This window comes from Anatilimnocola aggregata (assembly GCF_007747655.1).
Classification (GTDB): Bacteria; Planctomycetota; Planctomycetia; order Pirellulales; family Pirellulaceae; genus Anatilimnocola; species Anatilimnocola aggregata.
Genome location: NZ_CP036274.1, coordinates 6,226,946 through 6,284,616 on the forward strand (window position 1 = coordinate 6,226,946; position 57,671 = coordinate 6,284,616).

Annotated in this window: 31 protein-coding genes (1 of these 31 cut by a window edge); 18 read left to right on the top strand and 13 right to left on the bottom strand. The window is 59.4% G+C overall.

Features of this window, described 5'->3' with window-relative positions; translation table 11 throughout:
• Nucleotides 1–257: 257 nt before the first annotated feature.
• From ETAA8_RS23460 to ETAA8_RS23490, 7 genes are all read left to right on the top strand, one after another.
• On the top strand, nucleotides 258–22,049 hold the full coding sequence (locus ETAA8_RS23460) for an autotransporter-associated beta strand repeat-containing protein (RefSeq protein WP_145094163.1): 21,792 nt from the start codon (nucleotides 258–260) through the stop codon (nucleotides 22,047–22,049).
• A gap of 559 nt (nucleotides 22,050–22,608) precedes the next feature.
• Entirely contained in the window at nucleotides 22,609–24,501 is a 1,893-nt protein-coding gene (gene lepB / locus ETAA8_RS23465; RefSeq protein ID WP_202921226.1) for a signal peptidase I, read from the top strand.
• A 57-nt stretch (nucleotides 24,502–24,558) separates the two neighbouring features.
• Entirely contained in the window at nucleotides 24,559–25,389 is an 831-nt protein-coding gene (lptB, locus tag ETAA8_RS23470; RefSeq protein WP_145094169.1) for an LPS export ABC transporter ATP-binding protein, read from the top strand.
• Nucleotides 25,390–25,561: 172 nt separating this feature from the next.
• Entirely contained in the window at nucleotides 25,562–27,280 is a 1,719-nt protein-coding gene (locus ETAA8_RS23475; protein ID WP_145094172.1) for a hybrid sensor histidine kinase/response regulator, read from the top strand.
• 11 nt (nucleotides 27,281–27,291) lie between these two features.
• Nucleotides 27,292–28,476 (top strand): metallophosphoesterase, encoded by a 1,185-nt coding sequence (locus ETAA8_RS23480; protein ID WP_202921227.1) that lies wholly within the window; start codon nucleotides 27,292–27,294, stop codon nucleotides 28,474–28,476.
• A gap of 788 nt (nucleotides 28,477–29,264) precedes the next feature.
• On the top strand, nucleotides 29,265–29,621 hold the full coding sequence (locus ETAA8_RS35980; RefSeq protein WP_145094178.1) for a carbon storage regulator: 357 nt from the start codon (nucleotides 29,265–29,267) through the stop codon (nucleotides 29,619–29,621).
• Between the two features lie 264 nt (nucleotides 29,622–29,885).
• Complete coding sequence (locus tag ETAA8_RS23490; RefSeq protein ID WP_145094181.1) at nucleotides 29,886–31,808, top strand: chromosomal replication initiator protein DnaA; 1,923 nt, start codon at nucleotides 29,886–29,888, stop codon at nucleotides 31,806–31,808.
• A gap of 104 nt (nucleotides 31,809–31,912) precedes the next feature.
• Here ETAA8_RS23490 and ETAA8_RS23495 read toward each other — a convergent pair whose 3' ends face one another.
• Nucleotides 31,913–32,779, bottom strand: a complete 867-nt coding sequence (locus ETAA8_RS23495; protein WP_238397546.1) for a sensor histidine kinase — start codon at nucleotides 32,777–32,779, stop codon at nucleotides 31,913–31,915.
• A 186-nt stretch (nucleotides 32,780–32,965) separates the two neighbouring features.
• Here ETAA8_RS23495 and ETAA8_RS23500 point away from each other — a divergent pair, with 186 nt between their 5' ends.
• On the top strand, nucleotides 32,966–33,226 hold the full coding sequence (locus ETAA8_RS23500; RefSeq protein ID WP_145094187.1) for a hypothetical protein: 261 nt from the start codon (nucleotides 32,966–32,968) through the stop codon (nucleotides 33,224–33,226).
• 1 nt (nucleotide 33,227) lies between these two features.
• Here the strand turns inward: ETAA8_RS23500 and ETAA8_RS23505 are convergent, their stop codons facing one another.
• The 4 genes from ETAA8_RS23505 to ETAA8_RS23520 form a co-directional block, all read right to left on the bottom strand.
• Complete coding sequence (locus tag ETAA8_RS23505) at nucleotides 33,228–33,494, bottom strand: hypothetical protein (RefSeq protein WP_145094190.1); 267 nt, start codon at nucleotides 33,492–33,494, stop codon at nucleotides 33,228–33,230.
• Nucleotides 33,491–34,627 carry a sialidase family protein gene (locus ETAA8_RS23510; protein WP_145094193.1) on the bottom strand — a complete coding sequence of 379 codons (1,137 nt, stop codon included), beginning with the start codon at nucleotides 34,625–34,627 and terminating at the stop codon, nucleotides 33,491–33,493. Before ETAA8_RS23510 ends, ETAA8_RS23505 begins: the two co-directional genes overlap by 4 nt.
• A gap of 3 nt (nucleotides 34,628–34,630) precedes the next feature.
• The gene (gene dgt, locus ETAA8_RS23515; protein ID WP_145094196.1) at nucleotides 34,631–35,782 is read right to left on the bottom strand and encodes a dGTP triphosphohydrolase; all 1,152 of its coding nucleotides are present in this window, start codon (nucleotides 35,780–35,782) and stop codon (nucleotides 34,631–34,633) included.
• Nucleotides 35,783–35,844: 62 nt separating this feature from the next.
• Nucleotides 35,845–39,030 carry a hypothetical protein gene (locus tag ETAA8_RS23520; protein WP_202921228.1) on the bottom strand — a complete coding sequence of 1,062 codons (3,186 nt, stop codon included), beginning with the start codon at nucleotides 39,028–39,030 and terminating at the stop codon, nucleotides 35,845–35,847.
• Between the two features lie 94 nt (nucleotides 39,031–39,124).
• On the opposite strand from ETAA8_RS23520, the gene ETAA8_RS23525 reads away from it, so the two are divergent.
• The 3 genes from ETAA8_RS23525 to folP are packed head-to-tail and all read left to right on the top strand — an operon-like array spanning nucleotide 39,125 to nucleotide 42,143.
• Entirely contained in the window at nucleotides 39,125–40,372 is a 1,248-nt protein-coding gene (locus ETAA8_RS23525; RefSeq protein WP_238397547.1) for a glucose 1-dehydrogenase, read from the top strand.
• A gap of 56 nt (nucleotides 40,373–40,428) precedes the next feature.
• Nucleotides 40,429–41,244 (top strand): carbon-nitrogen hydrolase family protein, encoded by an 816-nt coding sequence (locus ETAA8_RS23530; RefSeq protein WP_145094202.1) that lies wholly within the window; start codon nucleotides 40,429–40,431, stop codon nucleotides 41,242–41,244.
• Nucleotides 41,241–42,143: a dihydropteroate synthase gene (folP, locus tag ETAA8_RS23535; protein WP_202921229.1), complete on the top strand. Its 903-nt coding sequence runs from the start codon at nucleotides 41,241–41,243 to the stop codon at nucleotides 42,141–42,143. The genes ETAA8_RS23530 and folP overlap by 4 nt, the downstream gene beginning before the upstream one ends.
• 6 nt (nucleotides 42,144–42,149) lie before the next feature.
• Here folP and ETAA8_RS23540 read toward each other — a convergent pair whose 3' ends face one another.
• Together ETAA8_RS23540 and ETAA8_RS23545 are read right to left on the bottom strand one after the other, a co-directional pair.
• The gene (locus tag ETAA8_RS23540; protein ID WP_145094205.1) at nucleotides 42,150–43,514 is read right to left on the bottom strand and encodes a YncE family protein; all 1,365 of its coding nucleotides are present in this window, start codon (nucleotides 43,512–43,514) and stop codon (nucleotides 42,150–42,152) included.
• A 152-nt stretch (nucleotides 43,515–43,666) separates the two neighbouring features.
• The gene (locus tag ETAA8_RS23545) at nucleotides 43,667–44,887 is read right to left on the bottom strand and encodes a PDZ domain-containing protein (RefSeq protein WP_202921230.1); all 1,221 of its coding nucleotides are present in this window, start codon (nucleotides 44,885–44,887) and stop codon (nucleotides 43,667–43,669) included.
• A 123-nt stretch (nucleotides 44,888–45,010) separates the two neighbouring features.
• Here ETAA8_RS23545 and ETAA8_RS23550 point away from each other — a divergent pair, with 123 nt between their 5' ends.
• The gene (locus tag ETAA8_RS23550; RefSeq protein WP_145094211.1) at nucleotides 45,011–45,961 is read left to right on the top strand and encodes a GNAT family N-acetyltransferase; all 951 of its coding nucleotides are present in this window, start codon (nucleotides 45,011–45,013) and stop codon (nucleotides 45,959–45,961) included.
• Here ETAA8_RS23550 and ETAA8_RS23555 read toward each other — a convergent pair whose 3' ends face one another.
• Nucleotides 45,962–46,846: a right-handed parallel beta-helix repeat-containing protein gene (locus ETAA8_RS23555; protein WP_145094214.1), complete on the bottom strand. Its 885-nt coding sequence runs from the start codon at nucleotides 46,844–46,846 to the stop codon at nucleotides 45,962–45,964.
• Between the two features lie 519 nt (nucleotides 46,847–47,365).
• Between ETAA8_RS23555 and ETAA8_RS23560 the strand changes: the two genes are divergently transcribed.
• Complete coding sequence (locus tag ETAA8_RS23560) at nucleotides 47,366–47,794, top strand: NUDIX domain-containing protein (RefSeq protein ID WP_145094216.1); 429 nt, start codon at nucleotides 47,366–47,368, stop codon at nucleotides 47,792–47,794.
• Between the two features lie 21 nt (nucleotides 47,795–47,815).
• On the opposite strand, the gene ETAA8_RS23565 is transcribed toward ETAA8_RS23560, so the two are convergent.
• Nucleotides 47,816–48,913 carry a hypothetical protein gene (locus ETAA8_RS23565; protein ID WP_145094219.1) on the bottom strand — a complete coding sequence of 366 codons (1,098 nt, stop codon included), beginning with the start codon at nucleotides 48,911–48,913 and terminating at the stop codon, nucleotides 47,816–47,818.
• 188 nt (nucleotides 48,914–49,101) lie between these two features.
• Between ETAA8_RS23565 and ETAA8_RS23570 the strand changes: the two genes are divergently transcribed.
• Both ETAA8_RS23570 and ETAA8_RS23575 read left to right on the top strand, forming a co-directional pair.
• The gene (locus ETAA8_RS23570) at nucleotides 49,102–49,728 is read left to right on the top strand and encodes a hypothetical protein (protein ID WP_145094222.1); all 627 of its coding nucleotides are present in this window, start codon (nucleotides 49,102–49,104) and stop codon (nucleotides 49,726–49,728) included.
• A 3-nt stretch (nucleotides 49,729–49,731) separates the two neighbouring features.
• Nucleotides 49,732–50,472, top strand: coding sequence for a hypothetical protein (locus ETAA8_RS23575; protein WP_145094225.1), 741 nt, complete (start codon nucleotides 49,732–49,734; stop codon nucleotides 50,470–50,472).
• Here the strand turns inward: ETAA8_RS23575 and ETAA8_RS23580 are convergent.
• The 4 genes from ETAA8_RS23580 to folK form a co-directional block, all read right to left on the bottom strand.
• Nucleotides 50,436–50,798, bottom strand: a complete 363-nt coding sequence (locus tag ETAA8_RS23580) for a DNA polymerase ligase N-terminal domain-containing protein (protein ID WP_145094228.1) — start codon at nucleotides 50,796–50,798, stop codon at nucleotides 50,436–50,438. The genes ETAA8_RS23575 and ETAA8_RS23580 overlap by 37 nt on opposite strands.
• A 31-nt stretch (nucleotides 50,799–50,829) precedes the next feature.
• Nucleotides 50,830–52,140 (bottom strand): prolipoprotein diacylglyceryl transferase family protein, encoded by a 1,311-nt coding sequence (locus ETAA8_RS23585; protein WP_145094230.1) that lies wholly within the window; start codon nucleotides 52,138–52,140, stop codon nucleotides 50,830–50,832.
• 35 nt (nucleotides 52,141–52,175) lie between these two features.
• On the bottom strand, nucleotides 52,176–53,048 hold the full coding sequence (gene panC, locus ETAA8_RS23590; RefSeq protein WP_315851577.1) for a pantoate--beta-alanine ligase: 873 nt from the start codon (nucleotides 53,046–53,048) through the stop codon (nucleotides 52,176–52,178).
• Between the two features lie 74 nt (nucleotides 53,049–53,122).
• Nucleotides 53,123–54,046 carry a 2-amino-4-hydroxy-6-hydroxymethyldihydropteridine diphosphokinase gene (gene folK / locus ETAA8_RS23595; protein WP_145094236.1) on the bottom strand — a complete coding sequence of 308 codons (924 nt, stop codon included), beginning with the start codon at nucleotides 54,044–54,046 and terminating at the stop codon, nucleotides 53,123–53,125.
• Between the two features lie 798 nt (nucleotides 54,047–54,844).
• Here folK and ETAA8_RS23600 point away from each other — a divergent pair.
• The 3 genes from ETAA8_RS23600 to ETAA8_RS23610 form a co-directional block, all read left to right on the top strand.
• Nucleotides 54,845–55,636 (top strand): class I SAM-dependent methyltransferase, encoded by a 792-nt coding sequence (locus tag ETAA8_RS23600; protein WP_145094239.1) that lies wholly within the window; start codon nucleotides 54,845–54,847, stop codon nucleotides 55,634–55,636.
• A gap of 70 nt (nucleotides 55,637–55,706) precedes the next feature.
• On the top strand, nucleotides 55,707–56,270 hold the full coding sequence (locus ETAA8_RS23605) for an HAD family hydrolase (RefSeq protein WP_145094242.1): 564 nt from the start codon (nucleotides 55,707–55,709) through the stop codon (nucleotides 56,268–56,270).
• A 342-nt stretch (nucleotides 56,271–56,612) separates the two neighbouring features.
• Nucleotides 56,613–57,671: the 5' end (the start) of a TonB-dependent receptor gene (locus tag ETAA8_RS23610; RefSeq protein ID WP_145094245.1), read on the top strand. The gene runs 1,338 nt beyond the window's last position; the window shows 1,059 of its 2,397 coding nt (coding positions 1–1,059); the start codon lies at nucleotides 56,613–56,615; its stop codon lies off the right edge, out of view.

Here is a 57,671-nt window from a genome sequence, read left to right on the forward strand (position 1 = left end):
GTTGTAGTGGGTAACTTCCGCTACGGGCAAAAAGCCGCGACAGTTTTTCGTAGCTGAATGCAGGGACTGCAGCAACGGGCACCTTTGCGATTCGCCGCAAAATGAAAAGAGATGTTCAAACGCACTCGCGCGAGACCGTCCTCTGTACTCGTTTGCCAACAACCTGCACTCATCCATTCGGTTGGCATTGGCTCATTCGCATCCATACATCCGGCATTCGCCGGCATTTATCTTCTTAGCAGTTGGAATTCCTCTCCATGACCCACAGCACACATGACGGACACGCACGTAGTGGTCAGAACAAGCGAACGAATGTTTGGAAGAAGGTAACGGGACCGCGTCGCCGCCGCATGTTCCTTGAGCAGCTCGAAGAACGCTCGCTGCTCGCGCAAATGATTTGGGATGGTGGTGCAGGTAACGACCTGTGGACAACGGCCGCTAACTGGCAAAATGATATTGCCCCGACCTCGGGCGACGATCTGGTCTTTACTTCACTAGGTGCTGGTCCCAGCATCAACGACTTCCCGGCCGGTACGCGGTTCAGCACCATCAGCATCAGTGGTTCGGGCTACACTTTCACAGAGGCCGCGACCAATCCGATCGAACTCATCGGCGGCCTGGTCTCTAGCCACACCACGGGCACCAACAACTGGAATATTGATGTCACGTTGCTCAACGCCGTTTCGGTGTTCAACGCGACCCCCGGAACCACGCTGGCCATCGGTGGCGACATCAATACCGCCAACGTGCTCGGTTCCACTGGCGTCGGTGTCGGCGGCACGAGCGCCCTCACGTTCGACGGCAACGGCGATATCAACGTTTCCGGCAACATCACTGGCGCTGGCGGCCTAGCCAAAATCGGTTCTGGGCGGACGACCCTATCCGGGGCGAATACATTCGAGGGCATCGTTAGCATTCGCCAGGGCTACCTCCGCGCGGCCAGTCCCACGGCGCTGGGCACGTCGGACGGCTTCACCGACCTTGGTGCCGGTGACGCCAATGGCGGCATGGCCCTGGAACTGGCCGGTGTCAATATCGTCGGCGAGGCGCTGGCCATTCGTGAAGGCGGCGTCGGCTACGGCAACGTGTTCGATACCGATGGTCTAGGTGCCTTGCGGGCCGTCAGCGGCGCTAGCACATGGTCGGGCAATATTCAGCTAACCGGTGCCGACAACTTGATCGGTGTCGTTACCGGTGCCACACTCGATATCTCGGGCCAGGTTGCCGCCGGGATCGGCGGCGCGGTCGATCTGTTTAAGGTCGGCGGCGGTACCCTCCGCCTCAGTGGCGCAAGTGCGAACATCTATACCGGTCAGACCCACGTACTGCAGGGCACCCTTGAACTCGGCAAGACCGCCGGCGTCAACGCCATCGGCGGTGATCTGGTGATCGGCACCAATTTCAACGGCGATGTCGGCGATGACAAGGCCGTCGTCCGCCTGCTGGCGGACAACCAAATTCCGCGGGTCGATTTCTTCAATGCCGCACTTCGCACCGTTACCATCAACCCCTCTGGTCTGCTCGATTTGGGAGTCTTCGACGACGACATCGGCAACTTGATAATGCAGACCGGGCCGTCCGCCTCGGCCGATGTCACCGGCACCGCCGCCAGCTTGCTCTCGCTCGGTGGTAACCTTACGCTTACTGGCCTTTTGCAAGGAACCAGCGGCGCGTCACCCGCCGCTACGATCTCGGCCAACGTCAATCTCGGCCCGCTCTTCTCCGGAGCCTCTGGCCATGTCGAACGAACGATCACAGTGAACGACACCCAGCTCACTGACGTCGGTGCCGATCTGATCATCTCCGGCGTCATCAGTGGCCCCGCCGACATTCAAATGGTCAAGGCCGGTGGTGGCACTCTCCGTTTGACCGGCAACAACACCTACCTAGGCGGTACCGTTATCAACGGCGGCATTACCGAAATCGGCCACGATAACGCGTTCGGTGCCACCACCAGTCCACTCTCGTTTGTCAGTGGCCAGTTATCCGCCTTCGGTGCTGCTCGGAATGTTGACAATCCCTTTTCGTACGAAAGCGCCAACGGATTGGACATCCTCGGCGCAAACGCGATCGAATTTTCAGGTCTTACAACGTTCGCCAACGGCAACAAAACGATCGGTGTCATGCATCCCGCGGGCGTCGTCGAGTTCAGCGGCGGCATCGAGCAGTGGATCTTTGGCAACATTAACTTAGCCAAGCGAGGCCTGGGCGAATTGGTCTTTAGCGCCCCCGCAACATATGGCGGCACGACAACGATCAACGACAACGACGGCGGCACGATCCGCCTGGTCGATGGCGGCACGCTCCCCTTCACCAGTGGCATTACAGTTGGCCTGAACGGTCGACTGGTGCTCGACAATACTGCGGTCACCGTTGACCGCCTGAGCGACAACACGAATCTGAGCGTTTCTGGAACGTTAGTTTTGATTGGCGAGACTAACGCCGCCACAACCGAAACCGTCGGTGTCATCAACAACGCCAACGATCGCACGACGACGATTGACATCCGAAACACTGGTACCGGCAGCGCACAGCTCATCGCCCGACGCTTCGATGGCGCCGGCGTGCTGTCGATGTACAACTTTGTCAGCAACGATGGGCCACTCGATCCGGCCGGTTCGAATCGCGTGACCATGATCGAAGCGCCTGCGGGCAATTTCGCGCTGGTCGGCGGCATCGTTCCCACCTCGGTCGCCACCACTTCCGCCGGCGCAATCGATTTCGTCACCGTCCAGTCAGTGGCTGAAGGTTTCGATGTCATTCCCCTCCCCGCCACTGGCTACACCACCAGCCTGGCCAATGCCGGCGCTTTGAGCAACGTTCGCGTATCCACCAGTGAGGCCCTGGACGTCGCCAAGACGGTCAATGCGATCCTCATCGATCCAGGCGTTTCGGTCACCGGCGCACACACGCTGACTACAACCAGCGGCGCAATCGTCTTCAATGGCACGGGGAGCGATATTTCGGGTCTGACCCTCAGCCCGACGAACGCTCGCATCTTTGTCGAGGACGGCGCAACAGCCACGATTAACAGCCGGATCGTCGGCACCGCTAATATCGGCAAGTCGGGGCCGGGCACGCTGGTTCTTACCGGGGATAACACCTATAGCGGCAACACGATTGTGGCTCAGGGTGTCCTCAACATCCAACGTAGCACGGCCCTCGGTTCTAATAATGGAACCACAACGGTCAACGAGGGTGCCCGCATCGAGCTGGAACAGACAACTTTTGGCCCAATCAATGTTTCGATCGAGTCGCTTGCATTACGTGGCACTGGTCCCGACGGGCTGGGTGTGCTGCGCAACATCGCCGGCGACAACTCCTGGGCCGGTGCCATCACCATGTCCGGGTCGGTCCTCGATCAGTCCGTTACCACCGGCGGCGTCTCCCAGACCGCAAACGTGATCCGCACCACGAACATCGTCGATATCGCCGACGGCAGCCTGGATGTAAGCGGCGTGTTCGGCAGCAACAACAACGATTTTATCAAGCTCGGAACCGGCGCGCTCGAACTGAGTGGCATCGCCGCTGGCCTGCTGAACCAAATCAGTATCATTGCCGAGGGCAAGCTGCTGCTGAACAAAGTGCCGGGCATCAGCCCGCTGACTGGCACAATCTTTGTCGGCAACGGCGTGGGTGGCAACGACAGCGCCGAACTGGAACTAGCCGGTAGCGACCAGATCCCCGACAGCAGCGCGATCACCGTGTACGGCGACGGCCTGTTCGATCTGAACAGTAACTCGGATGTCACCGCCGGTATAAATCTGGTCATCGGTGCCGCCAGCGCCGGCGATATCAACATCGGTGCAGGCACACTCACTCCCAATGGCGACCTGACAGTCTTGACCCAAGGCTCGGGTAATGCGACCGGCGCGACAATTACGGGTGGTACCTATGCGGGCGTGATCTTCGGCTCAATCAACGCAACCGCTGCCACGCGCATTTGGCAGGTCAACGATGGTTCGTCCGGCAATGACCTGACCGTCACCTCCACGATTGCCGATGGCAGCGGCCTGCAGTCAATGGCTCTGACAAAGCGGGGCCTTGGTGCCCTAGTCCTGGGAGGCACTGCGGCCAACACTTTTACGGGTACGACCACAGTCGAGGAAGGCAAGCTGCTCCTGGCCAAAACCGCCGGCCTCAACGCCATCGGTGGCGCTCTGACAATCGGCATCAACAACAGCAACTGGGGTTACGCAGACAGCCGCGAGGTGGAGCTGGCCGCCAGCAACCAGATTCCCGATTATCTGGCCCTGGTCACCCTCAACTCCAATGCCCTCCTAGATCTGAACGGTTTCGACGAAACAATCGGAGTGGCCGACGCCCAGAACGCCCTCTCTATCACCTCCGGCCACGTCACCACCGGCGCGGGCACCCTCGGGATCAACGGCAACATCGCTACTGTCAGCGGCCAGGCCGTTGGCTTCTTCACGATGATTGCTCCCCCGGTGATCGAGGGCAATATCGACCTGGGCGGTATCAGCCGGGTGATCGATATCGCCGGCGACCGAGGTCAACTTCCTTACGAAGCGATCATTTCCGCCAATATCAGCGGCTCGGGCGGGCTGATCAAGAACAACTCTGGCCACCTGCTGCTTTCTGGTGCTAACACGTACAGCGGCGACACCTACCTGAATAATGCCACCAACGGCATCGCCGTCGGCCACAACACGGCGCTCGGCACCGGTCGCGTTTACACGCTAAGCGGTGCCGCGTTCTCCACGTACGGTGGCTCGCGGACGTTGGCCAACGACCTGTTCCTCCTGGCTGGCACGCTCAACATCGGCAACACGCTCCAAGGCGGCGGCGGCGGCGACCTGACCTTCACCGGCAAAGCCAATGTCGTCGCTGGCGCGCTGACCATTAACGTGAACGGTCCCTACTCCGTGGAGTTCGCCGGTGGCTTAGGCGAAACGATGTCCGGCGCAAGCCTCACGAAGGATGGCTTCGGCACCATGGTGATTTCCGATACCGCTACCCTCAGCGGTTCGCTCGTCATCAATCCCCAGGGCGGAGCGATCATCCTCCGCGATGAAGGCACGCTGCTCAACATTAGCAATGCGACCATTGCGAATAGCTTCACGATCGGCCTTAACGGCACTCTCCAGATCGACAATTCCGGCACGGTCGCCCTCGACAACCGCATCGGTAACACCTCCGGCCTGTTGCTGCAAGGCGGCACGCTGGCGCTCGTCGGTCGGGCCGGCGCAGCCACGTCAGAAATCCTCGGCACGATCACGCTGAATACGAACTTCAGTTCCCAGGTCGAACAATTGGTTCCCACCGCCGCTGGCACTTCCGCCAAGCTCTCCTCGATGAGCCTCGTCCGCGCTGCGGGCGGTTCGGGTGCCTTCTTCGGCCGCGGCCGCGCCCTCGGCGAAGCGACTGGCAACGAGATTGTGTTCGTCGCCGCTCTGCCAGGGTTGACCAACGGCGTCTTCCCGCAAGCCGTCATCAACAACCTGACCACTGGCACGCCCGCCCTCGATGGGATGCAGTTCCTGCACAGCAAGGGCCCCGGCACCGCGATCCGCCCGCTGGAAGCTGCCGACGGACTCTCCACCGACATCAACACAGCTGCCGCCACCAATAGCGTACGCATTACGAGCGACGTGGCGCTCACAGGCAACCGCTCAGTCAACGCGGTGATGATCGTCGGTACCGGTGTCGATGTGACTGGAGCGTTCAACCTCACGTTGACCGGTGGCCCCCTCGCCGTTTCTGGCGCTACGAACACAATCGCTGTTTCGGGTGCCACAGGTCTCGGGCTGCCTGCCGACGCCACGATCTATGCTTCGAGCGACGTCAATATTTCGTCGATCATCAGTGGCGGTGCCACCACCAACAAATCTGGCCCCGGCACTGTCACTTCGTCCGGCGCGGGTGCTAACACCTTCGCGGGCACCGCGCTCAACATTACCGATGGAGTCTGGGTCGGCACCAAAGCCACCGCCTTCGGTGCCGCCGCCGGCGCGGTCAACGTCCTCACTGGAGCAACCTTGGCGATCGACGGAGCGTTCTCCACAGTCACCAAGACCGGCACCCTAACGATCAACGGCACAGGCGAAGGCCGTGCTGCCTTTATCCCGCTACGAGTCATCGACCCCACGCCTCCCGCTATCGTTGTAGGTGCGGTCGAAACGGTCACCTGGAATGGACCCGTCGCCCTGGGAACCAACCGTAGCGCGATTCAAATCGACGGAAACGATGAACTAATCCTCAACGGCGTCGTTAGCGGCCAAGGCTTCAACAAGTACGGCGAAGGCATTCTGGAGTTAGCTGGTACGGCGAGTAACACGAATATCATCCAGAGCATCCTCTGGCAGGGTACCGTGGAGCTGAACAAATCCGTCGGCATAAACGCCCTGGCGACCTTAGCCAACATTATTCAGGTCGGCGACTATGTCGGCGGCGACAACGCCGACCGCCTGGTCAGTGTTGCTAGCGACCAGATTCCGGCCACCTCCACAATTACGATCAACGGCAGCGGCGTCTGGAATCTCAACGACCGCGACGAATCTTTCGGTGCTTATGCCGGCGCGACGACTGCCATCACTCTCAATCAAGGCCCCAACGGCAGCCCGGACATCAACATGACCACGGGCACGCTCACGCTCGTGAATTCGGCTACTGTGGCCAACGTCGCCAACATCGCCACCGGTACGCTCGCCGGCGGTTATCAGGCGCCGGCCACGATCTCCGGCGGCACCTTGGTCATCGACCAAAGCGCCACTACAGCCAGCGCGAATACCACCATTACCGTCGCCGACTCCACTGGCCTGGAAGATCTAGTAATAACTTCCACCATCGCCTCCGCAGGAGGCGACTTGGCGGCCGAACGCACCCTGAATAAGGCCGGCAACGGGCGCCTCGTTTTGGCGGGGAATAACACCTTCGATGGTAGCTTCGCACACTCCGCGGGCGAACTGGTCGTCCGTCACAACAACGCCTTCGGCGCTCCCACGGGTATCACGATCCTTGGCAACTCGACGCTGATCCTCGAGGATCCGGTTGCCGGCGCGCCAGGGCTGGTCATCGCGGAACCGTTCCAAAGCAACGCCGGCGGTGCCGGCTTCGGTTCGCGCGGCCAGATTTTCAACGCCATCGGCGACAACCAACTCACCGGCACGCTCACGCTCAACGGCAACAGCCGCATCGGCGTGGAAGGGGGAACGGAACTGGACGTGAACGGCCAGATCGTGGAAATCGGCGGCGCTCGCACGCTCGACAAGTTCCTCACCGGCACGCTGGAATTCTCGGGGACTGGCGCCAATACCTACACCGGCCAGACGCAGGTGCATGAAGGTGATTTGATCCTTAATAAGACTGGTGTGGTTGCCATTACCGGCAATCTGGTGCTCGGCAACAACGCGGGCAATGACAACAGTGGCCTTGTGACCGTGGCCCAGCAGGGTGCCGCAAACGGCCAGATTGCCGAGACCTCGGTCATCACTGTGGGCACTGAAGGCCTGCTCAACCTGAACGGCTTCAATCAAACGCTCAATCCCGCCGCCGCGGCGACCAGCATATCGATGCAGTTTGGCAACCGGTTCGCTGCCGATATCGCGACCGGTGCTGGCGTGCTCACCATGGGCGCGAACGCCAACCTGGTGAATGCCGACGGTGCAGGCTTCGAGAACTTCTTCTCCGCCTCTCCCACAATTAGCGGTTTCCTGAACCTGGCGAACGCCGACCTGAATGTAAGCGCAACTTTTGACCACGCCGTGATTCCCCACGACCTGACGATCAGTGCCACAATCAATGGCGGCGGCGCGACGGGCACCATCACCAAAGCAGGTGCTGGCACGCTGGTTTTGAGCGGCGACAACTCGGCCGCCTATTCGGGTACGACAACACTTAGCGCCGGCACGTTGCTGGCCGGGCACAACAGCGCACTAGGCACGGGTTCGCTGAACATCAACGGCGCCACCAGTCTCGGTGCGGTTGGCAATATCACGCTGGGCAATGCGATCACGCTTGGAGCCGCCCCGGTTCTTCGCGGCACCGAGACCGACAGCCTGAACCTCTCCGGCCTAATCACCCAAACTGGGGCGACCCGCACCATTACCCGCAACGCCGCCTCCGGCGCTGCGTTCGAGCTATCGGGCGGCGTGGAACTTGGTGGATTCGCGCTGGTATACGACAACCAGAACTTCGGCACCGAGGACGAGATCGGCAACGGTGCCGCAGCAGGCGGCGCCATCACGGGCGCCGCCGCGGGCAGCGGCCTGACCAAAACCGGTGTCGGCGGCTTGCTCCTCTCGGACGCCAATTCCTACATCGGCACGACCACCGTCAGCGTGGGCGTACTACGGATCAGCAATGCGTTGGCTTTGGGCACACCGGCCGCCGGAACCACCGTTGCCAACGGCGCACAGCTCGCCCTCGAAGGCAACATCACCGTCGCTGGAGAGGCCCTCACTCTGACCGGATTGTCGAACAATACGAGCTTCGCATCGAATTCCGGTTTCGGCGCGCGGGGCCACGTCCGCAATCTCTCGGGCACCAATACCTGGCAGGGTAACGTCACGTTGCAGGGCAGCGCTAACCTAACTCAGGCCACCGCGGTTACGCTCGGCGTCGATGCCGGTAGCGAGTTGATCATCGACGGGGCGATTACGCATATCGCCGGGTTCACGAGCACTATCGGAGCATTCAAAGTAGGTGCCGGCACCCTCGAGTATACCGGAGCGGCCAATACCTACACGGGCACAACCACTATCCAAGAGGGCACGCTTGAACTTAACAAGGCTGTTGGTGTCAACAACTTCGCCGGCGGTCTCACCGTCGGTGATCACGGTGGCGGTTCCAACGCCGACCAGGTCCGCGTTCTGGCAAGCAACCAGATTATCGATGCCGCCGCGCTCACCATCAACAGTTCCGGCCGCTTGGAACTCGACGCAGCCGTGGATGAATCCATCACCGGCGCGCACATCATCACCCGCACCTACGGCGCTGGCGGTGTTTTGGCGGCTGGCGATGGGGCCAGCACGTACACGCTGGGTAACAACGTAGCTGTCAACAATTTCGGCTTCACCGATGGCACAGCCACCACTGGCGCGGCAAACTTTACCAGCGCTGGCGGCGACGTGGCAATGGGCGCCACTCGCACTTTCACGGTAGAAGATTCGCTGATTCCAGACTCCGCTGCCGATCTGAACCTCGACGCCTTCTTCACTGGTGCGGGCGGATTGACCACGGCCGGCATCGGTACGACTCGCCTAACTGCCGACAACTCCTTCACCGGTGCGGTCCTGGTTCAGGGTACGTTCCGCGCGAATGCCGGCACCACCAGTGTCGTCGGTGGCACGCTCGAAATCACCTCGGGTGGCGACATCTCCTCAGTCTTAGCGATCACCGTCCAGAACGGTGGTACCCTTCGCCTGCTCAACACCTCGGTAGCAGGGAATCTGATCGGCAACACCGCGACGATCAACTTGGCAGGCGGCAACCTTGAGTTTTTCGGCCTCGCCGCAGGTGGCTTCACGGAGGAGGTCGGCGTTGTCACCATCAATCCCCCCACTGTCGCCAACCTCTCCAGCCGTGGCTCGCGGATACTTCTGGATCAAAACGGGGCTACTTCCGATACGGAACTGAACCTTGCCGGTCTGGTGCGCAATGCTGGCGGTGTCCTGGCAATCGAAACCATCGACGCGGATCTCTCGGACGACAGCGGCGCCAACGATCTGCTATTAACTCTGGATGCCGCTCCGGTATTTGTTGGAGGCATTCTCCCGTGGGCGACCGTTACCGGGCCCGCAGGCTTTGACCTGGTCCGCGATTTCGATGGTGGCGCCCCAATTGCCCTCGGCCGCGTCGTCGCTTACGACCCGATTACTACCCTCAACGGTAACGTCAAGCTCACGGCTGATGACAATACGCTCGCGGGAGCAAACACAATCAACGCCTTGCTCGTTGATGGCAATGGCGTGGATTTGGACCTAAACGGCTTCACGCTTACGGTTGGTACCGCCGCTCCCAGCGGACTGATCGCTACCCGCGGCAGCACCCAGACTATCAGCGATGGCACATTGAACTTCGGTGCTCGCGAAGCATTGTTCCTCACTGGCACCGCCGGGACCGATTCGCTCAGCGTCTTGGCCGACATTTTGGGCGCCGCTGCCCTGCGGAAGGAAAGTCCCGGCACCCTGACCTTCTCGGGCGACAACATTGGCTTTACCAGCACGATCACCGTCAACCAGGGGACGCTCGTCGCGGCCAGCAACAATGCCCTGGGCGATAACGATGCCACTCCCGGCGGCGCAGTCACCGTCAACAACCTCGGTCGGCTTGTGCTTGACGGCGGTGCGCTCGGAATCGATCTGGGTAACAAGTCGATAGTCCTCCACGGCACCGGCCTGGAAGGAGATGCCCTGGGCGCCCTGCAATCTATGGGCGCGGGCGCCGTCACCGTCGGCAGTGGCACTACGACGATCACTTTCAACACGACCCCAATCCGCATAGCCGTCAATGGCGGCGATTTGACTTTGAACGGCACCATCGGCACCGGTACTAACAGCTTGGATAAGATCGGCCTTGGCCGCCTCACCCTGTCCGGCACCGCCAACAACACCTACACCGGTACGACGACGGTTCTGGACGGAACCCTGCGCCTCGATAAGACCGGCGCGGCTGTCGTCGCCCTGGCTGGTGCGCTGACCATCGGCGACCAGAGCGGCAACGACACGGTCGAACTCGGCGGCACGACGGCCACCACTAACCTGATTGCCGACGCTGCCGTCATCACCATCAACGGCGGTACGCTGAACTTCCTGAATACCGTCTTAGGTGGCGGCACCGAAACAACCACGGGCGCTTTCGCGATCAATGGCGGCACCGTCAATAGCAACGACGACACGTTCGGCCTGAGTGGCAGTCTCACTTACAACCTCGGCTTTGGCCCCGCGGTAATCAACGGCAACCTGAACCTGGGCGGCGCTGCCCGGACCTTTGCCGTGAACGAAGGTGCCACACTCAACGACGTAACAGTCAACTCGCTGATTTCCAATGGCTCGATTACCAAGAGCAACCTTGCGGGCGGCCTGCTTCTGACCAATGGCGGCAATACGTTCGCAGGCGGCGTGATACTGCAAGGCGGTATTCTGGCCCTAGGTCACGAAGATGCGTTAGGTACTGGCTCGCTCACCGTAAACACTGCGTCTAGCCGGTTGTTGGCTGACGGCCTTAACTTGACGGGTGCAAACGCCATCAACAACACCGTCTTGTTCAATCTACCGAGCGACAGTGGGCTCACACTCGGTGGCCGGCGCGATTTTGGTGGCACAAACGGAATCGAGTTTAGCGGTACGGTCACCATGCCTGCTCCTGGTGCCGGGACACGGAATTTTATAAACGTCGAAGATCCGCAGATCGACGCCGAAGTCAGCGGCATCATAGATGGCGGCAATAACAACTTCGTTTTCGGCAAGGGTGGGATCGGCACGCTCGTGCTGTCCGGCAATAACACGTTTGATGTTCGCGACACCCTCGGCTCGCTCACTAATCTTGACCAGACGGAAGGAATTTCGCTGAACTTTGGCGTCCTGCGAATCACAAACTCCAACGCCCTGGGCGGCGGAGCTTTTTCAAATGTGAACGTCCGCGGAGACCAGGGAGCCGTACTCGAAATCGACGGTTCGCTCGCCGACGTCGATCTGACCAACCGCCACTTGATCGTATTCAGCCCCGACAACGGAGTGTCCCGCGGCTTTCTGAATATGACCTCGACAGCAGGCGTGCATACGGGCGTGGTCCGCAGCATTGCCGGCGACAACACGGTTACTGGCCAGATCGATCTTCGGAATATCGCCGGCACGGTTGCGAATGCTGGTACCAATTTCGTTGACGTCGTTTCGGACAGCCTGGAATTAATTGGCCAGATCGTGCAGACTGTCAATGCCGCCGGCACCGCGACCGCCACCGGTGCTCGCAACATTACCAAGACAGGTGAGGGCGCGCTCCGCTTCAGTGGCGCGACCGCCAACCTCTACAGCGGCACCACGTCGATCATGGATGGCCGCCTGGAGCTAAATAAGACTGCCGGCGTCAACGCCATCTCGGGTATCCTGCAGATCGGGGACAACGAAGGAATCAACGATTCCGCCGAGGTCCGGTTCGTGGTCAGCGACCAGTTGGGATCGGTCACGAACATTAATCTGGGTGTCGAAGGGTTGCTTAACCTCAACGGCCAGTCGGAGATTGTTGGCACGGCCACCGCACTCACCGTCGGCCCCACGTTCAGCAGCGATATTACCACGGGTGCTGGGCTGTTGCAGCTCATCGGCGACGTCTCTGTCACGCCGCGGCCCGGCATCATTACCTCCGTCGCGTCCACGATTACCGGCAGTCTCCAATTGACCAATGTCGCCGGTGCCGCCTTGCAGCGGACCTACACCGTCAACGACGCACCGGGCGAAGTCGAACTGGTTATTTCCGCCGTCGTCAGCGAGTTCGCGGGCGGCCCAGCAGGCTTTATCAAGGCTGGTGCCGGCCGGATGGTGCTCTCGGGAGATAATACGTTTAGTGGGAATAACAACGTCAATGCGGGTGTGCTGCGGGTTGAACATGCCGACGCTTTGGGCGACAGTGGCGCAGCCACGACCACGACGGTCGCCGCCGGCGCCTCGCTGGAAATGAACATCGTTGGCTCGCAAACCATTGACAACGAAATCCTCAGCATTACCGGCTCGGGCATTATCAACGGCCCAACGACGGCCCTGTTGACCACGGTCCTCGGCACGGGCGGCCTGCGAGTGCTCGACGGCACTCATACCTTCTCGCAGAACGTATCGCTAGGCGCGAATACGCTCATCAATGTCAACGACGGCGACGAATTGATTCTCTCCGGCGCTGGCATTTTGGCCGCAGGTGGCAACAACATCGTCAAGTCAGGCGAGGGCACCTGGGAAATCGGCGGCTCCGCCGCAAACACTGGTACCGGAACTTGGTTCGTCAACGACGGCACGGTCGAGCTCAACAAGGCCGGCGCGGCCGTTGCCATTCCCACTACGCTCCGTATCGGCGACTTGATTGGTGTTAATGATTCGGCTGAGGTCAATTACGTCACTGGTGCCGGCACCAACCAAATCGGGGACGTGGCGATTTCCGTTCAGCGCGATGGTCTACTCGATCTGAATGGCATCAGCGACACGATCAGCAATTCGATCGTGCTGGATATCGGCCCTGATTTCAGCGGCGACGTGGTCACCGGCGCGGGCACGCTCTCCAACGCCGCCGCTACCGGCACTTGGATGTTCTCGATCAGCAATGCTGGTACCGAATCCTCTAGCGTCGCCTCAATTGTCTCGGGCAATCTCAACCTTGGCACCGTCCTCCGCACGTTCGATGCTCGCGAAAGCAATGCGCCGGTTGAGTTGGACATCCAGGCAGTGATTGCCGCGACCGCTGGCTCGTTCACCAAGGTCAGTCGCGGCACGGCAGCGCTGTCCGGCGCCAATCTTTATACTGGCGCCACCACGGTTGCCGCCGACAGTGGCACGCTGCTCGTAAATGGCTCGACCGTCGCCGCCAGTGCCTTCACACTCACCGGTTCGACTGTCCCCGGCAGCACGCTGGGTGGCACCGGCACCATCGGTGGCGCTGTCACGGCCAACAACGGCACCACGATCAACCCCGGCCTTAACACGAGCGATCTGACCGGCACGCTGACCATCACCGGCGCGCTGACTTTCGCCAATGGTTCGACGTTCTTCGTCGATATTGACGGTCCGGCTGCAGTCGACTACGACCGGATCAACGCTGGTGGCACCGTGGTGTTTAGTGCCGCGCCCGCTGGCGCGCTACTCGCTGGAAACGTAGATTCCGCGGTCACCAACACCAACTCATTCCTGCTCATCAACAAGACTTCCGGCGGTGCGATCGGGGCTCCAGGTTTCCTGAATGCCCTGCCGCAACCCGTCGGCACGACTACAGTCGGCGGCAAGAGCTTCAGCTACAACTATGCCGACTCAGTGCTGGGCGACGGCAACGACTTCGTGCTGAATGCCTCGGCCGCGCTGCGAATTTGGGATGGCGGTAGCTTGATCGATGACCTGTGGACCACGCCTGAGAACTGGGTCGGCGATGTCACGCCGTTCGCCGGCGACAACCTGCTCTTCCCCGAGGGGATCAACGAAGCCCAGCGAATCAACTACCTCGCGACTGGCGGCACGTTCACGATCGCCTTTGGTGCTAATACCACAGCAGCAATTGCCTTCAATGCTACTCCAGCGGCGGTGGCGGTAGCGCTAAATGCCCTCGCCAGCATCAACGCTGGCGGCGGCAGTGTCACTGTCACTGGCGAGGCCGGTAATTACACAATCACTTTTAGTGGTGGGCCTCTGGCCGGGGTTAACCAACCCCAAGTCGTGCTGAATACGACGTCCCTCACCGGCTTGGTTGGCGTTACCACGGTCACCACCGTGGCCAACGGCGCCGGTGCAGTGACGCGGCTCACACCTGACAATAACTTTGCGGCCAACACGCCTTTTGGCACGATCGAGATCAACACCTCGACCGTCTCCTACGACTTAATCAACAATGCAGTGCTGCTCGAAGCGCTGGGCGGTGGCATTCTCAATGCCGGCACCAACACCATCTCATTGCCGCTGAACTTGCGGACCAACCCGCAAACCATCACGGCCCAAACATCGGGTACGCTCACCTTCGGCGCAACTGCTGATATCGATCTGGACTACCTGGGAAATCCCGGCGGCGACCTGAGCATTCTGGGCACCCGCCCGATCATCTTCAACGGCACGATCGACGGTAGTGAAACGGTGACGATCAACGGCACCACAGCCAACGCCGATTACACCTTCAACGACAACGTCGGCGGCAGCGACAACCTGGACGATTTCCTAATCACCACCGCCAGTGACGTGATCTTCAACGGTAACGTCTCCGCCGCGGACGACTTCATCCAGACGACCGGAACCGGCGAGACCAGTTTTAGTGGCACCGGCACGAGCCTGATGGGCGGCGAGATCCAGATCGCCACCGTGACGATCACTTTTGAAGACATCGGCACGCTGCAAGCCATCAGCAACGTATCGCTCAACCTGCTGGGAGGTGGCAACGCCACCCAGGCTTCGACCCACACGCTGCAAGGCGTCACGCTCGACCTGCAAGGGACCGGCAATTACACTCTTGCCTCTGCCACGAACCAGTTCGTCAACATCAGCGGCAGTGTGAACGGCACGATCGACTATCGCGACATCGACAGCCTGAACATCCTGCCCGCGGGCCTTTCGACCCAGGACAGCGACGTTCGCCTGCAAACCGGCGGCGTGCTGACGATCAACGGCTCGATCAATCTCAATTCCGATGCCGACCTGGTGCGGGGCGATTTGGGGCTGATCAGCGACGGCAACGTTACACAGTCTGCTGGTTCGATCACCGCCAGCGGCCTCTGGCTCACGTTCCAGCCGGGGGTGCCGATCGGCACGGCCAACTTCAACCTGGAGCAGTCGCTCAACGACTTTGACACCTTCGCTTCCAACACAGAAGGGACAGTTGCCGTCGTCGATGCCGATGATTTCATTGTTGGCTCGGTCGATGTGCTCGGCCAGATCGTCGCCGGCGTCACCGCCGCGGTGGATGTGCAACTCCAGGCTGGCACCGATATCCATGTTGACGCCGCCGTTAACATCGGAGCCGGCGACCTCACCTTGCAAGCCCAAGGCTTAGTCGATCAACTCGCCTCGATCATGGCCACGGGCCTGCGTCTACTGGGGGCTGCTAACTTCACGCTGAACCTGGCGAACGCCGTTACCACGATCGCGGCTAACGTCACCGGCACGGTCGAGTACACCGACACCGACGCCCTAATCGTTGGCTCGGTGACGGACACCTCTGTCACGCCAAACGAGACGACCATCGGTATCACCAGCACGGCCGACGTGGCCTTGCACAGCGCTGGCTTGACGATCAACAGCGCGGTCGCCACGGGCGTAGCTGACTTCCGCATCGATTCGAGCGCGGCGGTCACCCAGACCGCGGCCATCACCGGCACCGGCCTGCAACTGACCGGAGCCGGTCCGTTCACGCTGACGAATCCCGGCAACAACGTGGCGACGCTGGCCGCCGATACGACCGAGGTCGTCAACTACGTTGATTCCAGCGCCCTGGCGGTCGGCACGGTCATCGTCAATGGCAATAGCGTCACCGGCATCACCACGACTGGCGACGCGGTTACCATCAACACGGTCGGCCTCCTGTCGGTCAACGCCACAATTAGTACCCTGCCGGGCGGGCCTGTCGCCCCAGTCGTGGGCGGAAACGTCGCCCTGAACGCGGCTCTGGTTCCAGGGGCTGGCCTGATCACTCTGAATCCTGGCGTTGCCGGTTCGCTGGTGATCGCCTTCAATCAGACGCTGCCCAGCATCAACTGGAGCGTCACGGAGAACATCATCGTTGATGCCGTCCTCACCACTACCGTGGGTGGCATCTCGCTGACGGCCGACTCTGATCTTAACGGCACTGGCGGTTTGCTAGTCACCGGACTCCTCGGCAGCCTGGACTCGAATACCGACGTGACCCTGAGCGCCGGTGATTTTGTCGCCGACGCCTTTGTACCTGTCCCGTACGCCGCGGCTTACATCGCTGGCGACTTCAGCATCGTGATCGAGAACGATGCCGGCGTTAAGACTGAAATTCTGGCCTCGGGCCTGGTCAGCATCATCGCCAACGCTTCGGTACCGACCTCCGACATCCAAATCGACGGCCAGATTCTGAACGATGGGGCTACCACCACGATCACCAGTCGCGACGACATCGCTCTGGACGCCGCGTCGTCGATCACCAACAGCAACGTAGCCGGCGTCACCAGCCTGACCGCCGGGGCCTCGGCCCTGGTCTCCGGCGATATCAACGGCGATGGTGCGGGGAGCGGACTGATCACTTCGTTCACGGTCGATCTGAATGCCGACAATGGTATCGGCGATGTAACGGTGCCGATCCAGACGGTCGCGACCAACATCAGCGCCGACAACACGGGCACGGGCGCTGTGTATATTGTCAATACGCTGGCGACCGCTTCCGTGGCGACTACGCTGACCACGGATACGGGCGATGTCGCATTCCTGCAGCAAGGTGGTGGGGCGCTGACCGTGCAAACGGCGACGACCGTCACCGACGGTGATATCTTCATCGTTGTGGATAGCGCCGATCTGAATGCGGGCACGGTCGCCATTACCGCGAACGGCACCGGCAATGTCGAGCTCGATACCCTTACCAGCGGCAACATCACCCTTGGCGAGATTACCGCTCTGGGCGACGATGTCACGGCCAACGCCGCCGATGCCATCCTGGACAACACTGCGGCTGGGACCGACGTCAGCTCCGATACGGCCACGTTCGTCGCGAACAACGGCAGCATCGGCGCGGTTGGCGGCGGGAATGAGATCGACACCACGATCACCACGCTGACTTTCGCCCACAGCACGAATGGCTCAATCGCGATCGTCGAGGCGGACGGGCTGACCGTGACGGCGGCTTTCGCCGACGGTACTGGCGTCAACAACGTCGATATTACCAGCACCACGGGCGACATTCTGGTGGGCGCCATCACGGCGGAAGATACGGTCACGCTCCTGGCAACGACCGGCTCGATCCTGGACGAAGTGCTGGCCGGCGATACGGCAGTGGATATCACCGCGACGGCTGCCAATCTGACCGCAGCCAATCAAATCGGCGCCCCCGGTGTCGGCTTTGAACTGGATACGGATATCGACAGCTTGACCGCCACGCAAACCGGCACTGGCGCAACTCCTGGCATCTGGCTAACTGATGAAGATGCTCTGATCGTCACCAGCGCCACCACCAACGACGGCGTGGTCTTCATCGACGCGGCCCGCACTTCCGCTGGCAACCTGACCGCCACCTCGGTGACTGCGGCAGGCGCCAGCCGCAATGTGCGCCTGCGGACCTTGACCGCGACCAGCGACATTCTGCTAGGCTTGGTCACCGCTGCCTTTGACACAGTCGGCATTGATGCCCTGGGTGAGATCATCGACAACAACGGTGCCGGTAATAACGTCGCCGCCTTTAACTTGGTGATGTTCACGACCGATGGCATTGGCAATGGCGGTGTTGGCAACGACATCGACACTACGGTGACCAACCTTGCTGCCGAAGGTGGCAGCAGTACGGATGACAACGACGTGCGAGTCACCAATACGGGCACCTTGACGCTAAATCACCCCTCGATATTCCTCCCTGCATTTCCGCCCGGAATCGGTTTGCTGCCAGCTGGCGTTGCGGTGCGAGGTGACGGCAGTGCCGAGATTGTCGCCCTCAGTCCACATATCGTAGCTGCCAATGTAGTCATGGGCGGCTCGGTGATCCTGACTGCCGCAGACGATGTCGCTGCGGGTGATATTCTGACGGTGAACGGCGGGATTACGGTGCAATCGCTCACGAGCACTGTCACTCTGAATGCTGGAGATGGGGTCACTTTGAATGGTGGGCCAGCCTCGCTCATCGATGGGTTTTCGGGCGTGGCGATCAATGTCGATAACATCGGTGGGCTGGGAGAGGGAGCCGGTTCGGCCAGCACGTTGGCGGGCACGATCCAGACGACTGACGGTAATATCACGATCACCAGTGGTGCGGGTGGCGACACCTTCACCCAGACTGGCAGCCTGGTAGCTGGCATCACGGGCGACATCACGATCAGCTTGGGAGCCGGCGCGGATCAATTCAACGCGGCGACCACGGCGACAGCGGTGCTGACGGCCTCGTTAAATACGATCACGATCAATGGTGGGGATGGCAACGATACGATCCTGCTGGGGGATCAGAACTTCGCAGCCACAATCAGCGCTGCGAACACGATCCTCAACGGTAACGATGGAACGAACAATCCCGATGGCAGCGACACGTTCAAAGTACGGGCCAGTGCGTTCACTCCGTTCACCATCGACGGCGACGATCCGACCGAACCGACTCTGCCCGGCGATACGCTGTTCGTCGATCTGACGGGCGTGTCGGGTCCGGTCAACGAATCGCATGGCGACCCGAACACGACCATCTCGTTTCCCAATCCACCCAATTCGCAGCTTGACATCACCTATCGGGAGATCGAGACTCGGCAGACCACCGGCTTGGGCTCGCCGCTGGTGAACCACATCTTTGACCTACTCAACTACCCGCTAGTCGCCGATGGCGTATTCGACGTCCAACTCACCAGCGATTCGAATTTGAAAGTGACGCTGAACGGGGCGAGCGTCTACAACGGCGACGACGCCACGGTGAACAGCCTGACCTTCGCGGGGAACGCGGGAAACGACGCCGTTCGCATTCACGCTCTGGCGGGCACGGGCGAACTCCCCAGCGAAGGTGGTCTCGTCGACTTCGGTTTGGATGGCGTGAACACGCTACCGGGTGTCACACCCACCGGCATCTCCTCGATGGATGCCACGCGCAAGGCGGTCAGCGGAGCCTTCGCCGCCAACGCCCGCACGCCGGTCAGTCTCAGCAACAATCGGGCGGGCGTGTACTTCGATGGCCGCGGCGGCACGAACTCGATCGTGCTGGATGTGACCACTGCCCGCGACGTGGCCTACCTGTCTGACAGCCAGGCCGGTTTCGGCGCGAACCAGGGAGACCTGAGCGTGCAGGCAGCGGGCGGTACGCTGCGGGGCTTCGCGGCCTCGTTCGCCAACGTCAATAGCGTGCATCTGCGCGAGCAGACGGCCGTCGGCAGCAAGCTGCTGATCGATGCCAGCAGCACGTCGGCCACGACGACAATCAGCGTGGTCGACATCCTCGATCCGGTGACGACGTCGCAGTACGACGCGCTCAATCCGGTCAACAACTCGCTGGTCGTTAACCCGAACGTCACCTTCACTGGCGCTTCGCAACTGGTCGGCAACGGTGGCGTGGCCGCGACTCGCTTCGCGAACTTCGCCGACGTGACGATCCGCAGTGGTGGCTACACCGGCGCGTCCGTGGGCGAAACGCTGGACCTCATCAGCCTCGACCCCCTGGGCCTGACCACGCTGGCTCTCGACGCCGGTAGCGCGCTGGGGACTGGTGCGGGGCCGGGTGCCGACAGCGGGGCCGCCGATACCATCCAACTGCGAAGCCTCCCCAGCGGCGTCACGGCCACGCTGACGGGCGGCCTGGGGAGCGACACCTTCCGCCTGCACGGCGAAACGACGATCGTCGTCGATAATGATCCTCCCACCGACTACACCAACGTCCCCGGCAGCGATGGCCTGGACGCCAACGACACGGTCGACAACATCGCCGGCCCGGTGGTGGTCGACGGGGAAGACGCCAACCTAGCGAACAATAACGATCAGTTGTTCATCATCGACAGTGGTGACACGACCGCTGACCCGAACGTGCTGATTGCTGCAGCCGGCGGGATGAATGCGGACTATGCGGTGACGGGAATCAACGCCAGCGGGGTGACGTTCCGCAACATCGACAGCTTCGATTACACGGGCACGCAAGGGGGCGACACGATCGACGGCCGGTTCACCCCGACCAATGTGCCGCACGACCTGAACACGGTGGCCCTGCGTGGTTTCGACGGCGACGATCAGTTCCTCCTCTTCACGTCGAACCAATGGGGCGGGGTCACCCCGGTGACGGAGCTACCGTTCACCCGCGTGGCCAGCGGCGTGGGGACGATCAGTCTGTACGGCAACGATGGTGAAGATATCTTCGGCGAAACTCCGGCCCCGGTCATCGGGAACACGGGAGCCATGCACGTGGGCCTAGCCGTCCCCGCCACGACGCGGCTGATTCGTCCGACCACGGCCGCGACTGCGGGGGGAAGCACCATCTTCATCGACGGTGGCGATCCGGTGCCGGCGCTCAATCAGGCCGGCGATACGGTGGGCGATGTGCTGAACCTGGATGTCACGGACGTGCCGAAGAACACGGCGATGATCGTGGGAGCCGGTTCGTCGGGGAACGTCCTCAGCGCCAACACGGCTCCCTTCAGTTGGGTCAGCATCGAAGACCTCAACCTGGTCGACAACGGCAAGTTGACGGGCGTGCAGATCGGCGACGTGTTCGGCCGCGGGACCACGGGGAACGACCTGATGCAGATCTCGGCCAATGCCACGGCCGCGCTTCCGCATCAGGTGCGGGTGCGCATCGGCGGCGCGATCATGAACTACAACGTGCCGGGCAAGGCCGTGCTGTACGGCGGCAACGGAGTCGACACGATGTCGCAGACCACGGCCAAGATCCCGGCCGTGTTCTATGGCGAAGCGGGCAACGATTCGCTGGCGGGGGGCTCGAACAACGACTGGCTGGTGGGTGGCGACGGGAACGATCAGATCACAGGTGGCGAAGGCCAGAACGTGATCTGGGGGGATAACGCGCCGACGAATCCGGGCGACCCGACTCCGCAGGACTTCCAAGGCCCGAACGACGGTAACGACTCGATCAGTTCGGGCAACGGAGCCGACGTGATCTATGCCGGTGGTGGCCACGACGTGGTGAACTCCGGTGGGGGCAACGACTACATCCATGCCGGGGCTGGTAACGACAGCGTCGATGCCGGGGCCGGAGACGACCGGGTGTATGGCTACAGCGGCAACGATACGCTGCAAGGCAACAGCGGCAACGACCTGCTGTCGGGCGGCGACGGTAACGATTGGCTGCTGGGTCACTCGGGGAACAACGTGCTAATCGGTGGCACGGGGAGCGACACGCTCTCGGGTGGGGACGGCAACGACCTGCTGATCACCGGTGGGCTGGGTGGTGAAGAGAACAGCACCTGGACTTCGGCTCCCAACACGATGACCTATGCGGCGAACACCTACAGCGACCCAATGGATAACGACGCAGCCCTGCTCGCACTCCTGACGGCCTGGCAGGGGAACTCCAACGCCGCTGCACCACCGCCCGAAGTGCTTGCCCTGCTCCCCATCATCGCGCCCGACGGCTCGGACGACGACGCCTGGGGCGGCAACGGCAGCGACCTCTTCAGCTGGGACGCCGCCGACATGGCCGACGAATCCCTCACCGCCCCCGGCCCCAACGACTTCAACAACCCCGCCACAGGACCTGACGTCCGACTGATCTAATTCCTAGAGCAGCCAACGTCGATAATCGGTGACCTAACAATTCGAGCCCAGGAAGTAGTTACTTCCTGGGCTCGAATGATTTTCAGTCAACGAAAGTGCGGCTCGATTTGAGCTACTGCTGGCGTCCAGCAAAAAAAGAGCTACGGCTCCGGTCATCGAGACGATGGGGCAGTACCACCTCGATAGAGAGAGCCGCAGCTCCGTAGCTGGGTTTTGAATTGATTTCTTGCGTTCGGCAAATCAGGCATCACAAAATGCGGTATGGCTAATATCGGCCACAGAAATGGACTTTGTGCACTAAAGTCTGCGACTCGGACAACAGGATGTCACACCCCAGGTTAAGGAAGACGCTAAACCGGGTCTTAACTCTGAGAGTGCTAGCTACCCGGCCGATTCAGCGACAAAGAAGTGCGGCGCTAACGGGGCTATATAGTTCAAGTTCCCGAGATTCGTTGTTTTCGCTATATTCGGGCAATACGGAACGAATACTCTGTAGTCTCCCCGAAAACCCCTCCACCGCAGGCTGGTTGCAGTAATGGCCAAGAAGCCGACCTCTGAGATGCCAAGTACAAGTTCTTCAAAAGATGTCACCGCGCGGGCGGGCACCACCAGCGATAAAGCGAAGCATCATGATGGAGGCTGGCGGGAGACCATTGAGTCCCTGGCGATGGCGGTCATTCTGGCGCTACTCTTTAAGGGCTATGTGGCGGAAGCTTTCGTCATTCCCACGGGGTCGATGGCACCTACGTTGCAGGGGCGCCACAAAGATGTTAGCTGCCCCGAGTGCGGCTATCAGTTTCAAACAACGGCGAGTGACGAAGTTGATCGAGCAGGGTTCTTAACCGGCAACCACGTTATTTCGGGCACCTGCCCGGTTTGTCGATTCACGCATACTTACGACCCACGGACAAATGCTAACGAAGGATCGTTTAGTGGCGATCGAATTATCGTCAGCAAGTTCGCCTATGAAATCGCCGAGCCGAAGCGTTGGGACGTGATTGTCTTCAAGTTTCCAGAGGACGCGGCACAAAACTACATTAAGCGGTTAGTCGGATTGCCGGGGGAGCAATTGCTCATATCGGGCGGGAATATATTTACTCGTCCAGCAGCCTCGGCCAGCGCAACTCCAACGATTGCCCGCAAGCCGCCGCACAAATTGACGGCGATGCTGCAGATCGTCGATGATTCCAGCCACATCCCAGAGTCGCTGCAAAAGATTGGGTGGCCGCCACGCTGGCGAGAATGGTCAGAGAACGGCACTGGCACTGATAATTGGAGTAGCGACGACGGGGGCAGGAGTTTCACGTGCAAGCCGGCGACCGAGACATCGTGGCTACGATACCGACACTTGACCCCAACCTACGCCGATTGGCAATCGATCACGGTTTCCAATCGACTTCCTCCCGATGTTGCCCTGCGGAGAGGTCAACTCATTACCGATTTATACGCGTACAACACGTCGGTTTACATTGATGCCGGCGCGAGTGGGTGGGCTCCCGACCCGGGCTACTATCGGACACCACTAAACTCTCATGTCGATTACGACAGAGTGCCGGATCGGCTTAAATCGACCGATGGCCGAGAATTGCTGTACGATCCAAGTCTTGTCGGGCCCGGAATACCCTGCAGCGAAGAGTTCCTCGGCAACCACTGGGTCGATGATCTTGCACTGGAATGCCTGGCCGATATCAAAGATTCGCAAGGCAGCATTTCGCTCGATTTGGTGCGAGCAGGCGTGCATCAACGGTGCACGATTAACGTGCAGGACGGCAAGGCAACCCTGAGCCGGATGAATGCCGTGGGCAAAGCCCTGCCATTTGTCGATTCAGAGAAGAAAGAAATCTCGAACCCAACCGCCATGACGGCAGTGAAAGGTGCTGGTATTTATCGCCTGCGCCTGACGAACTGCGACCACGAAGTCATGCTGTTCGTCAACGGCAAGCCAGTGAAGTTCGATCAGCCCACAACCTACGAATCGAATAAAGTCGTAGCGCCACAGTGGACGTCGCAAGACCCGCTCGATCTCGAGCCGGCAGCTGTCGGCACCAGTTGTTTGACGGCCAAAGTGTCACAGTTGCGAATATTTCGCGACAAGTACTACATCGCCATCAACTATCAGTCGAACAGCACGGCCGATTACACCACATTGCCACCACCACCACCCGGCGAACCTTTCTCCCTGCAACGGATTTTTGCCACGCCCGAAGAATGGCAAAGCAGCGGGTTGTTCGACCCGGCAAATCGTCGGCTGGCTGAGTTTACCCTGGAAGACGACGAGTTTTTTCCGATGGGTGACAATAGTCCCAGTAGTTCGGACGGCCGGTATTGGCATCCGGAGGATTATTTGACACGAGACTTGTTGATCGGCAAAGCGCTGGTCATCTATTGGCCGCATAGCTGGAATCGCCCAATGTTTTGGCCCAATTTCAAGCGAATGGGGCCGATTCGATAGCTGGTGGAGCCTCGCCTCGCGCCAATTGTTCAATAGTCGCGTTATGGAGAACGCCCGATGCCGATTTTGGAATCTCATGGATTGGTCAAGGCTTATGGTCGGCGTCGCGTCGTCGATGGCGTGAGTTTTGAGGTCGATGCCGCTGAGGTTGTTGGTCTGCTGGGACCAAATGGTGCCGGTAAGACAACCAGCTTTCGCATGACATGCGGCATGGTTGATCCCGATGCCGGGCAGGTCATTCTCAATGGCATCGATGTCACCCGCTGGCCCATGTATCGGCGGGCCAAAGATGGCGGCATGGGCTATCTCGCGCAAGAGTCCAGCGTCTTTCGCAAACTCAGCGTCGAACAGAACCTCTTAGCCGTCATGGAACTGCTGGGGATGGACCGCCGAGCGCGCAAGCTCCGCTGCGATGAACTGCTCGAACAATTCAAGATTACGCACATTCGCAAGAGCAATGCAGCCAGGCTTTCAGGCGGTGAACGGCGGCGATTGGAAATCGCCCGCTGCTTGATCAGCGAACCCGAAATCATCCTGCTCGATGAGCCATTTACCGGCATCGACCCCGTCACGATCCAAAGTATTCAGGGAGTGATTCGCGAACTCAAAGGTCGCGGCATTTCGATCCTCATCACCGACCACCAGGTGCGCGAGACATTACAAATCACGGATCGAAGTTACGTCGTCCATCAAGGGCGAGTTCTCTGCCATGGCACACCCGCACAGGTGCTCGCTAATCCCGAAGCTCGACAACGGTACTTTGGTGACGCGATGGACTTCGGCACGCCGGGACCACCTCGTCCGCACATTGGCGAAGAAAGTTTACGCCGTCGAACCGTTCGCCACGATCTACATAACGATGACACGCTCGATGAAGATGCGGCGTAGTTCCGCGGGCTATTTCGCGATTATCGACCGCGGTTTAGCACCATCGACATAGTGGAAAACTGCTCCGCGGCAGGCCGCAAGCGACTTGAGGCCACAATCTTGCGTTGAACGGAACGCATTCGCAACCTATAATCCTCCGGAGTCGTGTGTCGCGGCGTGCAGGAGCGGGGGCGTGAGCGGCAAGCCAAAAATTCTATATGTTGCAGGTGAATCGGACGAATTGCCCGATTCTATCAGTTCGTCTTGTGACGTCGTGGAAGTCCACAACGCCCTGCGTGCCTTAGCCCGTGTGACTCGGGAAGCCTTCGACGGTATCTACGTGTCTGCTCCTCGCTTTACCGAAGCTTTGCGTCTCGGCCGATTGCTGGAGAATGACCGCATCCTGGAAGGAATGCCCGATGCCATGGCCTTGCTCGATAGCGAGTGCATTGTCCTCTGGGCCAACGAACGGTTGCGTCACTGGACGAACCGCGGCAATATCGTCGGCGAACACTTTTTCGCCGCGCTCGGCAATCCAGAAATCGTTGGCACCGAAGCGTCCCCCTTGCGAGCCGCGCTCCGCACGGGTCATCCCGTTAGTTCGCTGCTGCGGACAACCGATAGTCGCTACTTCCATCTGCACGCAGCGCCAATTTCCGATCCCGAAGAGAAAACCAAGAACCTCGTCGTCACCGTTCGCGACGTCACAGTCGAGACGCAGCAACGGCACAAACTCAGTGCCATTCAAGATGCCGGCCGCCAACTGGCCGATATGAAGCCCGACGAAATCTTTGAGATGTCGGTCGAAGAGCGGGTCGAATTGCTGAAGTGCAACATTCTCCATTGCATTCAGGACCTGCTGAAATTCGACGTCGTCGAAATTCGCGTGGTCGATCAAAAAACCAAACAACTCATCCCGCTGCTCGAAGTGGGCATGGATCCCGAAGCTTCGCAGCGCGTGTTGCACGTCGGCAAAGAGAAGAACGGTGTGACCGGGTTCGTGGCAGCCACGGGCAAAAGTTACTTGTGCGAAGACACGGCCAACGACCGCCTTTATCTGCAAGGTGTGCAGGGTGCGAAGAGCAGCCTGACGGTGCCGCTCAAGATGCACGGCGTAGTGATCGGCACTTTCAATGTCGAAAGTCCGCAGCCGCGGGCCTTCACCGATAGCGACCTGCAATTTCTCGAAATTTTCTGTCGCGACGTGGCAATGTCGCTCAATACGCTCGATCTGCTCGCCGCCCAGCGGGCGAATGCGGCACAAGAGAGCGTCGAGTTGATCCACCGCGAAGTGGCTCTCCCCATCGATGCGATCCTTAACGATGCCACGATGGTTGCCCAGCAATACAACGGAGCCGATCAGGCCGTTGCCGATCGTTTGAACGACATTGTCAACCGTGCTCGCGAGATTAAGGCCGTCATTCAGCAGGTCGGTCGCAAGATGGCCCCGGCCGAGGCGATTCCTGCCAGTGTGGTGAGTGGTGATGATCGACCCAAACTCCGGGGCCGGCGCGTGCTGGTGGTCGATAGCGAACCCGCTGTCCGCACCAGTGCCCACTGCTTGCTTGAAAAATATGGCTGCGTGGTCGAGACTGCCCAGCGCGGAGACGAAGCAGAATCGCTCTATCAGCACAGCTTGCGCGATTCGCGCTATGACGTCGTCCTCACCGGCATCAAACTCCCTGATATGTCGGGCTACGACCTGATGATGCGGCTCAAACGTATGATTCATCCTGTCCCCCTGATTCTGATGAGCGAGTTCGGTTGGGACGAAGGTCATACCCTCGTCAAAGCTCGCCTCGCTGGTCTCCACAATCGCGGCATCTTGATCAAGCCGTTCATTCTCAAGCAGTTGCTCGATACCGTCGAAACGATCATCGACTGGTCGAACGAGCCTGGCAGCCAAGCCTAGCGATGCTCCGCATGGAACTCGCCCTCTTCTGGCTTCTCCTTCCCTTTGCGGTGCTCGGCCACTTCGCGTCCGCCATCTGGCTCTTCAATCGCTTGCATGCCGAAGTGTGGCCCTATCGCTTCCGGCAAGTGCTCGAACGACTGCTGTTTCTCGCCTCATTAACGGTGCCCGTGCTCATTGCCCTGCAATTGCCGGTGCTATCGTCCCTGATCACGCTTTCAGCGGAACAGCGGCAACAACTCCCCTGGTTCAACCTCCTCACGTTCGGCTATCTCTGCTTTACCCTGGTGGCTTGCCTGCTGATTGTGCCGTGGTGGCTCGTTCCCAAATTGCGATATCGCGTTCCCAGTGAACTGGTGAGGAACGAGACCCAGAGGTTGGATCTGGGCCAGCAGCTGCCGGGAATCTCGGTGCAGGGTGTGTTCCCTCGACTCTGTGCTTCGCTGCCGGGTAATCAGGTACTTCACCTTCATGTTCAAACCAAGACCCTGCGACTGCCGAACTTACCTCGTCGACTCGCTGGCCTGAAAATCGCCCACCTCACCGACATCCACCTGACGGGTAAAATCTCGCGGGACTATTTTGCCGAAATCATCCGGCGGACCAACGATCTGCAGCCCGATTTGATTGCTCTCACTGGCGATATCGCAGAGCGAACCAGGTGCCTGCCTTGGATCCAACCCTTGTTCGGCGCGTTGCAGGCCCCGCTCGGCAAGTTCTTCATCTTTGGCAACCACGACTTTCTCCTGCCCGATACCAACTTGCTGCTGGAAGAAATGCGAGCGAGCGGCTTTGTCGATCTAGGGGGCGATTGCCAGCGGCTGAACATTCGAGATACTCCGGTCTTAATCGCCGGGAACGAACTCCCCTGGCAAGGACCAGCGCCGGAGGTTCCGCCACGCATTCCCGACTCACCCTCGCCTGAGTTCCGGCTACTCCTTGCTCACACACCGGACCTATTTTCTTGGGCGCAGTCGCATCAGTTCGATCTAATGCTTGCCGGGCACAATCACGGCGGGCAAATTCGCTTTCCGCTCATTGGTCCGCTCATCTCACCCAGCAGGTTCGGCGTCCGCTATGCGGCCGGCGTCTTCCGCGAAGGCCCGACTTTCCTGCACGTTGGCCGCGGCATCAGCGGCGAACATCTCCTGCGGTTCAACTGCCCTCCCGAACTCACACTTTTGGTGCTGGAATAACCTGGACCCGCCACGGGCCGAACTCGCATGCAGGAAATTTCCATCATTGGCAATGATCGCGCAAATTTCCGCCAGCTCGCAAATCGTTCCATAAGTTGAACTTCGGCATTCCGCTGCGAGCGTAAGTCCTTACCCAGACCAGGAAACTTCGTGATTCAATTTCCGGATTGCCGAGTTTGCTGGTCGGCTAGAAACAAAGGGCCTGTTCAAACCTGTTGCTGAACAGCCCCGGGAATTCGCGGCGTTGGCGGTTAGCGGCGCGGTAAGTGACTGGAAATAAACATGTTGCAAGGCAAACTAGAGCCGTAGTTGCGGCGTCACAGTTCAGGAAATCGCCCCTGTTCTAGGCGTGCGCAAAACAGGAAATGCAGGCGGGAAGACGGCGGTCGAGCAAGAGTACGAAACCGAAATCAGAAGTTGCCTGCCAGCAAAAATCGGTTCGTCAATTTTCAGATTATTTGGGAAACCTGATTTTCCGTGACCAGACTAGTCAAACGTCTTTCGTATGTTTCTTTAGTCAGCTGATTCAGTGCAGCTGGCGAGCAAGGTCGCTCGGTAAGAGTTACCAAGCCTCTTGCCAAACTTTCACCCGTATTGTAAATTTGTACACTAGTTCGGATCGGTCGATGAGCCCTGTCGATTCCACTGAAAGCAAGGACTGGCAACAGGTTACGACAATCACTGTTGCTTTGGCTTTCGTTTTGGCACGGTCCGTGCATTAAGACCGTCTCGCTCATCTTCCCCCGCATTCGCAAACGTAGTTTCTCATCATCGCAAAGGAGTGTGACATGCTTGTTTTAACTCGGAAGCTTCAAGAACGGATCTGCATCGGCAACGACATCACCGTAACGGTGCTGCGTGTTAAGGGGCAACAAGTTCGCATCGGCATTGAAGCGCCGCGCGACGTTCGGGTCATTCGTGGCGAATTGCCTCCGAATGCTACTCACCGTGAAGAGCCAGCCATGGCTGACGACCAGGTCGTCGCGCCCCTGACGCTCGACATTGATGTCTCGCAGCTGCTCGAAGATTCGGAAGCTGAAACCGCCGATGCCGAGGAAACCAGCACGGTGGTCTTTGGTCGTGGTCGCCCGCTCGCCATGAAGCAATTCGTCCGCAGTGTGCTGGAAAGCGCGCTTGCGAAGTAATAACCGGCCCGCGCCGGGAAACTTCCGAAATCGTTTCCCAGCGCAAGCTTTTGGAACAGAAATCATTGCCACTGGCAGCCTGGCCAGTGCCGACGCACTTAGGAAATCGCACGGAGGCGATTTCGCGCCGCAAACTCGGCGCATCTTTCCCAGCTTTGCTGCCCCGCACCTTCGGTTCAAGTCCTTCCGGCAGAATCTCCGATAGGTCTTAACAGCGGTACCATCGGGGGCCCGCGCGCTCGGGGGGAATTCTGGGGCTGGACCATGCGGCTATCGCTGGCCCGCGGATTTGCGCTGCCTGTCTGCCTGTTTTGGGCGGTCATTGCTGCTGCGCAGTCCGGACCTCAGTCCGACCCGTTTGCCGCTCCCGCCACACGGCCTGCAAGTACCCAACCCAGCGCGCCGCTTTATATCACCTCGCAGTCCGATGTGATCATTCCGTTTTCGATTCGCGCGACCGATGCCCAGGGCCGAGCGCCAGCCAAAGTTCGAATCTATGTTTCGCTCGACCAGGGACGAACTTGGGATCTGTATCAGGAAGTGAAGCCCGAAGAAAAAGGCTTTCGCTTTCGACCTAAGCGGGATGCGGAATTTTGGTTTGCAACTCAAACGGTAGCTGCCGATGGTACGACCGATCGGCAGGACCAGCGAGTCGCTCAAATGCGGCTAATCATCGATACGGCCAAGCCGCGCTTGCAGATTACTCCGCGACTGGATGAATCGGGCCGAGTCCATTTGACCTGGACGGCAGCCGATCCGTTTTTGCAGAACAACTCAGTTCGCCTCGAATGGCAAGACCCGACCAGCGGCGGTTGGCAATCGGTAACCGCGACCACCTCGCCGGGCGAAGCAGCGACGCGGGGACAAGTGGCCGCGCGGTCGACCATTACGCCCCCGGCCGGTCTGGAAAAAATCGTCATCCGGGGCGAAGCAGCAGACTCGGCGGGAAACAAGACGATTCTGACGCAGCAGTTTGAATTGAAGGCCGCCGGTGAATCGGGACAGCAAGCATTGTTGCCGTCGGCACCCGGCAGCGGAGCACTGGCCCAGCGTTGGACGCCGGAACAAAACGATCCGTACACTCGCCGGCCCACGAACATCGATCCGGCATTGCCCCGCGTGCAACCCAATACGGCGCTCGCCAAAGTTGGACCGACGAATCAACTTCCACCGCCGCGAGAAGAATTGCCGCACGACGATCAACAGCCCCAACTGGTGCGAAATCCTTATTCGCCAACCAGTGGCGGCACCCCCGCGCGGCCGGCTAACACGGGCGAACTACTCCCACCCGCTGACGACACTCAGCGGGGCTATCCAAATCAGACCGAGAGCCTGCCGCCACCGACGCAGAACGATGGCCTGAACAACACCCCAAGCTTCAATGCTCCGGACAACGAATATCAATCGCCGCGCGGGTATTCTTCGCCCCGGCCCAGCGAGACGATCGTGCGGCCCGAGCCCATCGAGCGCGAGCCGATTGCCCCGCCTCGGCGGGTCGAGGCCATTTCACCACCCCAGGGTGATCGGCCGCGAATGACAAATTCCAAACGCTTCAGCCTCGATTACGACGTGGAAGCCGTGGGGCCCGAAGGAGTCGCTGATGTGGAGTTGTGGGGGACCGGCGACCGGGGACAAACCTGGGTGAAGTGGGGCTCCGATCCCGATCGCGCGACGCCGTTCGAAGTCGAAGTCAGCAACGAAGCCATCTATGGCTTTCGCATCGTGATTGTCGGTCGCAATGGCCTGGCGAGTAACACGCCGCAAACGGGCGATGCGGCGGATATTTGGGTCGGGGTCGATCTGGCCAAACCACATGCCCGGCTGACGGGTGCAACCATTGCCGGTGGTGAACAAGCGGGCAAACTCGAGATTCGTTGGGATGCCAATGACGACCACTTTGGTCCGCGCCCCATCACGCTTGCTGTTTCCGACCGTGCCGCTGGGCCGTTCACGCCGATCGCAGCGGGGCTGCCCAATACGGGGCGATACTTCTGGGAATTCGATCCCCGCATCCGTCGGCAACTCTTCATTCGGATCGAAGCTCAAGACGAAGCGGGCAATCTGGCCGCCGATCAATTGACCGACCCGATCTCGATCGAAGGGCTCGCACCAAAAGGTCGCATTCGCGATCTCGCCCCAGCACCAAATGGCCCGCCACAGGCCTTCCGCTCACCACTGTTTCGGTAAGTGGACTTCTTCCTGCACGTCTTCAGAGTCAGGCACAGCAAGAAATGCTCAAGGGCATGAAGGTTGCCTTCATGCCCTTGTTAAGTCGTTATCAGCGACAGCGTTTATCGCGCGGCGGGTGTTGAAGACGCGGGCTGAATGGCAGCTGCGATTGCCGGGGCGGGTTCGGTCGCTGGTGGAGCAATCGCGGGAGCAACGGGCAACTTGATCGTTATCGCCGTTCCTTTGCCAACCGTGCTTTCGACTCGAATGCGGCCACGGTGAGCTTCGACAATCCGCTTGCAAGCCGAGAGGCCAAGGCCTGTGCCACCTTGGCCCGACTCATCGGGGCCAGTCTTCGTCGTAAAGAACGGCTCGAAGATGTGGCGCAGTTTGTCGGCAGGAATGCCACTACCCGAATCACGGACGGTCAGGTCGACCGTCTGATGCGTTTTGTCGTGTTCGACGCGCAGGATCAACTGCCCGCCGTTCAACATGGCCTGGCGCGCGTTGATGATGAGGTTAAGAATGATCTGCTGAATCTGATTTCCCACGGCCCAAGCGGGCGGGGCTTCACCAATCTGCAACTCGACGGCGATGCGGTACTTATTCAGTTCGCGATCGAGCAGAATCAGTGTTTCGTCGAGCAGTTTGGCCAGATCGGTCGGCGCGAACGAGGTCGCGCGATTGCGGGCAACCCCGAGTACACTGCCGGTAATCTTCGCAGCGCGCTGGGCAGCTGCATTGATCTTTTCGAAGGCTTTGTCGCGCGTGGGTTCGTCTTTATGACGCATGCCCATCCGCGCGTAATTAAGCACCGTCATCAGGATGTTGTTGAACTCGTGGGTCGTGGTCCCCATCAGTTCGCCCAATGATGTCAACTTCTGTGCTTGCAGCAACTCTGCTTCCAACTTGGCAACTTGCCGTTCGAGCTCAGCTGTGCGATCCGCTAGCAATCCACTCATATTGCCGCCATTCTCCCTGTTTGCCATTGCGTGCTCGTTTCGACTGGCTTACTCGGTTCGCCTCGCCTACCCTGCCTCAGCGATTTAACTGCTTGAAGGGGCGGCACATCGACACTTCTCTGTTATCGACGAATCGAACTGGCCAGCATCACCGGCGGGCGATACAATCCGCGGCAATTGAATTGCGAATGAGTCCGCTGCAAGGAGGCAGCCATGCACACCGTCGAAATGCGCGAAAGAATGATTCGAGTGGCCGAAGAACTGGGCTACTCCGTGCGGCAAGAGTGGCTCGGCGGCGCTGGTGGCGGATTGTGCGAGTTCGGCGGCCGTCGGCACATTTTTCTCGACCTGGCACTCTCAGCTGTCGAGCAACTCGATCAACTGGCTGCGGCTTTGCAGCAAGACCCAGCGATACACTCCATTCGCTTGCCACTGCCGCTGCAACCGCTGCTGGGCATTCGCCGCGCGGCGTAAGTCACTCGGCCGCTGGTGCTGAAGCCAAATCGCCAAGTAACTCTTGAGCCAACTGTTGCATCTTGCTGTTTACCGTTCGCGCGGAACATTGACCACCCAAGATCGCAGCCCGGGCTAATTGCTGCCGAGCTGATTCGAGGTCAGTTTGCACATAACGCGTGACGACGAACTCGTTCCAAGCGCGAACGTCGATATCGCCTGCCGCGACTTGCGAGAGGAATTGCACAAAGCGTGACCGCAACCTGGCAGCCGAATCGGGCTCGGTCATGGAGCTTGAATCCACGTGAGCGGAATGTTGGCGAAGTGAAGTTGAGGTCGATACTTTTCGCCTTTACGGCTCAGTTCGTACAGCAGCCCGAGATTGCCCCCAGGCAAGCTGACGAGTGACGAGTACTCCGTTGCGCCGGGATCGAAGACTTTGGCCACTGGCCACGTTTTCCCTTCGTCCTTACTTGCGCGCAAGGTGAGATTGTGCCGTGTGGTTCCGGGTGGATTGCTGAAAAGCCATAGCCGGCGATCGGTCACCGGTTCATTCATCACGATCAGGGCCGCCTGACAAGCGGGCTCGGTTAAGGTGCGATCGATCTCGGGTTTACTCCAGGTTTCGCCAGCGTCGCGGCTGGTTGCGAGGGTGCGAAAGCCCTGCTTGTTGGTGCCGCGCATGTTAAGTACGACGGTTCCATCACTCCGCTGGGCAGCCTGACACTCGGCCGTATGTTCGCCGACGGTTTCGCCTTTTTGCCAGGTGCGACCACCATCGTCGCTGAAGATCGCGTGGCAGCGATACATCTTCGAGTCGCGCTCGGTGTGATAACTGGGAATGAAGAGCCGGCCGCTGGCGAGTTGAATGCCAATTCCCGGACCGGTGCCGTACCAGGTCCAACTGGGTTCGCGCGTGGTGGCAGAAATATCGCGCGGTTCGGACCACGTCGCGCCCTCGTCGTCACTCTTGATGATCCAGACCGTCGTCGGCCCGCTGCTTTGGCTATCGACAATCTGTTGCTCGCTGAAGGGACCGGGACTGCGGGTAAAGGGGAGCCAAATCGTACCCGTTTTTTGGTCGACCACCGGGCAGGGATTGCCGAGCGTATCTTCGCTTGCATCGGCGATCTTTTGCATCGGCAGCCAGGTTTTTCCACCATCGGTGCTGCGGCGCAAGACCAGATCGATATCGCCAATCAGGCCGGTTGCTTTCACGCGCCCTTCGCAAAAGGCGAGCAGCGTGCCTTGTTTGGTGGCAATCAAAGCAGGAATGCGATAGCGACCGTAGCCACCTTCACCCGAGACAAATAGGGGTTCAGTCGGCAAGTGGGCTGTTGATTCTGGAACCTGCGCGAAAGCAGACAGCGCGGTCGCAGTGAGCACGAACAGTGAAACGACTGGCGCAGCGAACGGATTCACGAATCACCCCTGGGCAAAGTGCTGTTCGAAAATGCTGAGGAAGAAGCGGTCCGTCATGCCGGCCAGATAGTCGCCGACCGCCCGGGGCGCGCCAACCCGCTCGATGCGGCGGAAGTGATGCGGCGGCAACAGGTCCGGCTTGGCGAGATAGCCTTGAAAGGCCTGCTGCAGTTTGGCTTGCGCTTCGCGCCGCATGGTGATTAATCGCGCGTGACGATACACCCGCTCGTAGAGAAATCGTTCGAGCTCGCGTTTGAGTTCGGCCAGTTCAGGACTTGGTCCGATTCGAAAATCCAATCGCCGCGCTTCGTCGCTGCTCAAACCGCGGCACTCACGCAGGATCTCTCCCGAGTATTGCAGCACGTTGCTCACCTGGCGCTCGATCAATTCGTGAACCACCGCCTTGCGCAAACGGTCGCCCGAACAATTGGCAAAGCGTCGATGTGCTGAAGCAACTGCCTCGCGCACGAGTGTCGTTTGTTGCAGTTCCTCAAGCGTGACGAGACCGAGCTTGACCGCATCGTCGGAATCGTGAGCATCGTAAGTCATGCTGTCAGCTGCTTCGACCACCTGCACTTCGAGCAGCGGGCCGCAACCGCCGGTCGCCGCGAAGAGGGCTGCCTTTTCGGCGCGGGTCTGCTGACCTTCGAGCAATTCGTAGGTGAGATTCAACCCCGAGAATTCGGCGTACCGCTGTTCCAGATCCTCGGCAATGGTGAGGGCAAACCGATTGTGCGAAAAGCCGCCGTACTCGTGCAACACTTCGTTCAGCGCGTCTTCGCCGGCATGCCCAAAGGGCGGATGGCCGATATCGTGAAACAGCGCAAGCGCTTCGACCAGGTCTTCGTTCAACCGCAAACAGCGCCCCAGTGTGCGGGCGAGGCACGATACTTCGTGCGTGTGCGTGAGCCGCGTCCGATGGTAATCGCCGAAGTCGCCGGTAAAGACTTGCATCTTGCCGCTCAGGCGACGAAAGGCAGCCGAGTGAATCACGCGGTCGCGATCTCGCTGAAAAGGGCCGCGATAAGGATGCTCGGGCTGCGGATGCTTCCGTCCCTTGCTCTGCCGACTGAACATGGCATAGCTGGCAAACAGTGCGCGTTCGCGCTCATCGACGGTGCAAATTAGGTTGGAGAGGTCAGGCAGCGTATTCATCGCCCTATGTTAGGCGCGATTGGTGCGCGCGAAAAGATGATGGTGACCTCGATAGGCGTTGATTAGCGAGGGACGGTCTTTTCGCCCATCACTACTTCGCTTTTCGTTCCCTTTTGCAGTTCGGCGACCGTCACTTTGGACGTGAAGACCTGCGGCATGGGTTGGGTAGCAGGAGCACCTGCCGGAAGGCGAAAATCCAGGCGGGCCTCGCGAAACGGTCCACCCGTAAGTTCCCAGCGAATTGGATAGGTGCCCTTGGCAAACTTCACGATCTTTTCGCGGGGGCCTTTGATCACTATGCCCGCACCCACGCTGTTGAACTTCTCACCGTTCAACGAGACGGTATTGAAATCCTCACTCGACGTGCCACCGCCATGAAAGACTCCATATTCGCCATCGGCGGCAATCACGAGCACACCCTCGAATACGATCGATAATTTGCCGCCCCCTGCCCGAAAACGCGACAGCTGGCGATTAAATTCGGTAGACTCGATCACTTTGTTTTCGTTTACATAACTAAGAAGTATGTCTTGTGGCGCGCCATCGACATAAATCAACCCGCGCATGCCGGGGAGCCACTCGGAGGCCACAAATTCGGCTGAAGAAGCAGGAACGAACGACTGCGGAGATGGCGCAACAACCGGCGGCTCAGCTGCCGGAGGATCAAATTGCAATGGAACAAATTTCGGTGCGGCCGGCGCTGGCGAGGAAGGCTCAGCGGCCTTCGCGGCTGCCCCAAAAGCGACTTCTGTCTTCGCTTGTTGGCGGAGGGTTGTGGTAAGTCGTTTGGGCGTTGCCATCACCGGAGGCAAGGCATCGGCAGGAGCGCCATCGGCACAACGGACATCGATCTTGGCATTGCCGAGTCCACCGCCGGTTAGTTCCCACTTGAGGATATGTTCGCCCTTGGGCAGAGAGATGGTCCGCATCTCGTTTTTGGTTCGATCATCGCCGACGGTGGAAATTTTTTCGCCACGGACAAAGAAAGTGTGAACACCACCGCTCGACGATCCACCGACATGATGAAAGGTGTAGTCGCCGTCCTTGGGAACGATGAGCACCCCTTCGAGCCGGATCATCACGCGCTGCGTTGGCTGACGGAACGGTTGCAGCAGTGGGTCGAACTCGGCTCCGGTGATGGTATGGCCAGGTTGATAGCTGACGAGGACGTTCTGAACTTGATTGTCGACCAATACGAGTCCGAATAGACCCGGTTCCCACCCGGTTTGATTGCTGGCACTCTTGGTCGACGATGTGCCAGGCTTGGAAGCACTGGCGGTCGAGCCGCTGGCCGGGCGTGGAGCCGCGGTATCGGGAACAGCGGACAGTTCCTTGATCCGCTTTTCGGCCTTGGCTTTGCTTAAGCCGGTAAGCGCGGAGACTGCCTGGCGATACCAATACTTGGCGCGTATTTTCGCAAGTGCGATCAGTTCGAGATCGACTCCCTTGGTGTTGTCGGCCCAATCGAACCAAGCTTCGGCGGCTGCCAATTGAAGATCGGCAGAGTCGGGCTCGCCATTGTCGCCATCTGCGACCTGATCGGTGGGGAGCACACTTTGCAAGGACTCGATTCCCGCTGCCGCCAGGTGAGCGCGACCTTTCTTCCAATCTTGCTGCATGGTGCAAACGAATTTGCCAGCGATGAGATTGGCTGCTGCATCGGTCGGATTCCCAGCCAGTGTTGCCAGGGCCCGTTCGTACTCGGCATATTCATTTTTAAGTTTCACCACGGCGGTGCGCTGTTGCGATGCCTGTCGCTTCTTCTCCAAGTCTTTCAAGCGACTGGTGACTTTGAGCCCCAACAGCGACAGCTGATCTGCGTATTCGATCTGCTGCGTAAGGACGGCGGTATCGATCTCAATTTTAAGTTTGTCGGCCAGACTGTCGCGCTGCTCGGGCGCGAGCGTTGCATCGGCAAGGGCAGAGTAGGTGGCGGCAAACAGATCGCGACTCTCTTTGGGTTCGAAGCGATAGGAGGTCGTTAGATTCTGAACAGCGCGCAGTGCTGGCGACACTTCTCCGGCACCGATGAACAACTTGCGCGCATTATCGAGCAATACGTAGCAGCCTGCGGGATCGTCCTTGGTCTCGCGCGCGAGTTTGTCCATCTTGCGCGCGAGAGCGTACTTCAGCTCTGGTTTGTTCGCCGCTTTGGCTTCCTTCCCAAAGATCTCTAAGATTTGCGCGCGGGCTGCTGTCAGCGCGTCTTCACTGGGCAACGGAGTTGCTGCCGCATCGGCCGGAGCGGGGGAGTCGCCACCATCAGGCGGATCGAGGGCCGCACCAAAGGGCACCGGATTAGGGGCCGGAGTATCGTCCGAATTTAGTTCGGGCGGCCTGGTGTCTGGAATGGCGGGTGATGATGGTGTCGCATCCGGCGTTGTAACCGGAGGATTTACGGGGTCAGCCACCGCTGGAGGGACTGTGCTATTTGCAGGAACATCAGGCGAGGGAGTCGGCGAATTGCTTGTCGTCTCTGGCGTTGGCGGCGCGAGGGGCGGCGGAGCGGGAGTTACTGAATCAGTTTTGGGTGGCGGTCCGGGCAACGTTGCGCCTTCGACGGGGTTCACTGCCGGCGGAACGACGGAATTCTCAGCCCCGTTTGAGCTAGCACTGTTTTCGCCGCCTGAATTGGCCGCAAGTTGGTCTCCGCCATTCATCGCGGCAATCACGATCACCGCACTGGTGAGCAGAGCACCCACGATCAGGCCAGCCAGAATCAAATGAGTGGTCGTGGGCCCTTTGCTAACCGGACGAGAAGCCTTGTTGATGAACGGGGCCGGCGCGGGAGCAAATGCAGGCTGTGGAATTGGTGCCGGTACTGGAACGTAGTTCGGTGGCGGCAGCGGCTGAGGTGGCAAGGCTGGCCCGCTCAAGGGTGGTGGGGGCAAGGGAGCAGCGAGCGGGGCCTTGGCGGGAAGTACGGCTGCTTGAGGCAGAGGTTTGGCCTTGGGGACCGCCTTCACTTCGAGTTGTTTGCGCAGGTTGCTGTCGTACGCGGTCTTTTTTCCAACATTGAGCAAGCAAGCCGCAGCTGCCGAAACGTCATTGAGCACGCTCTGGCTGAGCGCAGCATTCTTACCAACTTGCAGCGTGCGCAGATGAGCCATGCGCTGGTCGGCGGCATTGCTGATCACTTCCAGGTTCGGCTCGAAATTCTTCAATCCCAACAGGCGATAGTGGTTGGCCGGCTGCTCTTCCGGTGGAATGCCGAGCCAGGTGTAAAACGGGTCAAACTTTTCGGACATGAGCGATCCTCTTACAGAACAACGAATAGCTGCATCAGTTTGACACCCCTTTGGCACCTCCGGTTCCGCGAGTATTATCAACCCCGAAGGAGTAGTGGTCAATCGTCAACTACCATTTGCCCGGCAGAGGCGTCCCGCTTGCCAAGCCCTGGTGCTGGCCTCGTCAACAGTGGGCTTTTTCGCTAAACTTCCGGGCTTTCTCGCCGCACTCTTCGCAACACACGTTTGGGCCGCAGATATGAAAGCCATTGCCGTTTATCCGGGCAAAAAAGATAGCGTTCACTTGGAAGAAATCGCTAAGCCGGCGGTCACCGACATTCCCAATGAAATGGGCGTGCTGGTGCGAGTGCTGAAGGTGGGAGTCGACGCGACCGATCGCGAAATCAACGACGCGCTCTACGGCCAGGCCCCGCCCGGCGACAAACACATGGTCCTTGGGCACGAGTCGTTCGGCATTGTCGAAGCGGTCGGCAAGAAGGTTCGCCGCGTGCAGGTGGGGGATTATGTCACCGCGACCGTGCGTCGTCCCGGTAAGTCGATCTACGACATGATCGGCACCTACGACATGACCAGCGAAGAAACCTACTACGAGCGCGGCATCAACCTGCTGCACGGCTATCTCACCGAGTACTTCGTCGATCACGAAGATTACATCGTGAAGGTCCCCAAGGGTCTGAAGCACCTGCATGTGCTGATGGAGCCGATGAGCTGCGCCGCGAAGGCCGTGCAACAAGCGTACGAAGTGCAACGCCGGATGCGAGTCTGGAGCCCGAAGACGGCCTTTGTGTTTGGTGTCGGTCAGATCGGCCTGTTGTCGGCGCTAATCCTCAAGCTGCGCGGGTTGCAAGTCTTCTCACTCGCCCGCTCGAAGGCCGGCACGCTCAATAGCAAAATTGTCGAAGGTCTCGGCTCGACCTATGTCAGCACTGCCGAGACGAGCATCGATCAACTGGTAAAAAGCGTCGGCAAACCAGACCTGATCATCGACGCTACCGGCAGCAGCCAGATGGCGTTCGACGGCATGCGTTGCCTCGGCCTCAACGGGGTGCTGGTGTGGACGAGCATCACAGGTGCCGATCGCAAGATTGAAGTCCCCTCGGACAAAATCAATCTCGAATGGGTGCTCGGCAACAAGCTGCTCCTCGGCAGCGTGAATGCGAATCGCGAGCATTTCGAGTCGGGCATTCGCGATCTAGCCCTCGGCGAAATGATGTACCCTGGCATCGTGCAGCAGATTCTGACCAATCCGGTCGAAGGTCTCGATCGCTACGAAGAGATGATGAAGCTGCTAACGAACGAGAAGGCCGCACTCAAGGTATATATGAACATTGCCTCGGAGTAATGGTTGAGCTTTAGCGGCTCGGCAGGAGCCTCGTCCTCCCGAACTGAAAGTCCACCATGAAGACCAAGCTTCGCGTTGCTGCCGTGCAAATGAATTCTTCGCTCGACAAGGCGAAGAATCTGGCCGAAGCGGAGCGGCTAATCAGGCACGCCACGGCTGGCGGGGCAGAACTGATTGTCCTGCCCGAGCTATTCAATCTGTACGGCGACCTGCGGCAGGCGGCGGCCAAAGCAGAGCCCCTTGAGGGCCCAACCGCACAGCTACTCTCTGCGTTGGCGCGCGAGTTGGCGGTGTACCTTGTTGGTGGCAGTTTTGCCGAAGTGGCCGCCGGTGAAAACCGTGCTTACAACACCAGCTTGACGATCGACCCGAGTGGTAACGTCTTAGCGACGTATCGCAAGATGCACTTGTTCAACGTCGATCTCGGCGCTGAGCTGCGCGTGTGTGAGTCAGACAATCTGCTGCCGGGCACAGAGATCACTTGCCTGGAAACGGACTTCGCCAAGCTGGGCATCTCCATTTGTTACGACTTGCGTTTTCCCGAGTTGTATCGCGAACAGGCGAGTCAAGGTGTTGAGTTGCTGTGCATTCCCGCCGCGTTCACGCAGCGGACTGGGCGCGATCACTGGGAGTTGCTGGTGCGAACTCGCGCGGTCGAGAATCAGTGCTATGTCATTGCCGCCAACCAGGTGGGCGAACATGCCCCCGGCAGCGTGAGCTATGGGCGTTCGCTGATCGTTGATCCCTGGGGCAAGGTGCTGACCGAAGCCAGCGGCGAGCGGGCGGAAGTTGTGCTTGCCGATCTCTCGGGCGAACTTCTGACTGACATTCGCCGCAAGTTGCCAGCACTGAAGAATCGAATCCTGCCATGACCAACCGCTCACCAACTCCGTTTCAGCCTCCGCGCTGGCCGGCGATACGGAGCCAAGTGTGGCAACTGCGAACCCGCGAACTGACATTCGTCGCGGGCCCAGCTTGGATGGCAATCGTCAACGTTACGCCCGATAGTTTTTCGGACGGCGGTCAGTATTTCAACCCTGCGGCAGCCATCGAACAGGCCGAACACTTGCTGAGCCAGGGTGCCGATATTCTCGATATCGGCGGCGAAAGCACCCGACCATACTCGGAGCCGGTGAGCGAAACGGAAGAACTGCGCCGAGTGCTGCCGGTGATCGAAGCGATTCGCCAGCGTCATCCGACCGCGCTCATTTCCATTGATACTTCCAAGCCTGCCGTCGCAGCAGCAGCTGTGAGCGCCGGCGCAGAGATCATGAACGACATCACGGGATTCGCCAACCCGGCCATGATCGAACTGGCCCGCGCGACGCAGGTCGGGGTGTGCGCGATGCACATGCAAGGGACTCCGCAGACAATGCAGGACCAGCCCGCGTACGGCAATGTCGTGGCCGAGGTGTCTGCCTATCTCGAGCAGCGGCGCGACGCTCTCCTTGCTGCGGGCCTGCTTCCCGCGCGCATCTGCCTCGACCCTGGCATTGGCTTCGGCAAGACGCATGAACATAACCTGCAGCTCATGGCCCACTCTGCGACGTTTCACGCGTTGGGCTGCCCGCTGCTGGTGGGGCATTCGCGCAAAGGTTTCATTGGACAGGTCCTCGGCGATAAGAGTGCCAATCGCGATGCCGGTTCCCTGGGCGGAGCGCTCGCTCTGGCCCTGCAAGGAGTGCAGGTGATTCGCTTGCACCAGATTCGCGCGGCGCGCGAGGCCTGGCAAGTGTTGCGGGCCAGCTTGCCAGGCATGAATCCGAGTTAGCGAAAACTACGGACTGCCGATTACACGCTCACTGGCCGGAATGTGAAAGACCGTGAGTGCAGCAGTTTCCCAGCCGCGGGGCTGGCCTTTGCGCCAACCATCCCAACAAATGAAGAGGCGTTCTCCCTTTTCATCCAGGGCCGAACTAAACGAGCCATCGAGCGCATAGCCATGTTTTTCCCAAAACGTGGCGTGCAAAAAGCCGAGCACTTTCCGCCGGTTGGTCGCAGTGTCGTACTGCACGATTGGTGTACCGTCTTTGGTCGCGCCACCATGTGCGCCGGGGACGTAGTAGAGGTAACGCCCCGTGGGATCGGCCTCGATCGACGAAATATACTCCTGCGTGCCGACCCCAACGTTGCCAAGTTGCTTGACTTCATTCGTCTTTACATTCAGCGACCAGAGATCGGCCTTGGTGCCAGAAGTGCAATAGACCAGCCCTTGCGGCGTTTCGGCCGAGGCACTGCGGACGTGCGGGATCTCCATTTTTGTGATTTCGTTGGTCTCGGGATCGTACATGCTCCCTTCCCAATAGACGCGGCCCGTCGAAGTCGAAAAGATCAGAACGCGCGTCGGACCGTGATCGGCCACCTTGAGCAACTTGCCGCTCCGGACATCGAGCGCGAAGAACTGCACGTTCTGATTCGCCGCATCTTTGCCCGGTGCTGTGCCGCCGTAATAGATCATTCGCTTCGGGTCGAGCACGCTGGCGGGCAACGTGTGCTTGGGAATCGGGAACTGCTTGACGATCTGTGTTTCGAGCGTGGCGGGGTTTGTGCGCAGGATCCATTCCCCAAGGTAACCATTCTTATCGTGAGTCACTGTCGGCGAGCCACGATCGGTCGCATAGTACAGCCAGCCGTCGTTACCCATGTCGATGCGGCTCTGCATTTCACCGGGACGATAATTCATCTCCGGCGGAAAGACATTCTTCGATTCCAGGAACTTGCTGGTGTCGCACAGCAGCCGGAACTGTTGCTTGGCGGCATCATATTCCCACAGATGGGCGGTCCCTCGCGGCGCGAGATGATCGTTGTCGGACGTGTAGTACTTGTCGCCGAGCACGAAGCCGTCCGATCGATTCGACCACGGATTGCCCGGATAGTTTTGCTCGGGGAAAAAAGCGAAGTCGACACGGGGCGGAGACTTGGCAATGCCCACCTCAGCCCGCAGGTTTTCACCGGGCTTTAAGAAGTCGACGGTTTGTTCGCTGACCACCAACTTGCCATCGGCCAACTTGGGCGGATACGGCAGTGGATAGCGAGCTTTTTCGCGCGCAGCCCGCGCTTCTTCGGGGCTCAACTTGGGTTTAGCTGGCTTTTTCTCTTGCCCGAAGCTAGTGCCAGTTGCGACCAGCAGAAGGGTAGCCAATAAGGCCAATGATGTACGCGAGCGAACTGCTTGATGTGAAAATTGCATCATGGTGTTCTAGCAAACTGGACGGTCGGTGACGAACAAACAGGGGAGCAGGATGTGCATCCTGCTCCCCTGTGGCGGTTTGACGATTGGTGGCTGAACCGCAACTAGGGGAGTGCTGGCGGGGTTGGCAAAGCGGGAAGGGCTGGCGGAACCAGGGGGAGCTCCGGGCCGCGGATTGCATCGCGCGGCAAATCTGGGGCGGCTTCGACAGCCGGTGCAGATTTGCTTTCGAGCTTGAGGAGTCGATCCTCCAGCGAACGAACCGTGGCCTGCAGCAGTTCAATCTGGCTCTTGAGTGTTGCGATATCTTCCATTTGTCCCGCGGGAGGGCCGCCTGCTGGGCGGGCAAAGTTATCGAGGACTTCTCCCACACGACGGACGAGCGGGCGATCTCCGGCAGCGCCACCGAGAATCCCACCGATGGCCGGCGGACTAGAGACAGCTGGGCCAGGTGCGGCCGGCATCGCCCGAGCATCGAGCACCGTCGGCGAGAGGCGAACGGTTTTGCGCGTGAGCGTGGCACCGCGATAGTAGCTCAGCTCCACTTCCTGCCCGGGACGCGAAACGGCAATGACGCCGACGAGATCCTCGGCCGCATTCACTCGTTGCCCATCGATGGCCACGATTACCGAGCCGACGGGAATGCCGGCCCGATCGGCGGGACCACCGGGACGAACCGCAGCGACCAGCGCTCCCCGTGTCGACTGCAAGCCATTCGCCGCGCGAGTTTGCTCCGTCACTGGCACGACCGAGACACCCAAAGAAGCGCGTTCGCCCCCGTCGTCCGCAGGTCGCAGGACTGAATCGCCCAGGCCGCGGGGAGTGCCAGCAGGGAGTTCGAGCGGATCTTCTCCACCCGGTGCTGGACCTGGATCTTCAGCTCCCAGGCGATTGACCGGGGGAGTTTGGCGAGCGACTAAGGTAGCGTTCAAGGTGAGTGCTTCACGCCCGCGCTGCAGGGTGAATTGGGCTCGCTGACCGGCTCCGACTTGATCGAGAGCGCGCTGAAAGTCGTCGAGGTTTTTGACCTCGCTGCCGTTGATCGCCGAGATCAAATCGTCCTTCTTCAGCCCGGCAGCTTCCGCTGGGCTGGCAGCCTTTACACCCAAAACGATCACGCCCTGCAAGCCATCGGTTTCGTCGGCGGTCAGCCCCAAATAGCCAGGCGAAGCGGCCGGTGTGGGGGCGCCATCGGTAGGCGGAGCCAGCTTATTCACGGCATCACCCAGCCGCTGTTCAAGCCGTTTGAGCAGTTGGGCCGACGCTGCGGAGTGCAGCATCAGAATTGACATCAGGGCAATCAAGCCCGTCGTAAACGAGCGCATGACAAAACTCCTGCTTAGCGTTTGTGTGCGAAAACGGGACATTATTGGAAGAAACCGGGGTTTGCAGCCGGGGCAGGCTGCTGCCGTTCGATTTAGGGTGATTATCCGCTATGCTCGGACCAAATGAAACTGCCCGTGATTAATGCTGAGCCTTTGTGGCACGAACGTGGTGAACCAAGCGCTGCCTTGCAATTGGCTGCAGCAGCCTGGCATGAAGCAGAGCGGGCAGCTCAAGTGGCCATCGTGCTGCGAACGGTCGATCATCAGCCGCCGCGTTTCAAACTGGTCGCCGCTCATCAGGACGATGCGCTCGTGGGTGCAGTTCTGGCCGAGTGTCTGCCGGGGCGAGCGGCGGTGGTCATGCAGCCGCGAATCACTGACAACGCCATTGAGCCGGGTGCCATCGCTGGGGCACTTTTGCAGGGGATGAACCAGGCACTGCGGGCCGACGGAACTCTGCTTGCCCAAGCGCTCACCAAGCAGCGGTCGGATGAAGCTGCCGGGCAGTTTCAAGCCAGCGGTTATTATTTGGTGGGAGATTTGCTTTATCTGGCCGCGGATTTGACCGCGCCGCTGGCTGAGGATGAAGTTGCTGAGAATGAGCTGGCCGAAGCGGACTCGGGTTTTCAATTGATTGCTCACGATCCGGATGACTTCGCGCGCTGGGGACCACTGCTGGACCAGACCTATATCGGCACGCTCGACTGTCCGGCCGTGGATGGCTTGCGCCCGACCAGTGACGTACTCAAAGGTTATCGAGATATCGGCCGCCCGCGGAGCGATTGGTGGTTTATCGTGCGGCATCAAGGCGAGGACGTAGGCTGCTTGTTGCTTGCCGAACATGCCGAAATGCCGCAGACCGAGTTGATTTACATGGCGCTTGTGCCTGCTGTGCGCGGCCGCGGTTGGGGCTTGCACCTGGTGCAACATGGCCTGCGCGTCGCGCGCGAGACTGGCGCTCAGCATATGATTTTGTCGGTCGATGCCGATAATGCGCCGGCCCTGCGACACTATGTGGCAGCTGGTTTTCGAGTGTGGGAACGGCGGGCGATCTGGGTTCACAAGCTGGCGTAACTATTCGACGCGGAAGACACGTCCGCCATCGCTGACGAGCGCGGGTGCCGATTTATCGTCGAAGTCGCAGTCGCGCACGCGTGTTTGCGAGTAACCTTCTGCTCGCAGTTGTGAATTGCCGTTACCCGCGGCATCGCATTGGTCGAGTGTGACTCGCGACGCCCCACCAACCGTGAACCCGCTCCGCCCATTGTCGATGCTGATGACTCCCAGCAACTTCGCCTGGCGAGCATTGTCGGCCGCGTTCACCCCGTCGAGCTGAAAGCCGCGCACGGTCAAGTCGGTAATCACGACGTCCTGAACTTGATAAAGGGTAATGCCCGTCTGCAACCCGCAGCAGGAGAGGTCGTAGCTTGAGGGAAGCTTATCTTTTTCGACGCAGAAATAAATCCAACCCGAGAGGAGCGTCCATTGCTTGGGATTCAGCACCGGTCGGGCATCGCCCGTCGGCTGGACAAATTCCGCCGGCACGTTGTCGATGAACAGGCGTTGAAAGGAGCCGCGGGGCGGACGAACGCGAAAAATCTCGCCCGTCACAAATTCCCACTCCGCGGTGGCAAGGGACAGACTGCCGTCGATCGTGGCGCCGTTGCCGATCAGTTCGAAGGGGTAAGTTGCGAGGCCCGAGTGATAGCCGCCGCTGATCGCCACGCTCTCGCGGTAAGGTTCCGCGTTATTCGCCAGAATGACCCGATCACCCTTGTTGGCCAGCCGCAGAGCTTTCGCAATCGTGCGAACCGGACCATTGCCGACACCAATCGAGGTCGTCGCACGGCCGTTGCGACGATCGTCACCCGTCACGTTGTCGACATAAATGTCAGCTGCCGAGCACGTGGCGGCCAACGCAAACCAGAGGAAAGAACATTCGAGCAATCGACCGCGCATGGCTTGTTTCCCTCGTCCCGTGAGTATCACGCTCAATTATACCACGAGGAGTTGACGCGGCCTTGAGAAACGCGAATTTAGGTGGTGGGTTAGTTTGAAATCTGGAAACCAATACGACCACAACCAACTCGGCGACACATAATTGACAACTACTAACCAATTCGTTATAATACAATAGACTGTTTTGGCAATCTGGTGGAAGGACTGTGCAGTGCGTGGCGGGAACTGTTCGCGCGAAGCGAGGAACCGTTTCTGGGCGTTGCTGAGGCGGGTTAACCAGCGTAGCGAATTATGCCACGCTGGTTCAGCAGCAAGGGGGTTTATCAACAAACACGATGATTCTTGAATTGGAAAGTTGGTCGCAATTTGTTGCTGTGAAAAGGCTTAAAGGTGAGTCTCGCAAAAGGGGGGTGTTGATAAACCCGGGCGGTATTCTGTGGGGATTAAATCGGCTAGAGTCGAGTGAGGCGACCTGGAGGTCGCACTAATTACCAGGAACTTTTGGCAGCGTGAATTGGCATGGCCCAAGTCAGACTCGGCGTGGTGGCGGTGGTCTTGAAGCCCGGGTCGTCGCAGGCAAGTTTTCTGGTCATTCGCCGGTCGCAAACCGTTCGCTCGCCCGGCAAGTTCTGTTTCCCCGGTGGCAGCATTGAAGCGGGCGAGTCCGAAGAAGAAGCGGTCGTGCGTGAGTTTTGGGAAGAGTTGGGGGCCCGCATCACGCCGCAGCGGCGGTTGTGGCAAAGCCTGACGATTACCAATGTCCGCCTGGCCTGGTGGCTGGTGGAGATGCTGCCCGATCAAGCCATCACGCCAAATCCGCTGGAAGTGGAATCGTATCGCTGGCTGACGAGCGACGAAGCCCTAGCGCTGCCAGACTTGCTGGCCAGCAATCGGGATTTTTATGCGGCCTGGTGGCAAGGCGATTTTCACTTGCCGGCCGAAAGATAAATGCCTGAATCGACCGAGCACTTACCGCAACTGTTTGGCGGCACGGCGGCGATTGAAGATTTCCGGATCAAACGGATCGCGGGGCTGCCAGCGATCGTTGTCCGGACTCGAAGTCGAGGCGGGCAGAGTGGGCTTTTGCAAATGATTCCCGGCCAGCTTGGCATCGGCCGATTGATCAGCGGGCAAGTTGCCAGTTGCTGCCGTGGCACCTGCTTCGTTGCCGGGCACCGCGCGCAGGGGTGTGGATAGTTGAGCTGAGCGGGCATCGATGGTGGATGGCAACACCAGTTGCTCTTTACGATGGGCCAGTTGTTCGACCCAGACGGTGAGCTCGTGGAGTTGGCTCTTACTTTTCAGATCGAAGACCGCGTCGCTGGCTCCGCCGTGTGGTTCCTGGGGCTTAGTCAGAATGAGGCTGTTGGCGGGGTCGTCGCGATTGACGAATTGCAACACGGCGTGCAGATTGCGATGGGTGAAGCGCTGCGGGGAACCAATCCCTGCTGGAGGTCTTAGCAGGCGAAACTCATTCGTCGACGTGCCACCGTGGCACTGATTGGTGGCGCAGCGGTTATTGAGCATGGGTTGAACAATGGTGGTGAAGCGCTCCAAGGTTCCCTTGGGAAGTTCGCGCAGCATCGTATCGAGTTGCTCGGGGCCAACCATGGCAGCACTCGAGGCAGTGGGCTTGGGTGGGGCCGGGGCATTGAGGGCCGACTGCAGTCGCCGGTCAATTTGTTCGATGCGAGGATTTTTGGGATCATTCGCAAGCGCTAGCGAAAGTTGTTCGGCGCAGCGGCGATGCAAGTGATGTCGCAGGCACCATTCCGCCAGGTCGAGATGAGGCTTGGCACCATCGCCCGAAAGACGACGCAGTTTCCAATCGTAGGCAGCTTCTAAATCGGGGGATTCGACTTCGACTTCGCTGGCGGCAATTTTCACTTCGCCCCCAACGCCGATCGTCACAATGTAGTGGTCACCCACGCGCGTGATTTCGCCGCGCATCACCTGACCATTGCGCAGCACCAGCAACCCGGCCTGCGGCGAGAGATTGGCCAGTTCCTGTCCCAACGCGAGCGCGGGCAGAACGAGCCACATCAAAATGGTGATGCGACGTGACATACGGCGGGGAAATTAGGGAGCTGCCAATCACCCGTCAAGATCGATTTGCCGGATTTGCAACTGCACCGCTGCTACCACCAGGGCGATAGCGACAAACCAAAGTTCGGCTAGGTGGGGCGGGCGTTTTTCGTTAAGATTCGTGGGTGGCAAAGGAATGCCTCGCAAATTTGGCAAAGGATGGCAGGCACATGCAATGGGTCCCCTCGCCGAGTGTCCGCTCGATCGTGCTCGTCGCGTTTTTAATCGGCTTGCCCGTGTTGGCGGTGCCTTATGTTTCGAAGAATTTCGACGCGGCCATTTATGGCACGGCGAAAAAGAGCGTGCCCGATTTAATCGTCAGTACCATGCCGCAGCGCACGCAGGAGCCAATTCAAATCGATGGGGTTTCTCCGGCGCGGTTTGATGAATCGCTTATTCAGGCCGAGCCTGAACGAGCGCGCGAGCGAAACGAAGGGTTGGACGCCGTCGTTACGGCACCTCCTCTCTTCAACGCGCCCCCGACCTTTGCTGGTCGCCTGCCGGCACGGCCGACAGAAATGGCGGGCGGCTCGCCGGTCACTCCCGAACCGCTGGCTTATGTGCAGCAAGTTCGGCAACGACTCGAAGAACTCGGCGCGCAATATGTGGTGCTCGAAGAGCTCGATCCCGGCCGCCAATATCGCTTCTCGGTGCAGATGCAAGTCTCGCCGCGGCAGCCGAACATTCGCCCCTTTGAAGCAGTGGCCAATGATCCGGCTGCGGCCGCTCGCACCGTGCTGGCCGATGTGGAATCGTGGCGAACTGCCGCGTTACCATCGCAAACCTTGCAACGGTGACGCATGAGCCGCGTTCGGACTCGCCTGCTCTGGATTGCGCTGCTGGCAGTGTTGTTGGTGGCGGGCGGCTTCGGCTTCTTCACTTATCAAGTGCAGCAGGTTCCGCAGTTCTATCGCCAGGCAATCGCCGCATCTCCTCGCGAGCAAGTGCAAGCCGGCGAACAGTTCGAGACCGAAGCGCTCGAATTGCAGAATCAGATTCAACGAACCGGCGACTGGCAAGTCGAACTCGCGGCCGATGAAATCAACGGTTGGCTGGCGACGGTGCTGCCGGAAAAATTCGGCGAAGCTATTCCCCCCGGCATTAGCGATCCGCGCGTCGCCATCGAGCAAGGGCGACTACTGGCCGCTTGCAAATATCAGGCAGTGGGAATTGAGACGGTCGTTTCGATTGAACTGGAAGCATTCTTGACCAACGAGACGAACGTAGTCGCGGTCCGCGTGCATCAAGTGGCTGCCGGCAAAGTGCCGATTCCACTCGGCCAGTACCTGGAACAAATTACTGCCGCAGCAGCCGAGCGCGGCATCTTCGTCCGTTGGCAAGAGGTCGACGGCGATCCGCTGGCCCTGATTTCGCTCCCCCTCGCCGAGCCCGACGACAAACGTTCGATTGTCATTCGCTCGCTGGAACTATCCCCGGGAAAGTTGATCGCCACGGGAACCGCAGAAGACACGGCACCGGTAAAACGCCCGCGACCAGTTCCGCCTCACGACTCGCCTGGAAACGACAATTCCCAGAACTGAGCTGACGTTCGTCGCAGCCGAAATTCGCCGCGCAGTTGTTCGCCCTGCAAGCGGGCGCAGTATTCATCGCTCGTCTGCTGTAGCCACACGAGTTCGCCACGATCCACGCGTGCGACCGAGCCCCGGTTGTTTGAAACAGCCCCTTCGTAGTCGAGATACACCAGTCGATGCGGTGGCAACTCTTCGGCAACAATCGAACCTGCGGTGGGCAGAGCTTCTATCGCCCACGTCAGCAGGGATTCACCACTTTCGAGCATCAAATCGTAATGGCTGGCCCGGGGTGAGTCGGCAGGGAGCGTGTGACGAAGGAGAACAAATTGCGGCATGAAGGAGCAGCCAGGCTGGAAGCCTGGCTCACTAGGCTTTGGCGGGAACTAAACTGCCGCGCGGTTGGGTTTCGATGTAGGCGAGCAGCGCGACGCCGATCAGGAGCAGCCCAATGCTGACCCACTGCGAAATGGTGAGGGACGTACCGAACTGCCCACCTTCGTCGACGCGGATGATTTCGAGCAAAATGCGCGAGAGAGGATGCACGATCATCATGATGGCAGCCACTTCGCCATCGTGACGGCGAAACGGATAAAAGACCCAGAGGAGCAGCGCGAGCAAGCCCGCGTCGATGGCAGCATATAGCTGAGCAGGATGCACCGGAGCGCTCCGCTGCGGAGACGGCGCGTTGGTCCAGCGAATCAAACGATCACCGTTTAGTTCGAGTTCGACATTGCCCGAACTGCCGGCCAATTGCTGCTGGGCATCGGTCAGTGACGAGACCTGTTTGCCATTGATCTTCTTGATCTCGTCTCCGGCTCTTACCTGCTGCATAGCGGCGACACTGTCCGGCGCGACGAATGCGACGACAATCTTCGGCGGTTCGTTTTCTTTCCCTTCACCTTGCTGTTTAAGCCAAATTCCCGTGCGCCAACCGAGATCTTCCTGTCGCGCGTAAGGCGGGCTCCCCGCAGGAAATGTAACGGCAGGGGGCATCGTCGAGCAGAAGCCGCCATAGCAGCAGCCATTCATAAAGCAGCCCACGCGACCGAGGGCTAAACCAAGGAGCAAACTGGGGGCGACGATATCGGCAATTACCAGCGGCGGCAAGCGGCGGGACCAGAGATACCAAATACCAACTGGAAAAGCGCCAATCACAGCGCCATACACGACCAGCCCGCCTTGCGGCATGTTGATTACTTTTTTCAGCGTCGCCCAGGTGTCGCCAGCCACGTGAAACTCATGCCAGTATTGCGTGACGAAAAACAGGCGAGCGCCAACGATGCCGGAAATGGTCATGAGCATCGCCAGGCTGTAAATCACTTCGGGATCGATGCCCATTCGCCGTGCGCGATACGCAGCCAGCAACACCCCCGAGATAACCGCAGCCACCATGAACATGCCGTAGGTGCGAATCGGCAAGCCGATCTTCGTGACGCCAGCCTCTTGATACTCGACGAGCAGGCGCGGAAGTACGAAGACGACTCCCAGCGCCACGAGCCCGATGTACGGCAACAAGCCGGTAAGGTCGAGCTTGGCTTTGGACAGGCGCGGCCAGGCGTAGATCAAGCCCGCGGCCACGAACAGCCAGGCAATCAACATCCAGCCCCAACCAAACATGGGGAGGCCGAATGGATCGCCGGAGATGAATTGCGGAATGTAGAGGAGAGTAGAACGCACGCGTATTTGCTCGAAGGTTGGTTCGCGAGTTTGGGTCAGGCTTCGGTGATGAGACAATTGTCGATCAGCCGAGTGTTGCCGATGCGCACGGCCAACAGGATGACCGTATTGGGTTGAATAAGTTCCACAGGCTCCAGCGTGTCGCCATCGGCAATGGCGACGTAGTCAATCGCATCGGTCTGCGGCTCTAGTGTCTCGCCGATCATCGCGGCAATCACCGCGGTTCGCTGCTCGCCGCTGCGAAACATCTCGCGCGCCTGACGCAGGCCATGGGAAAGCGAAAGTGCCCGCTGGCGTTCGGCGGGAGATAGGTACCGATTGCGCGAACTCATTGCCAGTCCGTCGGGCTCGCGAATGGTTGCGCCGACTTCAATGTGGCTGAACAGATTCAAATCGCGGGCCATCGCGCGAATTACGGCAGCCTGCTGATAGTCCTTTTGACCAAAGCAGGCCACATCGGCGGGTATCATGTTCAGCAACTTAAGGACGATGGTCGTGACGCCGCGAAAGTGCCCTGGGCGGCACTCCCCTTCCCATCGAGTTCCCACTGCTGGCGGTTCGACATAGGTCGAATAACCCGCGGGATACATTTCGTCCGTGCCCGGCACGAAGCAATAATCGCAATCCGCAGACGCTAGCAAGCGGAGATCTTCCGGCAACGTGCGTGGATAGCGATTGAAGTCCTCGTGTGGCGCGAACTGCGTGGGATTTACGAAAATCGTCGCCACCGTCTTTGTGCAAGTCTTCTTCGCCAGGTGCACCAGGCTCAAATGTCCTTCGTGCAGCGCTCCCATGGTGGGAACAACTCCCACGCGCTCGCCCGCTTGCTGCAGACGGCGAACCTCGGCGCGCATGGCCGCAGCTGACTCAATGACTTGCGGTGTTCGCGTTGTTCCGCCTGCTGACAAGTGAATTCCTTTGCCTGCCTGTGCCTGGTACGAGACTGGTCGTATACCGAGTTTGTCCTCGCTCTTCGTTTATCTTATCCCATCGCGGTCATGGCGGCGTAGACCTCTTGGACTGCTTGTTCGAGCGGCACGCCGGGAATCCACAGGACAGGGCCAGCGTCGGGCAAACGACGCAATTCGTTGAAGGCAAAAAGAACTGCTGTCGGCGCTGGCTGCCAGACGATCGCCAGAGCAGGAAAGGGATTCTTACCTTCTCGCATTCGCCGCAAACAATCGAGCCGTTCGTTGCTGGCAAGCGGTTCGAGCAGGAGCGGTTCGCCTAGGTCCTGCACGACCCATTGATTAGTAATCAGCCACGATTGTGGCGGCTGCGATTGAGAAGCTGTTGATTCACCCGCTCTCGTTGTGGCGTCTATGGGCAAGCGGAATTGGCGGATGATGTGAGGTTGATTGCCAAGCGCTGCGAGCAGCAAACGCGAGGAATCGTCGTCGCAAAAACGCGTTTGCGCGGGAGCCAGATCAATTCGCCGTGGGGAATGCTTGATATGAGCGAGCAACTTTTCAATCGTCCAGCCACAAATCGGATGAACCATCGAGCCGGCGATTTCCGCAGCAGGTTCCAGCACAAAGCGGCGAAATGACATTCGCGGATGAGGCAATGTGAGAGCGGTGGTCTCTACTTCCAACTGATCGTACAGCAGCAGATCAAGATCGATAGTGCGCGGCCCCCAGCGTTCACTCCGTTCTCGCCCGAGTTCAATTTCGATCCGCTGTAATTCCGCAAGTAACTGCTGCGGTGAAAGCGATGTGACGAAAGTGGCCACAGCATTGAGATATTCACTCTGCGATTGCGGGCAGCCGGCGGCTGCTGTGCCGTGAAATGAACTGACCCTGAGTGCAGTAATTTCTGGCACCGCTGAGAGTTGCCCAATGGCCGAGCGCAGCAAGGCAACGCGGTCGCCCAAATTCGAACCCAAACCAATCAAGCAGCTGGCCATGGGGCTCAGTTTAGCGGAAGCAAAGATCGAGTCGACGGTGAGTGCAAATAAACAAAAACCATGGGGGGGCCTCCGTTCCACGACCAGGTCGCCGACTGTCGCTCCACTCAGTCGCCGGCCCCCAGTAGCTTTGTATTCGCAGCTGGATCATCAGCACGAGAAGCTCGCGATCGTTGCTGCCCGCGCATTCCCTGCCCTGCAAAGGGCACAAGCGCAAGCGGTCAATCACCAGCAGGCTGGCCGAACAAACACGTGATCGATAGTGAAGGAGTGACTCGCAACAACCAGATACCAACCGATAAGACTCGCCAGCTGATCAGGCAAACGAGCAGGGGAGGATTCCGCGAGAACTAACTATCAGGCGTAGATGCCTCTTCACCATCATGTCGAGCGTGTTGTTTCGGCAATCGATCCAACAGGCGACATTGTGCGAACGGATGAGCCGTTGTCAAGCAAGGATGGCCGCATATTTTTTTGTCTGCTCGGCGCAATGATAGCTAGCAGTGTTTGGTGAGTTCTTTTTCTTCGACCTTATGCTGCGGACAACTCTACTGGCCGAAACCGCAGATAGTTCATAGCACAATCGCAGCAGATGATTGTTATATCATAAGCAAAAATCGCTCAATCTATTCAATACATCGCGACTACCTGCGGCGGTATATTTGAGTTAATCGGAGGCACTCACCGCGCGCTGTTGTTTCCTGTGCGCGGCCTATGGGCAGCGGCGAATCTGCTACAATTCGGGCAGTTTCGAGCCGCGCGAGCAACACACCACTTACTTGGAATTGCAGTCGAGTCATGGAGCAGGTTTCCGGCAATTTGTACGACTACCCGATCTATTACGATTTGGTCTTTGGCTCGGATTGGAAAGCGGAATTCGATTTTCTGCGGCAAGTGTTTAATCGCTTTGGCGGCGGTAACGTGCAACGCGTATTTGAGCCCGCTTGCGGCACAGGGCGATTGCTGTACCGTCTGGCCGATGCGGGCCTGGATGTCTGCGGACTCGATCTGAATCCGCGGGCTGTCGAGTTTTGCAACAAGCGTCTTCTGAAGCACGGCTACGAGGCCAGCGTCATTTGCGGCGACATGTGCGACTTCAAATTGCCGAAGAAAGTTGACGCTGCCTTCAACACCATCAACAGCTTTCGGCATTTGCTCAGCGAAGCGCAAGCCGAGGCGCACTTGCGCTGCGTGGCCGAGTCGCTCAAGGCCGGCGGCTTGTATGTGCTCGGTTTGCACCTGACACCCACCGCTGGCGAGCCGATGACTGAAGAGTCGTGGTCGGCCCGGCGTGGCAACCTGGCGATCAACACGCACCTGGCGACAATGGATCTCGATCGACGCAAGCGAACTGAGCGCTGCCGGATGAAGCTCGACATTTACACTCCCACCGAACGGCGGCAGATCGTCGACGAGTTGGTCTTTCGAACTTACACCCGCGATCAGATTCAGAAACTACTGGAGACGGTCGGGGTATTCGACATCGCTGAGACTTTCGACTTCAGTTATCGCATCGATAGCCCCATCGAGATCGATCGCGAAACGCAGGATGTGGTCTTCATCCTGCGTAAGAAGCGCGGCAGCAAATAGCGGAAATGCAACGGGCGGCAAATTTACCTCTGGAATAAGAAGCGAAAGTTTGAGAACGGATTAGCGAGTCATGCTGCAGGCTTTGATATTTGATTGCGATGGTACTCTGACCGATTCGATGCCCATTCATTACCGGAGTTGGCGGGCCACGATGCAATTGCATGGCATCGACTTCGCCGAAGACCGTTTTTATGCCCTCGGCGGCGTGCCCAGCCAGAAAATCATCGAGATGTTGGCCGAGGAGTGTCACCTGACGCTCGATGCAGCTGCCGTGGCCGATCAAAAAGAGCAGGCGTTTTTGCAGCTGCTGTCAGAGCTCAAGCCAATCTCTTCGGTGCTGGAGGAAGCGCGCCTGCATCGCGGCAAGTTGAAGATGGCTGTCGCCAGTGGCGGTATCCGCCCTGTCATTCTCGCTCAGCTGGAGCATACCGGTTGTGCCGATTGGTTCGATACCATCGTCACTGCCGAAGACACGACGCGGCACAAGCCCGAGCCCGATGTGTTTCTGGAAGCTGCGCGACGAATGAATGTGGCGCCAGAATTCTGCCGCGTCTATGAGGATTCAGATTTAGGAATTGAAGCGGCCCGTCGCGCTGGGATGGAATGGGTCGACGTGCGCGCGTGGCAACGATAACGCGCGGCGGGTGGAACAAACCACCTGTTCTGTGCAGACGAGTTGTAGCACTTTGACAGTCCGGCGAAGTCTGCCGCCGCACTTCTGCTTGTGCCGGCAATGCTAGCCTGCATACACCTATTCGGGGCAGGCTGAATGTAAAGAATGCCGGCATCGTCAGCCGAGGATGATTCTAGCAGATGGTGCGCGAATAGTAGGTAATTGCTTATTCGTGGACCTGACGATCATCGGGAACGGGGCTAGCACAACGATAGCATGGTTCAAACCAGGCAATCGTTTAGGGAATGTGCGGCCAGCCGTTGCGATCGACTGCTCTGTTGAACCAAGGGACTGGGGGATTCCATGCGGCTAGACATTCGCCGATATCTGAGCGCGACGCTGATGGGCGGCGCCATGTGTTGGTCGCTCGTGCCAGCCCACGCTGCCGACCCACAAGATGTCCGCGCGATCTTCTTGCTCGGTGACGGACTTGAGTTCCAACACGACCCAGTTCGCCTGATCAGTAACTTACAAGAAGAGTCGACGCAACCTTTCGATCCGAGCAGCACCCAGCCATTCGACCCCAGCAGCACGCAACCATTCGATCCGGGGACTCAAGAGGCCGGCAGCATCTTCGGCCCCAGCACGGCGATTGAAAACCTCGTGCAACAATTGGCCGCCCCAGGCGGTGAAGCCATCGGCGCGGCCGAAGCGCAAAACTCCGTCGCGACCGACGTGGGCTCTTTGATCCAGAACTCGGAAAACATTCAAACCGTCGGTGCGCAGCGCCGTTCACAGATTGCTTACGATCCACGCGTTCGCGCCTATCGCTACGGGCAGATCTATGCCCAAGCCGAAGGCCAGAACTTCCTCCCCGTGCGGCTCGACTTAGACTCGATGGTGAGCAAGATCGACCCTGCCCTCATTCAGTCGATCACGGTCATTCCCGGTCCCTATGGCCTCCGCTTTGGTCCGGGCTTCAGCTATATCGATATCGATCTGATCGACACGCCCCGCTATGACTGCCCCGAAACGCACGGCCGCTTAGGCATGGACTTTCGCAGTAACGGTGGCCAAACGGGTATCAACGGCACGGCCTTTGGCGGCGGCAGCGATTACGGCTACTTACTGCACTGGGGCATGCGCAACGGTGCTGATTACACCGCCGGTAATGGCCAAAAAATCCCATCGAGCTATCACGCTCAGAATGTGATGCTGCAATTCGGCTGGGATTTGTCGCCGAACACGAAGTCGGAAGTTCGCTACAGCTATCTCGATGTTCGTGATACTGAATACGCGTTGCAGTTCTTCGACATTAACGCGATGAACACGAACGCACTCAACTGGAAAACGACCACGATCGACCCGTGCGATTGCAGCGTGTGGACGAACCAGATTTGGTACAACCAGACGAGCTTTTCC

Bases quoted from the DNA above. Each gene is read 5' to 3' on its own strand.
- ETAA8_RS23460 (WP_145094163.1), top strand. From the start codon at position 258: ATGACCCACAGCACACATGACGGACACGCACGTAGTGGTCAGAACAAG.
- lepB (WP_202921226.1), top strand. From the start codon at position 22,609: ATGCCAAGTACAAGTTCTTCAAAAGATGTCACCGCGCGGGCGGGCACC.
- lptB (WP_145094169.1), top strand. From the start codon at position 24,559: ATGCCGATTTTGGAATCTCATGGATTGGTCAAGGCTTATGGTCGGCGT.
- ETAA8_RS23480 (WP_202921227.1), top strand. From the start codon at position 27,292: ATGGAACTCGCCCTCTTCTGGCTTCTCCTTCCCTTTGCGGTGCTCGGC.
- ETAA8_RS35980 (WP_145094178.1), top strand. From the start codon at position 29,265: ATGCTTGTTTTAACTCGGAAGCTTCAAGAACGGATCTGCATCGGCAAC.
- ETAA8_RS23490 (WP_145094181.1), top strand. From the start codon at position 29,886: ATGCGGCTATCGCTGGCCCGCGGATTTGCGCTGCCTGTCTGCCTGTTT.
- ETAA8_RS23495 (WP_238397546.1), bottom strand. From the start codon at position 32,779: ATGGCAAACAGGGAGAATGGCGGCAATATGAGTGGATTGCTAGCGGAT.
- ETAA8_RS23500 (WP_145094187.1), top strand. From the start codon at position 32,966: ATGCACACCGTCGAAATGCGCGAAAGAATGATTCGAGTGGCCGAAGAA.
- ETAA8_RS23505 (WP_145094190.1), bottom strand. From the start codon at position 33,494: ATGACCGAGCCCGATTCGGCTGCCAGGTTGCGGTCACGCTTTGTGCAA.
- dgt (WP_145094196.1), bottom strand. From the start codon at position 35,782: ATGAATACGCTGCCTGACCTCTCCAACCTAATTTGCACCGTCGATGAG.
- ETAA8_RS23520 (WP_202921228.1), bottom strand. From the start codon at position 39,030: ATGTCCGAAAAGTTTGACCCGTTTTACACCTGGCTCGGCATTCCACCG.
- ETAA8_RS23530 (WP_145094202.1), top strand. From the start codon at position 40,429: ATGAAGACCAAGCTTCGCGTTGCTGCCGTGCAAATGAATTCTTCGCTC.
- folP (WP_202921229.1), top strand. From the start codon at position 41,241: ATGACCAACCGCTCACCAACTCCGTTTCAGCCTCCGCGCTGGCCGGCG.
- ETAA8_RS23545 (WP_202921230.1), bottom strand. From the start codon at position 44,887: ATGCGCTCGTTTACGACGGGCTTGATTGCCCTGATGTCAATTCTGATG.
- ETAA8_RS23550 (WP_145094211.1), top strand. From the start codon at position 45,011: ATGAAACTGCCCGTGATTAATGCTGAGCCTTTGTGGCACGAACGTGGT.
- ETAA8_RS23555 (WP_145094214.1), bottom strand. From the start codon at position 46,846: ATGCGCGGTCGATTGCTCGAATGTTCTTTCCTCTGGTTTGCGTTGGCC.
- ETAA8_RS23560 (WP_145094216.1), top strand. From the start codon at position 47,366: ATGGCCCAAGTCAGACTCGGCGTGGTGGCGGTGGTCTTGAAGCCCGGG.
- ETAA8_RS23565 (WP_145094219.1), bottom strand. From the start codon at position 48,913: ATGTCACGTCGCATCACCATTTTGATGTGGCTCGTTCTGCCCGCGCTC.
- ETAA8_RS23570 (WP_145094222.1), top strand. From the start codon at position 49,102: ATGCAATGGGTCCCCTCGCCGAGTGTCCGCTCGATCGTGCTCGTCGCG.
- ETAA8_RS23575 (WP_145094225.1), top strand. From the start codon at position 49,732: ATGAGCCGCGTTCGGACTCGCCTGCTCTGGATTGCGCTGCTGGCAGTG.
- ETAA8_RS23580 (WP_145094228.1), bottom strand. From the start codon at position 50,798: ATGCCGCAATTTGTTCTCCTTCGTCACACGCTCCCTGCCGACTCACCC.
- folK (WP_145094236.1), bottom strand. From the start codon at position 54,046: ATGGCCAGCTGCTTGATTGGTTTGGGTTCGAATTTGGGCGACCGCGTT.
- ETAA8_RS23600 (WP_145094239.1), top strand. From the start codon at position 54,845: ATGGAGCAGGTTTCCGGCAATTTGTACGACTACCCGATCTATTACGAT.
- ETAA8_RS23605 (WP_145094242.1), top strand. From the start codon at position 55,707: ATGCTGCAGGCTTTGATATTTGATTGCGATGGTACTCTGACCGATTCG.